Here is a 47,007-nt window from a genome sequence, read left to right as displayed (position 1 = left end):
GGTCAGCGGTGGGCGCTGAACTGCACCACCTGCTGGTAGGTCGGACGGTTCTGCCAGGTGGTCTTGGCGTCCGTCACCCCGCCCAGCGGGCGCTGGATGACGGTGTCGGCGCACCACTGGTCGCCCGCCGTGCAGTCCGCGTCGCCCGGGTAGACCTGGGCGGGGGTCTGGGCGGCGGCCTTGGCCAGGGTGGTCTGCAGCACGGTGCGGCAGGCCGCGAGGTCGCCCCCGCCGCAGAACGGGCGGGCCAGCGGGCCGGCGACCGGGTCGCCGAGGACGGCGCGCAGGTCCTTGTCCAGGTAGCTCCACCAGCCGTACTGGAAGGCCGAACCCTTGTGCGGGATGCCCTCGTTGGCGCTCACCGGGCCGCCGCCGGTCGCGCCGGTCTGGCCGCCGGAGGGCGACTCGTTGATCTGCAGGGCGCCGGTCAGCGCCGAGAACAGCTGGTCACCGAGCCCGGGCCGCATGACGCCGTCGGCGACCAGCGGCCACCAGGCGTCCATCACCCGGATCGCGGCCGCGTCCGCGTAGGCGTGACTGCCCGCCGAGGTCTCCTTGCGCTGGGCGCCGTCGGCGAGCCAGGCCTCCAGCTGCTGGAGCGCGGTGGCGGCGGCCGGGTCGGTGACCGGGGCGCTGCGCAGCACCCGGATCAGGTCGGGAAGGACGTCCTCGGCCCGCAGGTCGGCCAGGGCGGCGCTCTCCATGGCCTGGGTGAGGGTGACCCGGCTCGCCTTGCCGCCGCCCTGGAGCAGCGCCTTGACCCGGTCGTCGAGCAGGTTGGCGCGGTGCACCGAGCCGTTGCCGAAGCCGGCCGCCGTGAACCCGTCCGCCTGCTTGTTGTTCCAGGAGACGTAGTAGTCCTGGTTGACGGACTGCGGGTGCTCGGCCGGAGGGGTGTACCGGGCGGTGTTGGTGGCGGGGTCGAAGTCGGCCCACTCGTAGGCGGGTCGGGCGAGCACGGGCAGTCCGGCGTCCACCCCGGGGGCGCGCACCGGGTTGCTGCCGGAGTTGTAGTAGGCGATGTCGCGGGAGTCGGCGTAGAACCAGTTGAAGGTGTAGTTGATGTCCTGCGCGGCCCGCTGGAAGCTCGGCGCGTCGTGCACCGCGCCGGGGTCGTTCAACTCCTGGAAGCCGATGATGGAATCGGCCTCGTGGCGGTAGGTGGAGCGCAGCGAGGTGAAGGCGACGGGCGCCCCGCCGACGGTGCCGCGGGCCGTCACCAGGCCGTAGTTCGAGCGGTACATCACCAGGGTGTAGGAGCCCGCCGCGGTGGAGTCGCCGGTGGTCGGGCTCCAGGCGTCCTTGCGCTCCAGCCGGTCGAAGGGCAGGCACTGCCCGTGCCAGAGGTAGGAGTCGGCGGCGGTGGTGACCGGGGAGCCGTCGGTGGTGCAGAGCGGGACGGCGTAGGTGTCGGTGATGTCCTGCCCGGCCGAGGTGGCGCTCCAGGCGTAGTCCTGGCCGCGGCCGAGCTGCACGTAGAAGCTGAGGCCGGCGAAGGCCGCGCCGCGGGCGCTGATCCCGGGGCCCTGGATCTCCTCCAGCATCAGCAACTGCGGGGCGAAGTAGCCGGTCTGGGGGCCGAACACGGCGACCGGGTGGCCGTCGTCGGTGTGCGCGCCGGAGACCAGCAGGGCGTTGGACATGCCGTGCTTGGCGGTGAGCAGGTTGCCGGGCAGGACGCCGTCCGCCTTCGTGGTCGCGGAGTTCGCCGAGCCGGTGGCGTCGTAGACCACCTTCTCCGGCACCACCGAGCCCGGGTCCGGCAGGGCCTGGCCCTGCGGGGCGTCCGGCACCGTCGCGTACGGGAAGCTCTGGCCGTCGTGCAGGGTGCGGACGGCCTCCGGGTCGTCGGACTCGCGCAGCGACTTCCACAGCGCGTCCCCGGCGTCCTTGCCGTACCGGGCCTCGGCGGTCGACTTGACCTGGGCGGAGGCGAGTTCACCGCCGCCGCCGGCGCCGAACAGCGCGCCGACCACGGAGGCCAGGGCGACCAGGTCGGTCAGCTTGAACGGCTCGATCGAACCGGCGTTGGTGATCGGGTCGATGTGGCCGGTGAGGTCGTACTCGCCGGGGAAGGTCCGGGCGTTGTACGCCTGGCTCGCGTACTGGTTGATGCCGTCCAGGTACGCGTTGGCGTCCGCGAGTGCCTGGGTGGCCCGGCCGCCGCGGGCGGCGAGCGCGTCGATCTGCTGCTGCAGCTCGGCCTCGGTGTACGGCGCGGCCTGCCAGAAGCTCTGCTCCAGCTGCCGGTTGGCGGCCGCGCCGCCCGCGAAGCCGGACAGCTGGCCGCGGCCGACGTGCCGGAACAGGTCCATCACCCAGAGCCGGTCCTGTGCGGCCGCGTAGCCCGCGCCGAACTCGGTGCCGTAGCGGGTGGTGCCGCTGATGTGCGGGACGCCGGTGGCCTTGTCGCGCACGATCGTCACGTCCGCGCGCGGGCTGACGGTGCTGGCCACCTGGTCGGCGGGGACGCCGAAGGAGGCGTCGTTGAAGAAGTTCCGCAACCCGGCCTCGGTCAGCCCCGGGTAGCCGGAGGCCAGGGCCGAGTACGGGCCGAGCTGGTCGTCGGTGTGCGCCGGGCGGCTGCCGAACATCCGGTTGAGCAGGATCTCGGCGAGGGTGGCGTTGCCGTTCTCGCCGGGCGGGAGGATGTCGGTGCAGCGGCCGCCGCAGTAGTCGGGGGCGGCGGCGGCCGGGGTGGGGGAGGCGGTGGCGGGGGCGGTCAGGGCGGCGGTGACGAACAGGGCCGACGCGAGCGCGACGGCCGCGGACCGGAGGGGGTGGGGGCGTGTGCGTGGGGGCAAGGCGAGCTCCTCCGTCGAAGCCACGGGGAGTCGACGGTAGGGGCGCTACTGGCCGGTTGGCTAGTGGCGTGCATGCCATTTCGCCCGCGAGGTGCCGGAGTTGGGGGTGTCGGACGTCGGGTGTCGGGGGCCGGGCGAGGGGGCGGACGGCCTCCGGCGGGCCGGGGTGTCGGCGGGGTCGGTTAGGGTCGCTCGCGGTAGTGGGTGATCTTCCGGCGCGGGGCGGCGGGGCAAGGGGTGCGTGGTGGGGCGGGAGCTGCTGGCTGCTGGTGGGTCGTGCTGGGGGCGGGCGTACCTGGACCTCGGGGCCGCGGGGGAGGAGCCGCCGCGGGTGGTCGAGGGGTTCGCCCTGCTCGGGGAGGCGCGGTACGAGGGCTGGGAGGGGCCCGCGGCGGTGCTGCTGGACGGGGCGAGCGGGGAGGTGTTCCTCGGGCGGCCGGGGGACGACGGGGCGCTGCGGCGGGACCTGCTGGCCAGCAGCACGGCGTGTCTGCTGGCGCTGGCGCGGGTGGTCGAGGGGCTCGGCGGGGCAGCGGAGTACGGGCCCGCCGGAGTGGCCGAGGTCGTGGAGACCGGACGGCGGTTGCTGCGGGAGGCCGATCCGGAGCTGTACCGGCGGACGGGTGGCCGGCCCGCGCACTGGGAGGCGGCGGTGACGGTCCGTGCCCTGGCGTGGGGTGCCGGGCCGGGCGGGCCGGAGGAGTCGGCGTACGCCGTCACTCCGGCCCTGGTGGCGGACCTGGCGACGGCGGAGGGGGAGGGCGGCGTCCGTCGGTTCGGGGAGGACGAGCTGCCCGCGAACGTGACGCACGGTCCGACCCGGCGGCTGCTGACCGAGGTCGGCCTGCCGGTGTCCGGGCGGTGCGTGCTGGAGGTCGATGCCGAAGGGCCGCTGGAGGGTTACGAGCCCGAGGACGACGAGGAGGAGCCCTCGGAGCGGGCGTACCAGCGCGGGTTCCCGGTGCTCGGCGGGTGGATGTACGACTTCGACGTGCTGCTCGACGGCGCGACCGGGCGGGTCGAGCTCACCGATGTGTGGGGCGACGGCGGGACGGCCGCCTACCTGCACCGCGACCTCTCCGCGCTGCTGTACACGCTCTGGACCTTCCACCGGCTGCGCGCCGCGCGGGAGGAGGCGTACCGGGAGCGGAAGGAAGCCCCCTGGTCGGTCTTCGACCCGTGCGAGCTGTTCGACGGCGCGGCCGAGGAAGCGCTGCGCACGATCGATCCGGAGGCGTTCGCGAGCGAGGAGCACTTCTGGCCGATCCGGATCGACGACGGGCACATGGGCAGTCTGCTGGAGTAGCCGAATTGGCAGGTGGGAACGTGAGTGAGGGTGGGTCGGTGCGGACGCTGGTGGGGGTGGTGTGGCGGCAGAAGAAGCTGCTGCTCCTGTCGGGGGTCACGGTGGCGGTGACGGTCGGGGCGGCCGCGCTGCTGGTGTGGGCGGAGGTGCTGCTCGGGGGGAGCGTGGTGGTCGGGGCGGCCGGGCTGGTGGTGCTGTTGTTCCTGGTGACCTTCGGCAATGCGGCGATGCTGATCGCGGTCGATGACGCTCTGCGGGGGCGGGCGGTCGGGGTGTGGTCCAGTTGTGCGCGGGCGGCGGGGCGGTTGCCGGTCATCGCGGGCTGGGCGGTCGGCGGGGCCCTGACCATCCTGGTGGGAGCGGTGCTGCTGGTCGGGGCCAGCTGGGTGATGGTGGGCTACCTGGTGCTGCCGGCGATGGTGCTCGACGGTGTCGGGATCCGCGAGGCGCTGCGGAGGTCCCGGGAGGTGCACCGGCGTGAGGGCTGGACGAGTGTGCGGGGTTCGAGCTGGGTGGCCCTGCCGGTGGTGCTGACCTTGCTCCCGTCGCTGGTGGCCCTGGTCCTGGGCTTCACCGTGAAGGACCGGGTGCTCGGTGTGCTGTCGGTCGCGGGCGCGGCGGTGTGTCTGGGCGGTGGGTTGGCGGTGACGGCGAGTCTGTCCGGGGTGTTCCGGGTCCGCTACTACCGGGAGGCCATGGGGGGACCGGTCGAGGCCGTGCCGGTGCAGCCGGTGCAGCCGGTGTTGCACGTGTCGCCCGTGGAGTAGGACGCGTGCGGGCCGGCAGCCGCAGGGGCGGCTGCCGGCCCGGTGCCGTGCCCGGCTCAGTCGGGCAGGTGCGGGGGCGCCGGTCAGGGCTTGAGGACGAGGCGGATGGGGTTGCCTTCCTTGCGCTCCAGGGCCTGGACGGCGCGGGCGGCGTCGGCGAGCGGGAAGGTGCCGCTGACCGAGCGGGCGAAGTCGAGGCGGCCGCCGCGGACCAGGTCGACCAGGTCGATGACGTCCTGGCCGTCGGAGCCGTAGTGGCCGAGGATTTGCTGGCGCAGGTAGCTGACCATGGTGCCCTTGGTGATGGTCAGCGGCTTGTCGGTGAGGCCGACCAGGACCAGGCGGCCGCGTTCGCCGAGGGCGGCCACGGCCTGTTCGCGGACGGCGGCGACACCGGCGAAGTCGAAGGCGGCGGCGAGGGGACGGCCGGCGGTGGCCGTGCGCAGGCGGTCGGCGAATCGGGGGTCGGTGGGGTCGAGGGCGGCGTCGGCGCCGAAGGCGAGGGCGCGCTCGCGGGCGGCGGGGAGCGGGTCGACGGCGACGATCGGGAAGGCGCCGATGGCGCGCAGCAGTTGGACGCCGTGGGCGCCGAGTCCGCCGACGCCCCAGACGCCGACCGGCTCGGCGGGTCGGACGGCGCCGGTGCCGGTGATGGCGGCCCAGGGGGTGGAGACCGCGTCGGGGATGAAGCAGGCCTGCTCGAAGGGGAGTTCGTCGGGTATCGGGATGAGCGTGGTGGCGGTGGCGAGGGCGTACTCGGCCCAGCCGCCGTCGTAGTCCACGCCGCGGGTGTGCACCCGGCCGTTGCGGGTCTCGCCGGCCTGGAGCAGCACCCGGTCGCCGACGGCGGCGGTGGTGACGCCCTCGCCGAGGGTGTGCACGGTGCCCGCGACCTCGTGGCCGAGGGTGACCTTGTCCCCGTCGAGGAGGAAGGGCTTGAGGGTGCCGTCGATGAGGTGGACGTCGGAGAGGCAGACGCCCGCGGCCTCGACCTTGATCAGCACCTCGCCCGGGCCGGGGGTCGGGACGGGCACCTCCTCGACGGCGAACGCGCCCTTGGTGACGTCGAGGCGGCCGGCGAGCATCGTGGCGGTCATCGGGACTTCCCTTCTGCCGGGGGTGGCGGGGCCGGGGGAGTGCTCCGTCATCCCAAACTTGCTTGTTAGCCAACAAGCAAGTTCAACCCTAGCATGGTGCCATGCCCACGCACGATGACCCGGCCACCCGCGCGACCGCTCCGCAGGGGCCCCCGCCCCGCCGCACCCAGGCCGAACGGCGCGCCCACGCCGAGGCGGCGCTGATCGCCGCCGCCGCCCGGCTGATCGCCGAGCACGGCAGCACCGGGGTCACCCTGGCCAGGGTGGGGGAGGAGGCGGGTTTCAGCCGGGGCCTGGCCACCCACTACTTCGGCTCCAAGGCCGCGCTGCTCGCCCGGCTGCAGGAGGAGGCGCTGGCCGAGGCGATGGCGGCGGCCGCGCCCGAGCGCAGTGGCGCCGGGGCGGTGGAGGAGCTGTGCCGCTTCGCCCGGGGCGTGCTGGAGGGCGTGCGGCACCCGACCGACCTGGGCCGGGCCTTCGTGGTGCTGGGGGCCGAGGCGCTGGCGGGCACCTCCGAACTGACGCCGGCGGTGGCGGAGCTGGACGCCCGGACGCGCGGCTGGGTGGCGGACGTGGTCGGCCAGGGCCTGGCGGACGGGGAGCTGCGGGCCGGGGCGGGCGCAGGGGCGGGCGCAGGGGTGGAGGTCGGAGCCGGGGTCGGTCCCGGCGCAGGGGTGGATGCCGGGGCCTTCGCGTTCGCCTTCGTGGGACTGCTCAAGGGGCTGGTGGTGCAGGCGGCGGCCGCGCCGGAGGCCTTCGACGTGGCGACGGCGACGGTGGAGGCGGAGCGCTGGATCCGCTTGGCGCTCGGCGCGGCCTGAGGGCCGGCGGGGCTTCCGACGGAACTGCCGGCGGAACGGACTACCGCCCGGAGCGGCTGCGGGCCGGGGGCGTCGCGATGCGGACCCGGGTGGTGGCAGGCGCCTGCTCCAGGTCGTCCAGCTGGGCGAGGATGGTGGCGCGCAGCTCGTCGTCGTCCTCGAACCGGTGGTCCTGGAAGAGGGTGTAGCCCGTCCACATCAGGTTGGCGCACACCCGGGCCGGCACCCGCCCGGTCTGCGCGCCCATGCCGACCAGGGCCACCGACCGGATGCTCTCCGGCACGAGCAGGTTCTGCCGGTGGACGGCCTGGAAGGCGGCGGCGCAGGCGAGGGCGACGTTCAAGGTCTCGCTCACGTTCTGCGAGGAGGTCTGCATCGTGGGCGCCGAGATCAGGAACTTCGGGTTGACCGCACCGGAGGGCACGCAGACCGCGCTGCCCACCGGCAGCGTGCCCGCGTGGGCGCTGCGTATCCTCCGCTGCACCTTCAGCTGGATGCCCGCCCCCAGGTGGCGCTTGATCGCGGCGTCCGCCCCGCCGTCCATCCGGCCCTTGGAATTGGTCGGGCTGACCCAGGCGTCGACCTGCTCGGTGAGGATCGAGCCCTGCCGGATCTCGATGCCGGGGGTGTCGGCGAAGGCGGCCCGCCAGGACTCGACCACCGAGGCGTTGAGGTCCGTCAGTACCACCCTGAGCGGGGACTGCGCGCGGTCCGTCGTCATGCGGCAACTCCTTTCGTACGGGGAGGGGTTCTCCCTGTCGTTCTCCGTGTCGTTCTCCCGGTCGAATCCGACGCTAGCGGGTGCCACTGACAATCCGTCCGGGGCCGTTCGGGCAGGTGGAGCGCCGGGTGGACCGTCGGGTGGAGCGGCGGGTCGGAATGTCGGTGCGGGCTGTTAGGAAGGTGTCGTCCGCCGGAGAGCTGACGGACCGTCATTCGACGCCTTTCCGTGACCCGACCAGCCCGGAGTACCACCATGAGCGCTGCCGACACCTCCGCCACCGACCAGCCCGGAACGAACGACCCGAACGACCCGTTGGCCCTCGCGGAGCTGTTCCGGGGCGGCGGCGAGCCGTGGCTGCCGGTGCTCAAGCCGGTGATCGAGGCGCAGCCCGGTGCGGCCTCGTTCATCGGCCCGGAGCGCGGGTCGGAGGTCGTGCCGGTCCGCGAGCTGACCTTCCAGGCGCTCAAGCCGCACGCCCCGCACCGGTGGAAAGTGGTGGTCTTCGGGCAGAACCCGTACCCGCGCCCGGAGAGCGCCACCGGCATCGCGATGTTCGACAACGCCTTCCACGACTGGAAGGACAGCCAGTTCGGCCGGGTGATCAGCATTCGCTGCATCATCAAGGCCGCGGCGATGTGGAAGTACGGCATACCCAAGAAGACGCCGATCGCGGACATCCGCGCGCTGTTGAAGAAGGAGGAGACGGTCCAGCCGCCGGAGTGGTTCCAGGCGATGCTGACCCAGGGCGTGCTGCTGCTGAACGCGGCGCTGACCGCCAGTGCGGACGGCGCGATGGGCCCGGAGCAGCACACCGGGTTCTGGCGGCCGGTGGCCGAGCGGATCGTGGAGGAGATCCTGCGGGCCAAGCAGCAGGCGGGGGAGGAGGACCGGGGGGTGGTCTTCGCCTGGTGGGGTGCGCACGCGCGCAGCTTGAAGAGCGTGGTGCAGCGGTTGGAGAAGAAGTACCCGGGGGTCGAGGTCCGGCACATCGACCACGCCAACCCGGCGGCCCAGGGCGACATCTTCTGCGACAACGACCACTTCGCCGCGGTGAACGCCGCGCTCGCCTCGCTCGGCGCGGACGGGATCGACTGGCTGCCGAGCAAGGGCTGGGACGCCGCCGCGGCCGCGGCCGGGGGCGCCGACGGCGGTGTCGCCGAGCGGATGGGCGCCTTCATCGCGTCCACCATGGAGCTGCACCAGCTGTACCTGGACCGGCTCGCCGGGGTGAAGGACGAGGGTCTCGATCTCCCGGCCATCAGCGGGGTGTTCGACACGCCGCTGATGGACTTCCGGGAGGCGGTGGCCCCGGTGGCCGAGCTGCTGCGCGGGCTGGACCGGCACGTCACGTCGTCGCACGAGTTCGGCAGGCGGCGGGCGGACGAATGGGCGGCGGAGCACGCGGCCGGGCAGGTGGCCGGTCGGGCGGACGGGCGCGGGGGCCCGGGGGTGCCCGACGGGCTGTCCGCGGACGCGATCGCCGCGCTGTACCTGTACACCTGTGAGTCGGCGTTCTACCGGGAGATCAACGCGGTGCTGCGCTCCCCGGACCGGGCCCGGCTGGTGCCGTACCTGCCGTACCTGCGGCTGCTGTTCGGGGCGGTGTCGCAGCTGCCGGTGCGGACGGAGCCGCTCTGGCGCGGGGTGGCCCTGGACCTGCGCAAGCAGTACCCGCTGGGGCGGACGGTGACGTGGTGGGGGGTGTCCTCCTGCACCTCCGAGCCGGGCGTGGCGAAGTCCTTCCTGGGCAGCCGGGGCAAGCGGACGCTGTTCGAGGTGCGGCCGCTGCGCGCCACGGGCATCCAGCGGTTCTCGGCGTTCACGGGGGAGGAGGAGTACATCCTGCTGCCCGGCACCCAGTTGGAGGTCACGGACGTGCAGGTTCAGCGCGGCGGGCTGTGCACCGTGACGCTGACCGAGGTCGCGGGGGCGCCGCTGGTGTCCTGAGCCCGTGGCCCGGACGCCCCGGACGCCCCGGACGCCCCGGACGCCCCGGACGCCCCGGACAACCCGGACGGCCCCGACAGCCCGGCGCGCCAACGCCCGTTCGCCGAGCGGCCGTCCGGGCGGTCGGGTTCGTGGGGCCACCGCCCCGGCGGCGGGGGGCCCCCCCCCGGCCCGGGGCGCCCCCCCCCCCCGGGCGCCCCCCCGCCGGTGCGCCGCGGGGCGGGGGGGGGGGGGGGGTGGGGGCCCCCCCCCCCGGCACGGCGGGGGCCCTCGCCCGGTCCGGTCCGGCCCCCGCGCGGTCGGCGCCCGCCCGCCGCCGGGCCGTGCCGTACGGGGCGCCGCCGGATAAGCCAATGGGAGTTCCCCGCGAGTTGCACCCCGATTCCCGGGCGCGGTGGGCGGGTTGTCGAATCGACCCATTCGGGAGGGGGCGCTGCCGCCCGCTGGCCGGTTATCGCCAACTATTGAGCGTGCTCACTCAGCTGAGGTACAGTCATCAGCGGTTGATCGGCACACTATTCATCATCCTCGATGGCAGAACCGACCAGGCGGCACGACCGGCCTCCGCAGAGCGGCGATCCAGTGACGGATCGAATGAGTTCTGACATCTTTTCCAGAAAGGCCGCTTCGGAGACCATGGACTTTCCGGACGACCTCGGGCCAAAAGCCGGACTTCCTGGATGGCGCCCGTGAACGGCCAGATACTCCCCGACAAATGGTTCGTTTCCCGAGAATTGCGTCCGGAGGCGCCGGTCAGGCTCGTCTGCTTCCCCTATGCGGGCGGCGCCACGTCCATCTACGCCCGCTGGCCGGCCGCGCTCGGCCCCGAGGTCGAGGTCGCCGCGCTGGCCCTGCCGGGCCGGGAGCGCCGCCTCGGTGAGCCCGCGGCCGTCGACGTGGAGCGGATCGCCGAGGCCGTCGCGGCCACCGCCGACCGCCCGTACGCGCTGTTCGGCCACTCGATGGGCGGCCTGCTGGCCTTCGAGGTGGTCCGGTGGCTGCGCCGGTCCGGGGCCGAACTGCCCGTCCACCTCTTCGTGTCGGGCTGCCCGCGGCCCGACCTGCCGCGGGGCGACGACATCTTCGACGGCCTGTCGGCGCTGCCGGACGACGCCATGCTCCAGCGGCTGGTGCGCGGCGGTGGCCTGCCCGCCTTCGTGCTGGACGAGCCGGAACTGCTGGAACTCGTCCTGCCCGTCTGCCGGGCCGACTTCGGCTGGTTGGACGCCTACGACTGCGGTGACGAACCGCCGGTGCCGGTACCGATCACCGCCTTCGTCGGCAACGAGGACGCCTCGGCCCGGCCCGAGGACGCGGCCGGCTGGGCCGCGCACACCACCGGACCGTTCGCCCGACACGTCCTGCCGGGCGGTCACTTCTTCCTCGACGACAACCTGGACGCGATCAGCCGGGCCGTTCGTGCCGGGATCGGGAGCCCCGTGGCGTGACGCCGCGGGCCCCGGCAGGGGGCCCCGAGACAGGCAGGCCCCAGTCCGCGACGGTTGGAACGACGAGGTCAGGAACTGCGATGGCGGATGGAACCACCGGGTCGGCCGGGCCCGGGGCGGAGGGGGCGCGGATCGCCCGGGCGGCCCACGGCCAGGAACTGGTCTGGCGGACCGGCCGGCGCTCCGGGGGCCTGCTGCTCCAGCACGTGGCCGACACCTTCCGGTTGGACGCCGCGGTCGACGAGGAGCAGGTCCGTTCGGCGCTGGCCGCGCTGACCGCCCGGCACACCGCGCTGCGGACCTCGGTACGGGTGCTGGACGGCGAGCTGCGGCAGGTGGTCCACCCGGGGATCGACCTGCCGGTGGAGTTCACCGACCTCAGCGGTCCGGACGACGGCAAGCGCGCCGAGCGGCTCGCCGAGATCGCCGACCAGGCTGCCGTGCTGCCCTTCGACCCGGCCCGGGCGCCGCTGTGGCGGGCCGTCGCCGTCCGGCTCGGTGAGGCGGACTGGGCGGTGGTCCTGGTCGCCCACCAACTGGTCTGCGACCCGGCCTCGTTGTTCCTGCTGAACGCCGAACTCGCCGAACTGTGCGCCGCCGAGGAGCAGGGCCGGGCCCCGGTGCTGCCGGACCGGCTGCTGGACTTCGCCGACCACGCGGACCGGCAGCACGGGCGGGACCGGTACGAGCGGGCGCGCCGGCGCGGGCGGGACCGGCGGTACGACCAGGACCGGCAGTACGAACGGGACCGGCCGGAACCCCACGCGGACACGGCCGAGTTCTGGCGCTCCCGGCTGGCCGGACGGCCGTCCGGGCACGGCCTCCCGCTGGACCGGCCCCGCCCGGCCGTCCGCGCCTTCGCGGGCGCCGAGGTCCGCGCCGAGTTCCCGTCCGGCCTGGCGGCCGCGCTGCGGGCGGGCGCCCGCCGGCTCGGCGGGTCGCCGGCCCCGGTGCTGCTGGCCGGTTACGCGGCGCTGCTGCACCACCGCTCCGGCCGGACCGACCATCTGATCGGCGTGCCCGTCTCGGGCCGGCGCGGCCCCGAGACGCTGTCGCTGGTCGGGGCGCTGGCCGGCCAGGTGGTGCTGCGGCTGGACACCTCCGGCGACCCGTCCTTCGCCGCGCTGGTGGAGCGCGTCCGGGACGTCGCCTCGGCCGCCTGGCAGCACCAGGAGCTGCCCGTCGCGGAGTTGGCGGACCTGGCGGACCTGGAGGACCTGCAGGACGTCGCGGAGCAGGCGGAGCCGTCCGCCGGGCAGCCGCCGGGCGCGCCCGTCCACCAGCTGGCGTTCACCCTCGCCGAGGGCGAGCTCGGCGCCCCCTGCGGGTACGCCGAGGACGACCTGCTGCTCGAAGTGGCCGACCGCGCCGCCCGGTTGGTGTACGACACCGAGCTGTTCGCCCCCGCCACCGCGCGCGCCCTGCTCGACGACTACCTGGCGCTGCTCGCCGCCGGTCTCGCCGAGCCGGCCGCCCCGCTGTCCGGCCTGCCCGCGGCCGCCGCCGACCGGACACCTGCTGCCCGCCCGGCACCCGCCACCGGCCCGGCACCTGCCACCGGTCGGACCCCCGCCGCCCGCCCGGCACCCGGCGCGGGCGGGGACGGCCGGGCCGAGAGTTTCCCCACCGGCAGCCCCGGACCGGCCGGGCCGGAGGGTCCGGGCGAGGGCCGGTCCGCCCCATCGGTTCTTCTGAGGAGCACGCAATGACGGTGACCGGTCGGATCGTCGGCATCCCGAGCGAGGTGTGGCACGAGGAGGTGCTGGCACCCCAGTTCGCCTACGAGGCCGAGCACCTGCTGCGGCACTACGTGGCGATCGAGAAGGTGCTGCTGCTGGAGTACCGGCGGATGGAGCTGGTCGACGGCCCCGGCACCGCCGCGATCGCCGCCCGCCTGGACACCGTCGACCAGGACGGCATCCGGGCGAACCCGAGCGAGAACATGTCGGACATCTCCTTCGCCCTGGAACGGCACGTCGCGGCCGGCCCGGTCCCGCCGTTCGCCGCCTGGCACGCCGACCGCAGCCGCAACGACCTCCAGGTCTGCGCCCAGCTGCTCTCCGCCCGCGAGCAGGTCCGGGCGCTGGCCGCCGACCTGCTGGCCTTCGACGCGGCCGTCCGGGCGCTCGCCGCAGGCGCCGTCGAGGTGCCGATGCCCGGCTACACCCACGCCCAGGCCGCCCAGGTGATCAGCCCCGGCTTCTACCTGGCCGCGCTGTCCAGCGAGACGCTGACCGCCGTGCGCCGACTGCTGGCCGCGTACGACGAGATCGACGCCTGCCCGCTGGGCGCGGGCAGCATGGCCGGGCAGGAACTCGACTGGGACCGCTCCCGGATGGCCGGGCTGCTCGGCTTCGCCCGGCCCCAGCCGCACGCCCTGGTCGCCGTCGCCTCGCGCGGCTGGGCGCTGGCGATCGCGGCCGAGGCGGCGAACTTCGCCGTCGCGCTGAGCCGCTTCACCACCGACCTGATGGCCTGGGGCGGCAGCGCCCACGGCTTCCTCGACCTCCCGGACGAGCTGTCCGGGATCTCCGCCGCGATGCCGCAGAAGAAGAACTTCCCCGTGCTGGAGCGGATCCGCGGCCGCTGCGCGCTGGTCGCGGGCAGCGCGGCCGAACTGGCGGCGGCCCAGCGCAACACCCCGTACACCAACACCGTCGAGGTGTCCAAGGAGGCCGGCGCCCACCTGCGGGTGCAGACCGAGGCGCTGCGCTCGACCCTGCGGCTGGCGCACGCCGTGGTCACCGGGCTGGTGTTCCGCACCGACCGGATGCGGGCGGCCTGCGAGGGCGAGTTCCTCGGCGGCTTCACCCTGGCCAACCGGCTGACCCTGGACGAGGGCGTGCCCTGGCGGACGGCGCAGATCATCGCCGGGCGCTACATCAAGGCCGCGCTGGACAAGGGCCTGGCCCCGGCCGACGGGGACGCGGCGCTGCTGGCGGCGGTCGCGGAGGAGGCCGGGCACCGGCTGGCCGGGCCGCAGGCGCTGCTGGCGGCCTCGCTGAGCGTCGAGGCGGGCCTGCGGGCCAAGACCTCGGTCGGCTCGACCCACCCCGACCAGGTCCGCGCCACCCTCGCCGAACTCGACGCCGAGCAGGAGCGGTTGACCGAGTGCTGGGCGGAGCGGGCCGCGGTCGCGGGGGCGGCCGCGGACGAGGTCACGGCGCTGCTCGCGGCCCCGGCGGACTCCCCGGCGCAGCGGTGACCCCGCCCTCCGCCGCGCGCCCGGCCCCGGCGGCGGCCCCGTCCGCCGGCGCCGTCCCGCCGCCGCGCCGGCCGTCCTTCGCCTCCCCCCGCCCCGGCGTCGACCTGCGCACCGGCTCGGCCCGCGCCTTCGGCACCTTCGGCGAGCTGCTCCAGGGCGCCCTGCCCGGCGGCCAGGAGTTCCTGGTGACGCTGCCGGTGGACCGCTGGGCGCGGGCCCGCTTCCGGCTCGACCCGGGCGGCCCGCTGCGGGTGTTCCCCTCGCACAAGACCAAGACCCGGCGGGTGGCCGAGGCGATGCTCGCGGCCTGCGGGCGCCCGGCCGGCGGGGTGCTGCTGCTGGACGGCGACCTGCCGGTGGGCAAGGGCATGGCCAGCTCCTCGGCCGACCTGGTGGCCACCGTGCGGGCGGTCGGCGCCGCGGTGGGCCTGGACACCTCGCCCGCCGAGGTGGAGCGCTGGCTGCGCCCGATCGAGCCGACCGACGGGGTGATGCACCCCGAGGTGGTGGCCTTCGAGCACCGCGAGGTGCGGCTGCGCGAGCGCCTGGGCGGCCTGCCGGAGGCGACCGTGGTCGCGGTGGACGAGGGCGGGCTGCTGGACACGGTGGCGTTCAACCGGGTGCCGAAGGTGTTCTCCCCGGCGCAGCGCGCCGAGTACGCGGAGCTGCTGGCGGAGCTGGGTGCGGCGCTGCGGGCCGGGGACCTCGCGCGGGTGGGGGCGGTGACCACCCGCAGCGCGGTGCTGAACCAGCGCCTGGCGCCCAAGCGCAACCTGGACGCGGTGCTGGCGATCGCCGAACGGGTCGGCGCCGCCGGGGTGGTGTGCGCGCACAGCGGCACCCTGCTGGGCGTCCTGCTGGACGAGAACGACGCCGACCACGGGCCCCGGCTCGCCGCCGCCCTCGCGGCCTGTTCGACCCTGCCCGGCACCACCACCACGGTCCGGGCCCTCACCCTTCAGGACATGGAGCTTGCTGATGCGGCATGAATCGATCGTCGACGCCATCGGCCACACGCCACTGGTCCGGCTGCGGGTGCCCGCGCCGGAGGGCGTCGAGGTGTACGCGAAGCTGGAGCTGGCGAACACCTTCGCGATGAAGGACCGGGTGGCCCGGCAGGTCGTCACCGAGGCCCGCCGCTCCGGGGCCCTGCGGCCCGGGGCGCCGATCGTGGAGAGCTCCTCGGGGACGATGGCGCTCGGCCTGGCGCTGGTGGGCACCCACCTCGGGCACCCGGTGCACATCGTCACCGACCCGCGGATCGACCCGATCACCCTGGCCAAGCTGCGCACCCTGGGCTGCGAGGTGCACGTGGTGTCGGCGATGGGCGACCAGGGCTGGCAGTCGGCCCGGCTGGACCTGCTGGCCGAGCTGATGACCGGTCTGCCGGGCGCGTTCTGGCCGCAGCAGTACTCCAACCCGCAGAACCCGGCGGCCTACCGGGGCCTGGCCGAGGAGCTGGTGGACGACCTCGGCACGGTGGACGTGGTGGTGGGCTCGGTGGGCAGCGGCGGTTCGCTGTGCGGGACGTCCCGGGCCCTGCTGGAACGTTTCCCCGAGCTGACGGTGGTCGGCGTGGACGCCGTCGGCAGCGTGCTGTTCGGCCAGCCCGACGTACCGACCCGGCGCCAGTCCGGCCTCGGCAACAGCCTCTACCCGGACAACATCGACTACCGGCTGATCGACGAGGTGCACTGGCTCTCCGACGACGAAGCCTTCGACGCGACCCGGGCGCTGGCCCGGGAGCAGAAGATCTTCGCCGGGAACACCTCCGGCTCGGTCTACCGGGTGCTGACCCACCTGGCGGCGCACGCCGCGCCCGGCACCAAGCTGGTCGGCATCATGCCGGACCGCGGCGACCGCTACGTGGAGACGGTGTACGCCGCCGACGCCGTGGTGTCCGGCACCGCCGCGGAGGCCGGCGCCGACCGGACCCCCGTGATCGCCACCGAGCCCACCCCCGTCCGCTACGGCGAGATGGTCAGCACCTGGTCGTACGCGCGGATCTCCCGCCGGGAGCGCCCGCTGCTGTTCTTCGTGGAGTCCAACACCACCGGCACCGGCATGCTCGCGCTGACCACGGCCGTGCGGCTCGGCCTGGAGCCGGTGCTGTTCGTGGTGGACCCGGCCCGCTACCAGGGCCTGGCCGAGACCGGCGCCCGGGTGGTGGTCTGCGACACCGACGACCCGGAGGCGCTGCGCAAGGCCGCCGAGGTGGCCGCCGGCGACCGCGAGGTGGCGGGCGTGACCACGACCAGCGAGTACTACCTGGTCCAGTCGGCCGCACTGGCCGAGGGGCTGGGCGTGGCGGCCAACCCGGCGGCGGCGCTGGCCGCCTGCCGGGACAAGTCGGAGACCCGGCGCACCCTGCTGGCGCACGGGGTGCGCCAGCCCCGGTTCGCCGAGGTGCGCGACCCGGCCGAGGTCGAGGCGGCGGTCGCGGCGGTGGGCCTGCCCTGCGTGGTGAAGCCGGTGGACGAGTCCGGCTCGCACGAGGTGCTCTGGTGCGAGGACGTCGCCACCGTCGCCGAGCAGGCCCGCAAGCTGCTGGCCGTCACCCGCAACGTGCGCGGCCAGGCCAGCGCCGGGACGGTGCTGGTGGAGGAGTACCTGACCGGGCCGGAGTTCAGCGCCGAGATGTTCCGGGCGGACGGCGGGACCTCCTGCGTCGGCATCACCCAGCGCACCGTCAGCGAGCTGCCGTACTTCGTGGAGACCGGGCACCTGTTCCCGGCGGTGCTGCCCGAGGAGACGGCGGCGGCGATGGCCGACACCGCCCGGCGCGCCCTGGAGGCGGTCGGCCTGGAGCGCGGCCCGGCGCATGTCGAACTGCGGCTGACCGCCGACGGGCCGGCCGTGATCGAGATCAACGCCCGGCTGGCCGGCGGCATGATCCCGGAGCTGATCCGGCCCGCGACCGGCATCGACCTGCTGGACCAGCAGATCCGGGCCGCCGCCGGGCTGCCGTTGAACCTGACCCCGGAACGGTCCCGTTCGGCCGGGATCCGGTTCCTGATCGCCGCCGGGGAGGGCCGGCTGACGGCCGTCGAGGGCGTCGAGCGGGCGGCCGCGGTCGCCGGGGTGGAGCGGGTCACCGTGACGGCGGCCGCCGGGCGCGCGGTGCGGCCGGTCCGCGAGGCGTACGACCGGCTGGGGCACGTGATCGCGGTCGGGGACGGTCCCGAGGAGGTGGGCGAGGCGCTGGACGCCGCGCTGGCCGAGCTGACGGTCGTGGTCGCGCCCCAGTCGCGGCAGTACCAGTCGGCGGCGTCCCCGGAATCGGCTTACGCGGCGTCGGCGTACTCGTACTCGGCTTACGAGGGTGGGCCGGCGGACCGCACAGCGCCCGCGGGCCCTCCCGTCGTGGTTCAGGCCCCGGGCGTGGGCCGCGGGCCCGGGCGGCGCCGGCGCACCACGGCCGGCTCCTCGGCGGCGTCCGGCTTCGGCGTCCGGTCGACCAGGGCCGCCAGCGCCGCGATCGTCGGGTGCTCGAAGCAGGCGCTCAGCGGCAGTTCGACCCCGAGGTCGCGGTGGATCTCGGCGAGCATCCGGATCGCCGCCAGCGAGTGGCCGCCGAGGACGAAGAAGTCGTCCTCGATCCCGATCCGCCCGGTCTCGAACAGCTGCTGCCAGATCGCGGCCAGCGCCCGTTCGGTGGCGGTGCCCGGCGGGGTGCGGTGGCCCTCGGCGCCCTCCTCCGGCGGGACCCGCAGCGCCTTGCGGTCGGTCTTGCCGGAGGGCAGCGTGGGCATCGCGCCGAGCACCACGAACCGGGCCGGCGTCAGGGCCCGGGGCAGCGAGCGGGTGCAGTGCGCCCGCAGTTCGGCCGGGGTGGGCCGGGCGGCCGGGTCGGCCGGGTCCGCCGGGGAGACGAAGGCGACCAGACGCGGCCCGGAGACCGCCGAACGGTCCACCACCACGGCCGCGTTGGCGACCTTGCGGTGCGCCCCGAGGACGGACTCGATCTCGCCGAGCTCGATCCGCACCCCGCGGATCTTCACCTGCCCGTCGCCGCGGCCCAGGTAGTGCAGCTCGCCGTCGGCCGTCCACCGGGCCAGGTCGCCGGTGCGGTACATCCGCTCGCCGGGCGCGCCGTACGGGCAGGGCAGGAAGCGGTCCGCGGTGAGGTCGGGGCGGCCCAGGTAGCCGCGGGCCAGGCTCGCCCCGGCGAGGTACAGCTCGCCGGTGACGCCCGGCGGGACGGGGCGCAGCGCCGCGTCCAGGACGAACAGCCGGGAGTCGGTGATCGGTTCGCCGAGCGGCGGCGCGGCCTGCGGGCGCAGCGGGCCGGACAGGGTGCCGAGCACGGTGGTCTCGGTCGGCCCGTAGGCGTTGTGCAGCCGGTGCTCGCGCCCCCACTGGGCCACCAGCTCGGGGCCGATCGCCTCGCCGCCGCTGACGATCGCGCGCAGCGCGGGGTAGTCGCGGGCGGGCAGGGCGGCCAGCGCCGTCGGGGTCAGCACGGCGTGGCTGATCCGCCGCTGTCCGAGCAGGACGGCCAGCTCCTCGCCGAGCACCGGGTGCGGGGGCGCCACCACCAGGACGGCCCGGGAGCGGAAGGCCATCAGGAGTTCCATCACGTACATGTCGAAGGTGGGGGACACCTGCTGGAGCATCCGGGGCTGCTCGCCGCCCGCCGCCGCGGCGGCCGTCTCGGGCAGCAGGACGGCGCGGTGCAGCTGCTCGGCGAGCGGGGCCAGCCCGGCGTGGGTGACCACGACGCCCTTGGGCTGCCCGGTGGACCCGGAGGTGTACAGCACGTACGCGGCGTTCGCCGGGTGCACCGGGGTGGTGGCCGGGCGCTCGCCGGAGCGCTCGCCGAGCGCGTCCAGCAGGTCGGGGTCGTCCAGCAGCAGGGCCGGCGGGGCGTCGGCCGGCAGTGCGGCGGCGCCGTCCTCGTCGGTGACCACCAGCGCGGCCCCGGCGTTCGCGAGGATGAAGGACAGCCGCTCGACCGGGAACCGGACGTCCAGCGGCAGGAAGGCGCCGCCCGCCTTGGCGACGGCCAGCACGGCGAGCACCAGCTCCCCGCTGCGGGGCAGCGCGAGGGCGACGGTGCTCTCCGGTCCGACGCCGCGGGCGAGCAGTTCGGCGGCCAGCCGGTTGGCCTGCTCGTCCAGCTCGGCGTAGCTCAGGGTGAGGTCGTCGGTCTCCAGCGCGGGGGCGTCCGGCGCGGCCGCCACCGCCTGCTCGAACAGCTCGGCGAAGGTGGCCGCGCCGGGCCCGGGCAGGCCGGTGCTCCAGTTGCCGAGGACGGCCTCGCGCTCGCCGGGGAGCAGCAGCTCCCAGTGCGAGAGCGGCAGGTCGGGCTGCGCGGTGGCGGTCTCCAGGGCGAGCAGCAGCCGCTGGGCCAGGGCGGCCCCGGCGGCCTCGTCGAAGAGGTCGGCGCTGACCGTGAGCACGCCGCCGATGGTCGCGCGGGCGCGGTCCTCGGTCAGTTCCACGGTGATGTCGAACGGGGTGGCGGGGGTGCCGAGGTCGAAGGGCTCGGTGGGCAGTCCGCCGAGCGCCGGGACCGGCTCGGGCTCGCCGTTGAGGCTGGCCATCACCTGGAACAGCGGGTTGCGGCCGTGCCGGCGGGGCGGGTTGAGGGCGGTGACGATCTCGTCGAAGGGCAGGTCCATGTGGTCGTGCGCGGCCAGGTTGGTCTCCCGCACCCGGGCGATCAGGGTGCGGAAGCTCGGGTCGCCGGAGGTGTCGGCGCGCAGCACGGCGGTGTTGATGAAGCAGCCGATCAGGTCGTCCAGCGCCTGGTCGGAGCGCCCCGCGGTGGGGGTGCCGAGCGGGATGTCGGTGCCGGCGCCGAGGCGGGTGAGCATCGCGGCGAGCGCGGCCTGGAGCACGATGAAGACGCTGGCGCCGTGCTCGTGGGCGGCGGCGGTGATCCGCCGGTACAGCTCGGGGCCGGCCTCCACCCGGGTGGGCAGGCCGCGGAAGGTCGGCGCGGCCGGGCGCGGGCGCGCCCCGGGCAGGGCGAGCTCCTCGGGGAGCCCGGCCAGGGTCTTGGTCCAGAACTCCAGGCTCCGGCCGAAGGGGCTGCCCGGGTCCTCGGCCCGGCCCAGCTGCTGCGCCTGCCAGAGGGCGAAGTCGGCGTACTGGATCGGGAGTTCGTGCCAGCCGGGGGCCCGGCCGGCGGCCCGGGCGGTGTAGGCGGTGGCCAGGTCGCGGCAGAGCGGGGCGAGCGAGAGGCCGTCGCAGGCGATGTGGTGGACGTCCACCAGCAGCACGTGGGAGCGCGGGCCGGTGCTGAACACGTGCAGCCGCAGCGGGACTTCGGTGGTCAGGTCGAACGGGGTCTCCAGGGCGTCCCGCAGGGCCTGCTGGAGGCCGTTCGGGTGGATGGCGCTCGCCCGGACCACCTCGGCGACGGCCTCGGGCGGCTGCACCGACTGGCGCGGCGCGCCCGCGTCGGCGGGGAAGACCGTCCGCAGGATCTCGTGCCGGCGGCCGAGGTCCGCGGCGGCGGCGGCGAGCACGGCGAGGTCCAGCTCGCCCTCGATCCGCACCGCCAACGGCATGTGGTAGAAGGCCTGTTGCTGCCCCAGTCGGTTGACGATCCAGATCCCGCGCTGGGCCATCGAAAGCGGCAGCAGCTCGGGCCGGGGCCCGGTGGCGGCCGGGATCGCACTGCGGGCGGAGGTCTCGGCGGGGGCGGCGGCGGCCTCGTCCAGCAGCTTGGCCAGGTCGGCGAGGACCGGGGTCTTGAGGACGTGGCGGACGGACAGCTTGACCGACCACTGCCGGCGGATCCGGGCGACCAGCCGGGTGGCCAGGAGCGAGTCCCCGCCGTCGCGCAGGAAGTCGGTGTCCCGGCCGACCTGCTCGGTGCCCAGCAGCCGGGACCAGATCGCGGCCAGCGCCCGCTCGGTGGCGGTCGCGGGGGCGGCGGAGCCGTCGGTGGCCGGCCGGGCGCCCGCGGCCCGCTGCGGCGCCTCGACGGCGTCCTCGATCCGGCCGTCGGCCAGCACCCGGGCCCGGCGCCCGCTCGGCTCACCGGCCAGCAGCAGCTCGCCGTACACCCCGGTGGGCGCCCGGTTGCCGTAGCGGTCGCGGACCTCCGCCTCGGCGCCGTCCGCCTCGGTGGGGCCGTGGGCGCTCAGCGCCACCGCGCCGACGCTCGCCGCGCCCTCGGCCAGGAAGGCCTCCAGCAGGACCAGGTAGTCGGCGGCGAGCCGCTCCACCGTCTCCCGCTCGAACAGGTCGGTGGCGTAGTCGAAGGTAAAGCCGACCTCGTCCGCGGTGTAGCTCACCGCGAGCTCCAGGTCGAACTTGGCGGAGTCGTTGCGCATCTCGACGATCTCCACCGCCAGGCCCGGCAGCTGCGGCGGCGGCACCACCTGGTTGACGCTGCACATCACCTGGAACACCGGGTTGCGGGACGGGTCCCGGACCACGCCGAGCGCCTCCACCACCCGGTCGAACGGCACGTTCTGGTTCGACAGCGCCTCCGCCGCCACCGTCCGCACCTGGCCGAGCAGTTGGCGCAGGGTCGGATCGCCGGCGAGGTCCACCGGCACGGCCAGGGTGTTGGCGAAGTAGCCGATCACCGGCTCCCACTCGGCCTGCGGCCGGTTGGCCACCGGCACCCCGACGACCACCCGCTCCTCGCCGTTGTAGCGGTGCAGCAGCGCGGCGAGCACCGTCACCGCGGTGGCGAACAGCGAGGCCTCGTGCCCGGCGCCCCAGGCGGCCAGCCGCCGCTGGAGGTCGGCCGGGACGGGCACCGTGACGCTGGCGCCCTCGCCGCTGAGCAGCACCGGCCTCGGCAGGTCGGCCGGGATCCCGGCCTCCTCCGGCAGCCGGGCCAACTGCTCGCGCCAGAAGGCCAGCTGGCCGCGGTAGAGCTCCACCGTGGCCGGCTCGGCCTCCCAGGCCGAGTAGTCGGCGTAGCGCACCGGCAGCGGCGCCAGGCCGGCCGCCGGGCCGCCGACCCGTTCGGTGTAGCAGGCGCCCAGCTCCCGGAAGAACAGCCCCTCCGACCAGCCGTCGGTGATCGCGTGGTGCATGGTGACGGCGAGGTGGTGGACCGGCGCCGCCCCTTCCGCACCGGAGCGGATCAGCTTCGCCCGGAACAGCGGCCGGCCGGCCAGGGCGAACGGGAGCCGGCTCTCCTCCTCGATCAGCGCGACCACGGCCGGCTCGCCGAGCTCGGTCAGGTCCCGCTGCTCCCACGGCAGTTCGTCCGGATCGAGGAGCAGCTGGAAGACCTCGTCCTCGTCGCCGGCGAAGGTGGTGCGCAGCCCCTCGTGCCGGGCCACCAGGTCGCCGACGGCCAGCCGCAGCGCCCCGGTGTCGAGCTCGCCGACCAGCCGGAGCCGGAACGGGACGTTGTAGGTGCTGTTGGGGCCGTTCAGCTGCTCCAGGAACCAGAGCCGCTTCTGCGCCAGCGACGCGGGCTCCCGCCCGTCGCCCTGGCGGGGGGCCGGGACGGCGGCGGTCGCGGGGGCGGCGGCGGAGCCCGCCTCCTCCACCAGCGCCTGGGCGAAGACGGCGTCCAGCGTGGCGCGGCCGACCGCGTCGGTGTCGTTCACGAGACTTCCTGGCCTTCCTGGTCGTGGGGGCGTACGGGTGCCGGGCACTGCGGTCCGACGAGGGGTCAGGCGGCGGCGGGGGCCGGGGCGGGGAGCTCGGTGGGGATGCCGGTGGCCCTGCGGACCGGGGAGAGCGCCAGCAGGACGGCGGCGATGCCGATGCCGCCGGCGCAGACCACGATCGCCCACTGGGTGCCCAGCCAGGTGCCGAGCCCGCCGCCGGCCATGGCGCCGAACGGCGTGCCGGCCATCACGATCATCCGGGTGGAGGCGTTCATCCGGCCCTGCATGGCGTCCGGGGTGATCGCCGAGCGGTAGCTGCGGATGTTGACGGCGCTGGCGATCACCAGCACGGCGTAGGCGACCTGGACGAACATCAGCATCGCGAAGGCGACGGCGGTGGGCATCACCGTCGCGGCGGGGATGACCAGTTCGACGCCGGTCATCGCCACGGTGCACCAGACCACCATCCGGCCGAAGGGCAGCAGCTTGCCCAGCCGGGCCGCGAACAGGGCGCCCATCAGCGAGCCCACGCCGGTGCCGGCCAGCAGTGCGCCGACCAGGATGCCGGGCAGGTCCAGGGTGCGGGTGATGAACACCAGGAACACCGGGTCGATCGCGATGGCGGAGAAGTTGATCAGGAAGGTGACCAGCACCAGGGTGCGCAGGGTCGCGTTGCCGAAGATGAAGGAGAGGCCCTCGCCGATCTCCTTCCACATCGAGGACGGCGGGCCGTCGGCCGGGCGCTCCGGCACCGGCTCCTTCTTGCGGATGCGCAGGGTGCAGGCCGCCGCCAGCCCGAAGGCGAAGACGTTGACCATGATGACCACCGGGCCGGTGAGCAGCTGCACCAGCAGGCCGCCGAAGGTCCGGCCGCCGATGTTGGAGACCGAACTGCTCATCTCCAGCTTGCTGTTGCCCTCGACCAGGTCCTCGCGCTCGACCAGGGCGGGCAGGATGGAGGCGTTGCCGATGTCCGAGACGGTGCTGCAGGCGCCGGTGCCGAACACCACCACCAGCAGCAGCGGGACGCTCAGCAGGTCCGCCCAGGACAGCAGCGGGACGGAGAGCAGGATCAGCGAGCGGACGGCGTCCGCCGCCACGATGATCATCTTCTTCGGCCGCCGGTCCAGCCAGACCCCGACGAACAGGCTGATCAGCAGGTAGGGCAGGAACTCGGTGGCCAGCAGCAGGCCCATCTGGAACACCGAGGCGCCCAGGCTGACCGCGGCGATCAGCGGGACGGCCACCGCCACCATGTTGGTGCCCAGCATGGAGAGCGTCTGGCCGGCCCAGAGTCTGCGGAAGTCCGCGTGGTCCCACAGTCCGTTGAGCTTCATGCCGCGGGTCCTTCCGAGGTCATCGCGCGGCCCATCAGGTCCAGCAGCGGTTGCGGGGCGGCGAGGAAGGCGTGGTGGCCGCCGTCCAGGAGGTGCGCGTGGTGCCGGGCCGCCGGGACGTACCGGCTCCAGCCGCCGAGCTGTTCCGGGCGGATCTCCACGTCGTGCTGCCAGCCGACCGCGTGCACGGCGCAGCCGAGCGGCTCGGGGGCGTCCAGCCGGTAGCGGCGCTGGGCGGCGAGGTCCTCCTCCAGCACGTCCAGGGCCACGTCGAGGAAGTCCGGGTCCATCCTGGTCCCGGCCGCCTCGGCGAGGACGTTCAGCTCGACCGCGAGGTCGTCCCGCTCCAGCCACAGCCAGCGGCCGAACGGGTCCTCGTCGGGGGCGAGTTGGGAGGACATGAAGAGCGCGGTCAGCTCCTTGCCGTGGACCCGCTCCAGTTCGAGCGCGGTGGCGAAGGCGGAGAGCGCGCCGCCGCAGTGCCCGAAGAAGCCGGTCGGGCGGTCCACCAGCGGGGCCAGCGCCGCGGCGGCGGCGGTGGCCAGGTTCTGGTAGGTGACCGGGTGCGGCTCGCGCAGGCGGTTCTCCCGCGCGGGCAGCTGCACCAGGCACACCTCGACCTCGCCGATCCGCTCGGGCCAGGCGCGGTACATCGACGCGCCGGTGCCCGAGTACGGGAAGAGGAAGATCCGTGCCGGGGCGTCCTCGGATGGGGGGCGGAACAGCCATTTGCCCGCGTCGGTCTGCATGGCGCCGTGAACTCCTTGTTCCCGTCGATTCGGTGGTGGGGCGGTGGTGCCGGGGGTGGTGCCGGTCAGCCGCCGAGCGCGGCGGCGCCGAGGACGTCCGCGACGGCCCGTACGTGCGGCTGCCGGACCAGGCCGTAGTGGTCGGTGTCGAGGCGGTGCAGCCGGAACCCGCCGGCCACCACCGCGCGCCAGGCCTCGGCGCTGCCCAGGGCCCGGCCGTCCCGGCTCTCCAGGTAGACCACGTCGCCGGGGTGGCGGCGCGGCCGGTAGGCGTGGTGCGCCCGCAGGTTGGCGGCGAAGACGCGGTGGCGCGCCTGCCAGGCCTCGCTGCCGGACTCGTCCGGCGGGGCACCGGTGAGGGCCAGGGTGTCCTGGAGCAGCGCCTCGGTGGTCCGGTCGTCGTCCAGTGCGTCGAGCTGTCCGGGCGCGGGGAAGGCGGCGTCGACCATGCAGAGCGTCACCTCCCGCCCGGCCGTGGTCAGCAGGCCCGCGGCCTCGAAGGCCAGCACCGCGCCGAAGGACCAGCCCGCCAGGTGGACCGGCCCGGCCGGGTGGTCCCGGACGATCCGGGCCACGGCGGCCGCGGCCATCTCCTCGACGGTGCTCCCGACCGGCTCGGCGCAGTCCAGCCCGGACACGGCCAGCCGCGGGTCGAGGGCGCCGGCCAGGGCCAGGTAGCCCAGGGCGCTGCCGCCGACCGGGGGGAACAGCCACAGCGGCTCGGCGGGGCCGGGGCGCAGCGCCAGCACCTCCCAGCCGTTCCCGGCCGCGGCCGGTGCTGGCGCGGTCAGCAGGGCCGCCAGGCGTTCCACCGTGTCGTGGGTGAACAGCTCGGCGACGCCCAGCCGGCGGTCGAAGTCCCGGCGCAGCCGCCCGATCAGCCGGACGGCGGCCAGCGAGTGCCCGCCGACCTGGAAGAAGCCCTCGTCGGCGCCGAAGTCCGCGGTGCCCAGCACGTCCGTCCAGGCGGCCGCGACCAGGGCCTCGGCCGGGTCGAGCGGACGGGCGGGCGCGGCGCTGCGGGCGGCCCGGCCGGGGGCCGGCAGCCGCTTGCGGTCGACCTTGCCGCTGACGGTCAGCGGCAGCTCGGCGAGCGGCTCCCAGAGCGCGGGCACCATGTGCCCGGGCAGCAGGCGCTCGGCGTGCCGGCGCAGCTCCGCGGGCGGCAGCCCGGCGCCGGGCCGGGCGGTGTAGTAGCCGATCAGCCGCTCGCCGTCGAAGGTCACCGCGGCCGAGCCGCAGTCCGGGTGCGCGGACAGCACGGCCTCGACCTCGCCGGGCTCGACCCGCATGCCGCGGACCTTCACCTGGGCGTCGCCGCGCCCCAGGTACTCGATCGCGCCGTCCGGGCGGCGCCGGGCGAGGTCGCCGGTGCGGTAGAGGCGTTCGGTGCCGCCGTCCGGCCAGGTGTGCTCGACGAAGCGCTCGGCGGTGAGGTCCGGGCGGCCGTGGTAGCCGTCGGCCAGGCCGACGCCGCCGATGTGCAGCTCGCCGGTGACGCCGACCGGGACGGGGTGGCCGGCCGGGTCGAGCAGGTGGATCCGGGTGTTGGCGATCGGCCGGCCGATCGGCACGGTGTCCGCGTCCTCGCGCACGCAGTGCCAGTACGTCACGTCGACGGCCGCCTCGGTGGGGCCGTACAGGTTCGCCAGGGCGGCCTTGGAGCGGTCCAGGAAGTCCCGCTGGAGTTCGGCCGGCAGCGCCTCGCCGCTGCACACGACCTGGCGCAGCGCGGTGGCGGCGGACAGGTCGGCGGCGTCCAGGAAGGCCCGCAGCATCGAGGGGACGAAGTGCGCCACGGTGACGGACTGCCGGGCCAGCACCTGTTCGAGGTAGCCCGGGTCCCAGTGGCCGCCGGGCTCGGCGACGACCAGCGCGGCGCCCTCGCGCAGCGGCCAGAAGAACTCCCAGACCGAGACGTCGAAGGTGTACGGCGTCTTCTGCAGCACCCGGTCCTCGGCGGTCAGCCGGAACTCCTCCTGCATCCAGTCCAGCCGGTTGGCGATCGCCCGGTGGGAGACCACCACGGCCTTGGGGCGGCCGGTGGAGCCGGAGGTGTGGATGACGTACGCCGGGTCGCCGGGCCGCACCCCGACCTCGGGGGGCGCGGCGCCGGGCGCGAGGTCGTCCGGGACGAACTCGACCCGGACGTCGGGCAGTTCGAAGCCCTCGGTGCCGGCGGCGGTGAGCACCACCCGGCAGCCGGACTCGGCCAGCAGGGCGGCGGTGCGCCCGGCCGGGTCGGCCGGGTCCAGCGGGACGTACGCGCCGCCGGCCTTGAGCACGGCGAGCAGCGAGACCACCAGCTCCGGGGAGCGCTCCTGGACGATCCCGACGTGGTCGCCGGGCCGGACGCCGAGGGCGGCCAGCCGGTGCGCCAGGGCGTCGGCCCGGCCGTCCAGTTCGGCGTAGTCCAGCACCCGGTCGCGGAACAGCACAGCGGGGGCCTCGGGCCGCTCGGCGGCCCGGCGGGTGATCGCCTCGTGCAGCAGGTGCGGGCCGGGGCGGTCGCGCTCCGTCCGGTTCCACCCGTCCAGTTCGGCGAGTTCGGCCGGGGCCAGCAGCGGGGTGGCGGTGGGGGAGGCGGCCGGGTCGGCCAGCATGGCCCGGAGCACGGCCACGTGGTAGCCGAAGTACCGGTCGGCGTCGGCCGCGGCGATCCGGTCGGCGTCGTAGCGCAGGCCGAGGCCGATCAGGTCGGTCGAGGTGTCGCGGTAGAACTCCGAGCCGAGCAGGAAGTCGGTGGGGGTGTGGCTGTACTCGTCCAGCACCTCCACCTCGTCGGTCGGGACGTCCGACTCGTTGCGGAAGTGGGTGTAGTTGAAGAAGGTCTCGAAGGAGGCCGCGCCGGCCACCCGGCCGCGCAGCTCCGGCATCGGGAAGCGGCGGTGCGGCTGGATCGCGAGGTCCGTGGCGGCGACCTGCCGGATCAGCGCGGACCAGCTCTCGGCGGCCACCCGGCAGCGCACCGGGAGGGTGTTCAGGAACAGCCCGACCACCCGGTCCCCGTCCGGCTCGGCGATCCGGCCGTTGTAGACCGCGCCGGAGACCACGTCCTCGGAGCCGGTCAGCAGTGCGATCACCCGCAGGTGCGCGGTGAGCAGCACGATCCGCACCGGGACCTGCAGGCGGGCGGCCAGCACGCCGAGCCCGGCGGACAGTTCGGCGGGCAGCTCGCGCGGCACCACCGTCATGTCCGGTACGCCGGTGCCCGGGGCGGCCGGCACGGAGCCGAGCGCCAGGCCGTCCAGCTGCGCCTGCCAGAAGGCGAGTTGCTGCGGGTCGCGGACGGCGGCGCGCTCCAGGGCGACGAAGGAGCGGTAGTGGGCGCGGGGCGGCGGCGGCAGGGCGGCCGGGCCGTCGGCGAGCGCGGCGAGGTAGAGCGAGAGCAGCTCGCCGAACAGGATCCGCTCGCTCCAGCCGTCGATCACGGCGTGGTGGACCACCGTCCACAGCTGGACCTCGTCCTCGGCCAGCCGGGCGAGGTGGTAGCGGATCAGCGGCGGGCGCTCCCAGTCGAAGAGGTCGCGGCCCTCCCAGTCGGTGCGCTGGTCGATCAGGGCCCGCTGCTCCGCCTCCGGCAGCCCGCGCAGGTCCTCGAAGCTGACCGGCGGGTGGGCGATCCGGGCGTGCACCACCTGGAGCGGTTCGGTGAAGCCGCCGGGCGCGAAGGAGGTGCGCAACAGCTCGTGGCGCTCCAGCAGTCGGGCGACGGCGGTGCGCCAGGCCGCGGCGGAGAAGGCCACCCGCAGCCGGCTCACCAGCACGTCGTGGTACATCGCGGTGTGCGCCTGCTGGCCGCTGCGGTAGAGCATGCCGGACTGCAGGGCGGTCAGCGGGTACGCGGCGACGGCGTCGGCGGGCAGCCGGGGCCGGTCCTCGGCCGCCACCAGGTCGAACGGTCCGGTGGCGGGCGTGCCGGCGCCGGCGGGCTCGGTGGCCCGCACCAGCGGGGCCAGCTCGCGCACGGTCTGGTTGCGGAGCAGGTCGCGGACCCGGAAGCCGAGGCCGCGGGCGCCGGCCCGGGCGACGATCTGCACGCTGCTGATGGAGTCGCCGCCGAGCTCGAAGAAGTTGTCGTCGATGCCGACGGCGGGGCGGCCCAGCACCTCGGCCCAGACCTCGGTGAGCACCCGCTCGGTCTCGTCGCGCGGGGCGGTGTCGGCGGGGGCGGCCTCGGGCTGAGCGGAGGCGGCCTCGGTCTCGGGGTTGATCTCGGTGTTGGTCTCGGTGAAATCGCTTGCGGAAGAGGTCAGTTCGGCGGCAGTCGACGCGGTGTCGGAGCCGAGGAAGTCGGTCAGCGGGCGGTCCGGCTGCTCGGCGGCCAGCTCCAGCACCCGGGCGTAGCGGGCGCCGAAGTCGGCGATCCACCCGGGCGAGAAGCGGTCGGCCCGGTACTCGAACTCGGCGACCGCGCCGTCCGGGGTGCGGTTGACCTGGAGGGCGAGCTGGTACTTGGCGGTGACCGACGGCACCTCGACCGGCCGGAACTCCAACTCCCCGGCCCGGACCGGCTCGAAGAAGTCCTCGCCGACGGTGAAGGCGACCTGGAAGACCGGCGAGTGGTCCTGGTGCCGGGTCGGCCGGACGTCCTTGACCACCGTCTCGAAGGGCACCGCCTGGAGGTCCTGGGCGCGCAGCACGGCGGTGCGCACCCGTTCCACCAACTCGCGGAAGGTGCGCGGGCCGTCGAGGTCGGTGCGGACCGCGACCATGTTGACGAAGCAGCCGACGGTCCGCTGGAACTCGGTCCGGCTGCGGTTGAGCGCGGGGGTGCCCACGATGACGTCGCGCAGGCCGGTGCGGTCCGCGAGCAGCAGGTCGTAGGCCGCCAGCAGGACGGTGAACAGCGTGGTGCGCTGCTCGGTCGCGAGCGCGGCGAGCCGTTCGACGGCCGGGCCGGGCAGCGGGAGGTCGGCGGTGCCGCCGGGGGCGGTGGCGGCGGCCTCCCGGTCGGCGGCGGTGGTGCGGCCGGTGGCGCGGTGGGTCGGCCGGACGTCCCCCGGCAGTTCCAGCACGGGGAGTTCGCCGGCGAGCAGTTCGACCCAGGCGCGCCGGGCGCGTTCGCCGGCCGGGCTCTCCAGCCACTCGTCGTGCCAGAGCGAGTAGTCGCCGTACTGGTACTCGACCTCGGGCAGGTCGGGCTCGGTGCCGGTGGTGAACGCCCGGTAGTGGGCGATCAGTTCGTCGCGCACCAGCTTGGCCGACCAGCCGTCGAAGACGGCGTGGTGGCAGCAGAGCGCCACCACGTGGCTGCCGTCGGCGCAGCTGAGCACACCGGCCCGGACCAGCGGGCCGCGTTCCAGGTCGAAGGGGGCGCGGGCGGCGTGCGCCATCCGCTGTTCGCGCTCCTCCGCGTCCCGGCAGGTGGCCAGGCGCCATTCCAGCCTGGGTTCCGGATGGACGACCTGGAGGAGTCCCTGTTCGTGAATGCGGAAAGTGGTGCGCAGTGCCTCGTGCCGTGCGAGCACGGCGGTCACGGCATTCCGGAGTGCACGGATGTCGACCGGTCCCCGGACTTCCCAGAAGCACGGGATGTGAAAGGTCGGTGCGTCACCCACGGTCTGCTGTGCGAGGAAGAGTTGCTCCTGGACCTTCGACGCCGGGAACGGATCCTCGTCCGCGGCGTCCGATTGGGCGGGGAACTCGCTGTCCACGGCTCGTAGACGCCCTTTCCTCCTGGGTATGGAGACACCTCCGCGTCCCCCAGGAACGTCAGCATACAGGCGGGAAATGGCTCGGCAAGGGGCAAGATCTTGCCTCGCCCGTAAGGGATTTGACCTCTGTCATGATCGCATCGAGTAGGGTAGTCTCGCGGCATCTTGCAGTGATGAGAGCGGGGGATCAACCCATGCCCGAGCGTGTCGTTCCGATCTCGCCGCAACAGCGCAGGCTGTGGCTCCTGCACAGCCTGCATCCGCGGCTCCCGCTCTACAACGGCCCGGTGGCGCACGAGATCAGGGGGGGACTCGATGTCCCCGCACTGGAACAGTCAATCCGTGCACTGATATCCCGGCACGCCGCGCTGCGGACCGGATTTTCCGTGGTCGACGACCAGCCCGTGCAAGTGGTCGTGGACCACCTGGAGTTCAGCCTTCCCGTGCACGACCTGAGGGGGGACCCCGATTCCCTCCGGGCCCGGGTGCGGGAGGCCGCCGCGGAGCCGTTCGACCTGGAGCGCCCCGGAGTCTTCGACTTCCGACTGTTCCGGTCGGCGGACGCGGAGTGGACGCTGCTCCTGAACCTGCACCACATCGTCACCGACGGCTGGTCGAACGCGGTGATCGCCGCCGAGATCGGCCGCGGCTACGCGGAGGTGCTGGCCGGGCGCCCGCCGGTCGCGGGGGAGGCCGGGCACGACTACGCCGAGTACGGCGCCGCGCTGGCCCGGCGGCTCGCCGACGGCCTGGCGGAGCGCCAACTCTCCTACTGGGCCGATCACCTGGCCGGCGCCCCCGACCTGCTGCGACTCCCGCTGGACCGGCCCCGGCCGGCCCGCCAGCGGTTCCGCGGCGAACTGCTGGACTTCGGGCTGGACGCCGGCCTCGCCGAGCGGGTGCGGCAGACCGCGGCCCGGCACCGCACCACCGACTACGTGGTGCTGCTGGCCGCCTTCACCCTGCTGATGCACGCCTACAGCGGGGAGCGCGACGTGGTGGTGGGCGCGCCCGTCACCAACCGGGACGACTCCGACCTCGACGAGACGATCGGATTCTTCGTCAACATCCTTCCGTTGCGCAGCCGGAGCCGTCGCGGGGAGAGCTTCTCGGAGTATCTCCAGCGCTGCCGTGCCACCTTCATCGGGGGATTCCGCAACCAGTCGGTGCCTTTCGACGAAATCGTCAAGGTGACGGACAGTCAGGGTGCGGTCAGCCACTCGCCGCTGGTTCAGGCGGTATTCGGATACCACCAGGAGTCCCCGGCCCCCCTCCCGCTGGAGGGCCTGCGGACGAGCCGCTGGAACGTCCCGACCGGATTCGTCCAGACCGACCTGGAGTTCGACCTCGCACGAGCCGCGGACGGTTCCGTGGCCGGTGTCATCGCCTATGACAGCGACCTGTTCGACGAAGCCACCGTCGCCCGGCTCGGTGCGAATTACCGCGCCCTGCTGGAGGGGGCGTTGGCCGATCCGCAGGCACCGCTGGCCCGTATCGAACTGCGTTCCGCGGCGGAAATCCGGCTCGACCGGGAGGTGAACGGAACCACCGCCGAGTTCCCGGCCGACGCCTGCCTGCACGAGCTGTTCGAGGCGCAGGCGGCGCGCACCCCGGACGACGTCGCGGTGGTCTCCGAAACGGCCCGGCTCAGCTACCGCGAGCTGGACGAGCGGGCCGAGGCGCTCGCCCGGGAGCTGCGGGTGCGCGGCGTCGGCCCCGAGCACGCGGTCGGCATCTGCCTGGAGCGCTCGGCGGAGATGGTGGTGGGGCTGCTCGGCATCCTCAAGGCCGGCGGCGCCTACCTGCCGCTGGACCCGGCCAGCCCGCCGGCCCGGATCCGGCAGATCCTGGCCGACGCGGGCGCTCCGGTGCTGCTGGCGGCGCGGGCCCTGGCCGAGGAGGTCGACGCGGCCTCGGTCGGCGCGGTGACCGTCGACCCGGCGGACCTCGACCTCGCGGGCCTCGACCTCGCGGGCCTCGACCCGGCGGACCTCGATCCCGCGGCGGTGCCCGGCGCCCCGGCCGGAGGCCCCCGTCCGCACCCCGAGAACCTGGTCTCCGTCTACTACACCTCCGGCTCCACCGGCATGCCCAAGGGCGTGGCCAGCCGGCACCGCGGCTGGGTCAACCGGATGGTCTGGATGCAGCGCAAGCACCGGCTGGCCCGGGGCGAGACGGTGCTCCACAAGACCACGCTGACCTTCGACGACGCCGCCCTGGAGATCTTCTGGCCGCTCTCGGTCGGCGGCCGGGTGGCCGTGCTCGAACCGGGCCGCCACCGGGACCCGGTGGCGGTGCTGGAGGCCGCCACCCGGTACGAGTCGGTGTACCTCCAGGTCGTCCCGAGCATGCTGAACGCGGTGCTCGACCTGGTGGAGCAGGTGCCCGAGCGGGTGCCGCCGCTGCTGCGCAACACCACCTCCAGCGGGGAGGCGCTCACCCCGTCGACGGTCGAGCGCTTCCACCGGCTGATGCCGGGCGCGCTGCACAACACCTGGGGCGCCACCGAGGTGTCCATCGACTCGACCTGCCACACCTGCGGCCCGGCCGACGGCAGCGCCACCGGAGCGGTCAACCTGGGCCGCCCGTTCGACAACAACACCGTGCACGTGCTGGACGACGAACTGCGGCCGGTACCGGTCGGCGTGGTCGGCGACCTCTACATCGGCGGCCTCGGCCTGGCCCGCGGCTACCTCAACGACCCGGCCCGCACCGCCGGCGCCTTCCTGCCCGACCCGTTCCGCCCCGGAGAGCGGCTCTACCGCACCGGCGACCAGGGCCTGCTGCACCCCGACGGCGGCTTCCGCTTCGTCGGGCGCAGCGACCACCAGGTCAAGATCCGCGGCATGCGGGTCGAACTCGGCGAGATCGAGACGGCGCTGCTCGGCCACCCGCAGGTGAAGGAGGCCGTGGTGGTGATCGCGGCGCAGGGCCCGGCGCAGCGGCTGGTGGCCTTCGTCACCGCCGTCGACCCGGCCGACCCGCCGACCCTCGACGCGGTCCGCGAGCACGCCAAGGAGTGGCTGCCGCAGTACATGATCCCCGCCCAGCTGGTGGTCGAGCGGGCCTTCCCGCTGAACGCCAACGGCAAGGTGGACCGCAAGGCGCTCACGGTGCCCGAGCCGCCGGCCGGTTCGCAGGCCTCCGGCGGCGAGGCGCCGCGCACGCCCTCCGAGCAGTTCGTCGCCGGGGTGTGGCGGGAACTGCTCGGGGTGGAGCGGATCGGCGCCGAGGACGGCTTCTTCATGCTCGGCGGGCACTCGCTGATCGCCACCCGGTTCACCGCGCGGGTGCGCCAACGGCTCGGCGTGGAGTTCCCGCTGGTCACGCTCTACTCGGAGCCGACGGTCAGGGCCACGGCGCGGACGCTGGAGGAGCTGGTCGCGGAGAAGCTGGCCGCCGCCCAGGCGCAGCCGCCCACGGAGGCGCAGGCGCAGCCCGCCGGGGCCGAGCGGTGAGCGGCGGCTGGGACGCCGTGGTGGTGGGCGCCCGGGTCGCGGGCGCCGCCACCGCCCTGCTGCTGGCCCGGGCCGGCCGCAAGGTCCTGCTGATCGACCGGGCCGCCTTCCCCTCGGACACCATGTCCACCCTGTTCATCCACCAGCCGGGCGTGGCCAAGCTCTCCGAGTGGGGCGTCCTCCCGGCACTGCTGGACTCCGGCTGCCCGGTGCTGGACACCATCAGCTACGAGGTCGGCGGCGTCCGGCTGGCCGCCCCGGCGCCGGTGATGCCGGGTGCCCCGGCCGCCTTCGCCCCGCGCCGCCAGGTGCTGGACCAGCTGCTGGTCGACGCGGCCGTCAAGGCGGGCGTCGAGTTCGTCGACCGGGCCAACCTCCAGGAGCTGGTGCACTCCGACGGCCGGGTCACCGGCGTCCGCTTCCGTACCGCCACCGGTGTGCGCACCGAGTACGCCCGGCTGGTGGTCGGGGCCGACGGGATGCGCTCCCGGGTGGCCCAACTCGTGGACGCGCCAATGGAGGTGAGCGACCCGCGGGCCAGCTGCGTCTACTACACCGCCTGGACGGGCATCAGCACCGGCTTCGGCTTCCACGAGAGCCCCGGCAACTGGATCGTCCGGATCCCCACCCACGACGACATCACCCTGATCTCCACCTACTTCCCGCAGGACCGCTTCGCCGAGGTCAAGCAGGACCCGTTCCGCCACCACCTGGCGGCCGTCCGCTCCACCGCGCCGGAGCTGTACCAGCAGGTCGCCGAGGCCGACCAGGTCGAGGCGATCATCGGCACCGGCGACCAGCAGAACTACTTCCGCCGCGGGCACGGCCCCGGCTGGGTGCTGGTCGGCGACGCCGGGCACCACCTGGACACCATCAGCGCCCGCGGCATCACCAACGCCCTGCTCCAGGCCGCCTTCCTGGCCGAGGAGCTGGCGGTGGGGACGGCCGACCCGGTCCGGCTGGACGCCGCGCTCGCCCGGTTCACCCGCCGCCGGGACGAGGAGCTGACCGAGCCGTACCAGAGCACCCTGGAGCTGGCCAGGCTCACCGTGACGCCGTCCCGGCTGGAGATGCTGCGCACCATCGCGGCCTCGCCCGAGCTGACCGGCCGCTACTTCGCCGTCGTCGCGGGCATGCTCGGCATCGACGAACTCTTCGACGACGACGCGCTGTTCGACGACTTCGACGACTTCGACGACGAAGACCAGTTCTGACCCCCTTTATCAGGAGGAACCGCATGAGTCCCGCTCCACTCTCGCTCTGGGGCGGCGAGTCCCACCCGCCCTGCCTGCTGGCCGCGTTCGAGGAGCAGGCCCTCGCCACGCCCGGCGCGACCGCCGTGGTCGACGGCGAGCTCAGCCTCACCTACGGCGAGCTGCTGGCCCGGGTCAAGGGCATCGCCGACGGCCTGGCCGCCGCCGGGATCGGCCCGGAGGACCGGGTCGCCGTCACCGGCCGGCGCAGCGCCGCCGTGGTGGCCGCGCTGCTGGGCACGATGTGGGCGGGCGCCACCTACCTCCCGCTGGACAGCGAGTACCCGGCGGCGCGGCTGGCCCACATGCTCAAGGACAGCGGCGCCGGCCTGGTGCTGTACGCGGACGCGCCGCCGGAGTTCGAGGTGCCGGTGCCCGCCCTGCCGATCGCCGGCCTGCCGACCGCCGGCACGGCCGCGAAGGTGGACTGCCGCCCCGAGCTGTGGACGTACATCATCTACACCTCCGGCTCCACCGGCCTGCCCAAGGGCGTGTCCGTGCCGCACAGCTGCCTGGACGTGATGGCCGACTGGCAGCGCAGCCACTCCGTCCGCCGGGACCTGCGCACCGGCCAGTTCGCCCCGCTCAACTTCGACGTCTCCTTCCAGGAGGTGCTCGGCACCCTGTGCGGCGGCGGCACGCTCGTGGTGGTGCCGGAGGAGCTGCGGCAGGACCCCTTCGAACTGCTGGAGTGGCTGGGGGAGAACCGGATCGAGCGGCTCTTCCTGCCGTACGTCGCCCTGCAGATGCTCGCCGTGGCGGCGGCCGAGGAGGAGTCGCTGGAGCACCTGGCGCTCGCCGAGGTCAACGCGGCCGGCGAGCAGCTGGTCTGCACCCCGGACATCCGCGAGCTGTTCGCCCGGCTGCCGGGGTGTCGGCTGAACAACCACTACGGGCAGAGCGAGTCGGCGATGGTGACGGCCCACACCCTGACCGGCCCCAGCGCCTCCTGGCCCGCGCTGCCGCCGATCGGCGTGCCGCTGCCGGGCTGCGAGCTGCTGATCGACCCGCTGGACGCGGCCGAGCCGAACGTGGGCGAACTGCTGGTGGCCGGCGCGCCCTTGTCGCCCGGCTACCTCAACCAGCCGGAGCTGAACGCCAAGCGCTTCGTCACCGTCGACCCGACCCCGCAGGGGCACACCGCGGCCTTCCGCACCGGCGACCTGGTCCGGCTGGAGGACGGCGCCGTGACCTTCCTGGCCCGCCGGGACAAGGACGTCAAGATCCGCGGCTACCGGGTCAACCTGCTGGAGATCGAGGTACGGCTGCTGGACCTGCCGACCGTCTCCGCCGCGGTCTGCGTCGCCCTCGACGACGGCCAGGGCTCCCGCTCCCTGCACTGCGCGGTGACTGTCGACGCGGGCGCCGCCCCGCTGGACCCGGCCCTGGCGGCGGACGAACTCCGCCGCCACCTCCCGGACCCGTACATCCCCCGCACCTTCACCACCGTCGCCACCCTGCCCCGCACCCACAGCGGCAAGGTCGACCGCGACGCGGTGGCCCGCACGCTCGCCGAGCGGCACTGAACGTCCGACCGAGAGGAGGGGCCGTCCTGCGCTGGACGGCTCCTCCCCGGTGCCGTGACACGAGTTCCCTCAGCGGCCGGTCTCAGCCCGCGCACCTCGGCCACGTGATGGCCTGGCCCTCCGGCGTGACGAGGATCCCGAAGGCCTCCAGCCCCGGGGACCCGTCGGTCAGCCACCGTGTCAGGTGCTCCTCGATGTCGTCCCAGAGCCGGGCCGGCCCGCCCTGGCGGACGGTCCACCGGTTCCCCTCCCGGGTGAGAGCGGCCCATGCACCGGCCTCGACATCGATGATGACGGGCCGCTCCTGGCCGCCGCCGACGCCGAGCATGACCCTCTGAGCTCGGGGAGCCGCGATCTGGGAGACGAAGCGGGCCGTCCAGTCGCGCAGGACGTCGGGCCCGTGGACGGCGGCGCGCTCGTCCCCGGCGTCCAGGTCGGGCAGCATGCCGAGTCGCGGCGGCAGTTGGGGGCGGGCGAGCATGAACGAGATCTGCCCCCCGAGGAAGCCGCCGTGTGCGGTGCCGTCCTCGCTCACCGTGAGCCGGGCGAGCTCCGAGGAGTACATCCAGCCGCACACGGTGGCCAGGATGATCCCGCCCGGTCGGGTCTGCTCGATCCAGGCGGGCGGGATCGTGAGGACACCGCAGGTGGAGATGACCCGGTCGAACCGATGGCCTCCGGCGACGCCGGCCAGGGCGTCGCCGACGACGAGCTCGGGGAAGAACCCGCAAGCTCCCAACGACACGCCGGCCCGTGCGGACACCTCCGGATCGACCTCGACGGAGACGATCTTCTCCTCGCCCAGCCGGTGGCAGCCCAGCGCGGTCGAGTAGCCGGTGCCGGTGCCCGCTTCGAGAACCCGGTGGCCGTCCTCGACCCGGAGCTCCTCCCACATGCGCACCACCAGGTTCGGCATGGTGCTGGAGGACGTCGGGGTCCGCATGATCTCGCCCCGCAGGTCGCCGGGCACGATCGTCCCGGCGACCTGGGTGACCAGGGACTCGTCCCGGTAGCACTGTTCGAGCCAGCCCGGTGCGTCCGGCATGACGGGACGCCAGGCGGTCGGCGCGGAGCCGGGGACGGCGTCGAACCATCCGCCGCGCAGGAACGCCTCACGGGGCACGGCCTCCACGGCCTCGCGCCACGGCCCGGTCCTCAGGGCTCCGAGCTCGGCCAGGCTGTCGGCGAGCGCCCGGCGCAAGGGGGCGCTGTCGCCGGCGGTCCGGGTCATCCGGTCCTCCTCTCCAACAGGTCGGCCATCGCCGCGAGCATCGGCAGGCCGGTCTCGGGCTCCAGCCAGTACCACTGGCCGGACGGATTGCACTCCAGGAACCACCATCGACCCTGCCGGTCCACCGCGAAGTCGAAAGCACCGAAGACCAGCCCGAAGCGAGCGAGGTAGGTGTGCAGGGCCTCGCTGATACCGGAAGGCAGCGCGACGACGGAGTAGGTGAGCTTGCTGTAGTCGGTCCGCCAGTCCAGCAGGTCACAGTCGATCCGCACGGGAAAGACCTGGTCGCCGATGACGGTGACGCGGACGTCCGCCTGCTTGTCGATGCGCTGCTGGAACAGATGGGCGGTGCCGGCCACCGAGCCGTCGATCTCGGCCGCCGGGCCCTCGCAGCCACGATCGAGAGCGAGACGACCATGGGACACGTTCGCCTGTCCGCCCTCGCCGACCGGCTTCCAGGGACGGCGGCGGCCCGAGAACTCCGAGAAGAGATCCAGGCCGCCCTCGCGTAGCCACTCAGTCGGTGCGCGTCTCCGTGTTCACCCAGTCCAGGTAGGCGGTCGAGCCAGTGACCACCGGTACGCCGATGATCTCCGGGGTGTCGTAGCTGTGGTTCTCGCCGATGAACTCGGCCAGCCTGTCGGCGAGATCCGAGCGGGTCTTGAGATCGACCCGCCACTCCTCCGCGTCCTGCACCTCGCCGTCCCACCAGTACACCGACCGCACGGGGTACACCTGCGCGCAGGCCGCCAGACGCTCGCGGACCACCATGGCAGCCAGCTCCCGGGCCTTGTTCTCGGCATCGTGGGTGGTCGACACCACGATGAAGTCACGGTTCGTCATGCGGTGAACGGTACCCAGTTCCAGCCGCATCGCCCCTGGATCGTGCGTCGAGGTCCGGGCCGGTGTCCGCCGTGGCGGACACCGGCCCGTCGCGATGGTGTCAGCGCAGGGAGGGGCGCTTGCTGGTGCCGCGGCGTTGGGTGACGATGGCGGCGACTGCGGCTACGGTGTCCGCCGTGATCAGGTCGGCGACCTTCAGTGCGGTGCCGAAGCGGCGGTTCAACCGGCCGACGACCTGGATGGCGGCGAGGGAGTTGCCGCCGAGGTCGATGAACGAATCTGCGGCGCCGGGGAGTTCGGGCAGGCCCAGCACCTCGTGCCAGGTTTCGCCGACGGCGGTGCGGACGGCCGGGTCGGATTCGGGTACCGGCGCTGCGGCCTCGGCGGCGAGGCGTTCGAGCTCCGGGCGGGCGATCTTGCCGTTCTGGTTGACCGGGAGCTCGGCGAGGGCGAAGACCCGGGCCGGGACCATGCTTTCCGGCAGCCGCTCGCGCAGGTGGGCGCGGAGCTGCTCGACGGAGGCTTCTCCGGTCACGGACACGTAGGCGGCCAGCGACTGGGCGATGCCCGCCGAGTCGCGCACCGGCACCACGACGGCGTCCGCCACCGCCGGGTGCTCGCGCAGGCAGGACTGGATCTCGCCGAGCTCGATCCGCACCCCGCCGATCTTCACCTGGTGGTCGACCCGGCCGATCAGCTCCAGTTCGCCGTCCGCGCGCAGCCGGGCCAGGTCGCCGGTGCGGTAGAGCCGGGCGCCGGGGACGGCGGAGAACGGGTCGGGCAGGAAGCGCTCGGCGGTGAAGGCGGGCCGGTCCTGGTAGCCCCAGCCGACGCCGAGCCCGCCGAGGAACAGCTCGCCGAGCTGGTCCACGGCCGCCGGTGCGCCGAAGGCGTCCAGCACGTGGGCGCTCTGGTTGGTCATCGGCCGCCCGTACGGGACGGAGCGCCAGCGCGGGTCGACGGCGGCCACGTCGTAGTAGGTGCTGTCCACGGAGACCTCGGTGGCGCCGCCCAGGCTGATGAACCGGGCCTGCGGGAAGGCCGCGCGGACGGCGTCGGGCTGGGCCAGCGGGATCCAGTCCCCGCCCAGCAGGAAGGCCCGCAGCGCGCCGGTGCGGCCGGTGCCCCAGGTGCGCAGGAATTGGGCCAGCGAGGACGGGACGGAGTGCCAGACGGTGATCCCGGCGTGCTCGACCAGCTCGGCCCAGTGCTCGACGTCGTTCTCCCGGCCGCGCTCCGGCAGGACGAGCGTGGCGCCGGTCATCAGCGCGGCGAACACGTCGTACACCGTCATGTCGAAGCTCGGCGAGGAGACGCCGAGGATCCGGTCGCCGGGGCCCAGCTCGTAGCGGGCGCTGAGGTCCAGGATCATGCTGGTCCGGCCGACGTGGTCGAGCAGGGCGCCCTTCGGCTCGCCGGAGGAGCCGGAGGTGAAGATCACGTAGGCGAGGTCGCGGCCGGTCACCGGCACCGACGGCAGCGAACCGGCCGGGGCGGCCGGCAGCTCCTCGACCGGGCCGAGGACGATCAGCGGCACCCCCGTGCTGCTGTCGGCGCCGTTCGCGGCGCCCAGGGCGTCGGCGACCACCACGTCGACCCGGCCGAGGCGGTGCAGCACCTCGCGGCGGTGGGCGGGCAGCATCGGGTCCAGCGGGACGAAGGCGGCTCCGGTCTTCAAGGCCGCGTACGCCGCCACCACCAGCTCCGCGCTGCGGGTCGCGGCCACCCCGACCCGCCCGCCGACCCCCACGCCGAGGGCGGCGATCCGGGCGGCCAGGGCCTCGGCCTTGGCGTCCAGTTCGCCGTAGGTCAGGCTGAGCCCGCCCTGCACCACGGCGATCCGCTCGGGGGCCTCGGCGGCCCGCCGGGCCACCCGCTGGTGCAGGCAGACCGGTTCGGTCAGCGGCGGCCCGGGCCGGTTGACCTCGGCGACCAGCTCGCGCTCGGCGGGGGTGAGGTGGTCGACCAGGTCGATCCGCTGCCCGTCGGGGGCGGTCAGGAAGGCGGCCAGGTGCGCGGCGACCCGGTCCAGGGCGTGCGCGTCGTCCGGCCGGGCGGTGGCCCGCACGCGCAGCGTCCAGCCGCCGTCAGGGGCCGGGGTGAGGGCGAACACGGCGGGGGAGGAGTCCGGGTGGACGGACAGCTCCAACGGGCGCCCGTCCGGGAACCCCTCGCAGTGCCGGGCCAGGGCGGCCCGGCAGGCCGCCAGGGTGGGCGCGGATGATCCGGTTCCGGCCAGTTCGGCGGGCTCGATCCGCCAGGCCGTCCACTCCTGCTGCCCCTCGGCGCGGCCCCACACGGTGACCGGCCGCAGGCCGCCGTAGCGCAGCACCAGCGCGCCCAGTCCGGCGGCGAGGTCCGCGGGCGCGGCGGCCGGCAGGCCGGTCAGCGGCCCGGACTCGACGGCCTCGGGCCGGTCACCCCACAGCACCGGGAGGACGGGGTCGGCGTGCTCGGTCATGAGGAGGCTCCCTGGTGGGGTTCGTGACGGGTGTACGGGGCCGCGGCCAGCAGGTCGGAGCCGCGGGCGCCCGGGCGCTCCAGCGCGGCCCGGAGCAGGGCCTGCAGCTGTTCGGCCAGGCCGGCCGCCCAGGCCGGGTCGAAGGCCTCGGTGGAGTACTCGATGCTGAGCAGGAAGTCCGGGCCGTCCTCGATGAAGGTCACCGTGGCGTCGAAGGCGTGCCGCCCGGGATAGAGGTCGACGTCCTCGCAGCTGACACCGGGCAGCTCCGGGCGCCCGGGGGCGCTGCCGCCGGTGCGCAGCTGGAGGGTGACCTGCGCGAGCGGGTTGCGGCCCGGGCGGCGGGCCGGGGCGAGCCGGCGCACCACGGCGCCGAACGGCACCTCGTGGTCGATGGCGGCCAGGGTCGCGGCGTTCAGCCGGGCGGCGAGCTGCTCGACGGTGGGGTCGTCGGCGAGGTCCGCCCGCAGCACCACCATGTTGACGAAGTAGCCGATCAGCGGTTCGAGTTCCGGCTCGCCGCGGCCGGCGAACAGGGTGGCGAAGGCGGTGTCGGGGCGGCCGGTGCGCTCGGTCAGGGCGAGCGAGAACGCCGCGCCGAGCAGCGGGAACAGCGAGAGCCGGGCGGCCCGGGCCCGTTCGGTCAGCGCCAGGTGCAGCTCCGGGTCGAGCCGGACCACCAGCCGGTCGGCGGCGAAGGACGGCCGCCGGGGGCGGCTGCGCCCCGCCGCCAGGTCGACGGCCGGGAGGTCGCGCAGGGCGGCCTCCCAGTGGCCGAGCAGCTCCTCCAGCTCCGGCCCCTGGAAGCACTCCCGCTGCCACCGGGCGTACCGCCGGTACGGCACCGGCAGTTCGGGCAGCACCGCCTCCGGGTCCTTGCCGGCCAGCAGTGCCGCGTACCCGGCGGACAGTTCGTCGGTGAGCACCCGCAAGGACCAGCCGTCGGTGACGATGTGATGCATCACCAGGCTGAGCACGTGCTCCTCGGGGCCGAGCCGGAACAGCCGGAGCCGGAACGGCCGACCCGCCGCCAGGTCGAAGGGCTCACGCGCCTCCCGGTGCAGGGCGTCCGCCAGCTCGGCCCCGTCGGCGACCTCGCACAGCGGCAACTCGGCCTCGCCGGGCGGCAGCACCAGCTGGTACGGGTCGCCGTCGTCCGCGCGGAAGGCGGTGCGCAGCACCTCCTGCCGGCGCACCACCAGGGTCAGCGCCCCCCGCAGCAGTTCGGGCCGCAGCGGGCCGCGCAGCCGGAAGGCCAGCGGGACGTGGTAGGCGGCGGTGCCGGGTACCAGTTGCTCGAACATCCACAGCGCCTCCTGGCCGGAGGACAGTTCGTACCGCTCGGCCGGGTCGGCCGCGCCGACGGAACCGGGCATCGTGCTCCCATCGAAGTGTCGGAACGTCGGGGGCGAGGTCGGAAGGTGGCGGGGGTGGCGCGGAGCCGCCCGCAATGCCTCGGCCGCGCCGGGAGGGAGTGCGCCGGCGGGCGGGCGATCATCGGTCCAGTCTGTCAGCCGTACGCACTCTGCGGAAGATCCTCCCCGGGGGTGGGCCGGAAAGTCCCCGGAAAAGTCCAACGGGAAAGGCAGTTGGTTGTCATACCTCGGCCGGTGCGGTATCCCTTGATCTCGAACCTGTCCGGTGCATGCTCACTTCCGGGAGTCGCGAATGACCGGCACACACGTGGCCGGCGGCCTCGTCACGACGGCGGCCGTGGGCCTGGTGCGGTTGCCGTGCGACCGGTGGCTCGCCAATCATCCGACCGAACGCGGCAGTTCGCGTACGCATCCGGTTCCGGAACCGGTCCTGGAGCGATTCCTGGGCCTGGCGGAGGAACCCGGCGGCGGCGCGGACGCGGTGCTCGCGGCCGTGCTCGCGGTCCTGCTGCACCACTACGCGGGCCAGCAGGACGTCGAGTTGACGCTGGACGGGCCCGGGTCGGTGCGGATCTCGGTCGACGAGGACGCCGACCTGCGCGGGGTCCGGCAGCAGGTGGAGCGTCAAGTCGCCGGAGCGAGCGGCCCGGTGGACGGGGCCGAGGCCCCGCTGACCGTCAGGCTGGGCCAGGCCGGCCCCGGCGCCCTGCTGGAGGCCGCGTACGACCCGGCGCTGCTCGACGAGGCCACCGCCGCCCGGGTGCTGGAGCACACGGCCCGGCTGCTGGCCGCGCTGGTCGCCGACCCCGACGGAGCGGTCCGCCGGGCCCGGTTCGGCTCGCCGCAGGAGCGCGAGCGGATCCTCACCGAGTGGAACGGCGACGGCACCCGGACGCCGTACCCGGATTCGACCGTGGTGGCGGCCTTCGAGGAGCAGGCGCGGGCGACCCCGGCCGCGCCCGCGGTGGAGTTCGAGGACGAGGTGCTCAGCTACGCCGAACTCGACCGGCGGGCCGCCCTGGTGAGCCGCCGACTGACCGCGGGCGCGGGCTCCGGCTTCGTCGGGATCCACCTGGAGCGCTCGGTCGAGCTGGTGGTGGCGATCCTCGGGGTGCTCAAGGCCGGGCTCGCCTACGTGCCGCTCGATCCCGAACTCCCCGCCGACCGGGTGCGGTACATGGTCGAGGACTCCGGCGCCGCCACCGTGCTCTGCCGCCCCGAGGACGTCGAGGCGCTCGCCGGGCCCGGTGTCACCGCCCTGACCGTCCAGGAGGCCGTCCGGGAGGGTGCGCAGGCGCCGGAGGCCGGACGCCCGGAGATCACCGGCGACACCCCCGTCTACCTGATCTACACCTCGGGCTCCACCGGCCGCCCCAAGGGCGTGCTGAACCGCCACGCGGGCGTGTTCAACACCGTCCACTGGCGGCGCCGGCGCTTCCCGCTCGGCCCGGACGACCGGGTGCTGCAGAAGACCCCGTTCGGATTCGACGTCTCGGCCTGGGAGTTCCTCTGGCCGCTGGTCTCCGGCGCCTGCCTGGTGGTCGCCCGCCCGGGCGGGCACCGGGACACCCGCTACCTCAAGCGGACCGTCCGGGACCGGGGCGTCACCGTGATCCACTTCGTGCCCTCCATGCTGGACGCCTTCCTGGAGGAGGACGACCTGGCCGGGCACTGCGCCGGCCTGCGGCTGGTCTTCGCCAGCGGCGAGGCGCTCACCCCGACCACCGTCCGGGCCTTCTTCCGGCAGCTGGACTGCGAACTGCACAACCTCTACGGGCCCACCGAGGCCTCCATCGAGGTCTCGCACTGGCAGGCCGCGCCGGACTTCGCCGGGCGGGACGTGCCGATCGGCCGCCCGATCGCCAACACCGGCCTGTACGTCGTGGACGAGCGGCTCGAACCGGTGCCGGTCGGCGTGGCGGGCGAGCTGTGCATCGGCGGCGTCCAGGTCGCGCTCGGCTACCACCGGCAGCCGGAACTGACCCGGGAGCGGTTCGTCGCCGACCCCTTCGCCCCGGGCGGGCGGCTGTACCGCACCGGCGACCTCGCCCGGTACCGCACCGACGGGCAGATCGAGTACCTCGGGCGGCTGGACGACCAGGTCAAGATCAGCGGCTTCCGGATCGAACTCGGCGAGATCGAGACCGTGTTGCGCGCCCAGCCGGGTGTCGGGCAGGCCGCGGTGCTCCCGGTCGGGGAGGACGATGCCCGGCGGCTGGCCGCCTTCGTGGTGCCCGCCGGGCCGGGCGCCTTCGACCCGGAGAAGTGCCGCTCCGCGCTGTCCGAGGTGCTGCCCGCCTACATGGTGCCCAAGCAGTTCACCGAGCTGGCGGCACTGCCCACCTCGACGAACGGCAAGCTCGACCGCCGTGCGCTGGCCGGCCCGGCCCAGGCCGCCCCCGCTGCCGCCGTTCCCGCCCCCGCCCCCGCCGCCGTCCCCGCTCTCACCCCCGCCCCCGCCGACGGCGCCGGGGACGCGAAGGGCGCCGAGGACACCGGGTCCGACCTGGAGAGCACCCTGCGCGCGCTGTTCGCCCAGTCGCTGGGCATCGCCGAGGTCGGCCCGCACGAGGACTACTTCGAGCTGGGCGGCCACTCGCTGGCCGCCGTCAAGCTGGCGACCCGGATCCGGGCCGCCCTCGGGGTGGACCTCGACGTCTGGACCCTGTTCGACTTTCCCACCGTGGCCGAGTTGGCACGCGAACTCGCCCGGCCGCTCTGACGAAGGACGGTCCCATGTCAGTTTCACCCGCCCCCGGCCGCGCCCCGGAGGACGCGGACGAGACCGAGGACACCGTGCGCGACCTGCTGGTCGCCGGTGCCGAGAAGCTCGCCGCCGACGACCCGGAACTCCACCGGGTGCTGGCCCGTGAGCAGGCCCGGCAGAACGCCACCCTGTCGCTGGTGGCCTCCTCCAGCGTGGTCGACCCCTCGGTGCTGGCCGCCCAGGCCTCGACCGCGGTCAACGTGACCGCGGAGGGCTACCCGGGCCGCCGCTACCACGCCGGCTGCGGCGTCATCGACGACATCGAGAGCCTGGCGATCGAGCGCGCCAAGAGCGTCTTCGGCGCCCGCTACGCCAACGTCCAGGCGCACTCGGCGACCACCGCCAACTACGCGGTGCTGTCCGCCCTGTTGAACCCCGGGGACACCCTGCTGGGGATGAACCTGGCCGAGGGCGGCCACCTCACCCACGGCAGCCCCGCCGCGTACGCCGGACAGTACTTCGACGCCGTCGGGTACGGGCTGGACGCGGACGGGCTGATCGACTACGGCCAGGTGGCCGAGCTGGCCCGGGAGCACCGGCCCCGGGTGATCATCTGCGGGGCCACCGCCTACAGCCGGATCGTCGACTTCGCCCGCTTCCGGGCCATCGCCGACGAGGTCGGCGCCTACCTGATGGCCGACATCTCGCACGTCGCCGGACTGGTCGCGACCGGCCTGCACCCGAGCCCGGTCGACCACGCCCACATCACCACCGCCTGCACCCACAAGCAGCTGTTCGGCCCGCGCGGCGGCCTGATCCTGGTCGGCCGGGACCACGACGCCCCGGCGCCCAAGGGCAACGGCGACCTCGGCACCTTCCTGAACCGCGCGATCTTCCCGTACTACCAGGGCGCGCCCGCGCTCAACAGCATCGCGGCCAAGGCCCGCGCCCTCGCGATCGTGGCGACCCCGGCCTTCGCGGCCACCACCGAGCGGATCGTCTCCTTCTCCCGCGGCATGGCGGCCGAACTCGGCCGGCGCGGCTACCCGATCGTCTCCGGCGGGACGGACAACCACACCGTCCTGGTCGACCTGCGGACCCGCGGCCTCAGCGGCCTGGTGGCCGAGGAGGCGCTGGAGGAGTGCGGGATGGTGGTCAACAAGAACCGGGTGCCCGGCGACACCACCCCGCCGCTGGTCGGCGGCGGCGTGCGGCTGGGCTCCAACAGCGCCGCGCACCGCGGGATGTCCGGGGCGGAGGCGGGGCGCTGCGCCGAGCTGATCGACACCGTGCTGTCCGCCGTCACGCCGCTCGGGCCGCGCAGCTACGAACTGCCCGACGACGTCCGCTACTCGGTCGCCTCCCAGGTCGCCGAACTGGCGGCCAAGTTCCCCCTGCCCGGCTACGCCACCGCCTAGGCCCCGCCTAGGCCCCGCCCAGGCTCTGCCCAGGCCCGGCCCAGGTCCCACCCAGGCCCCAACGGAAGGACGAACATGAGCGAGCCCGACGACGACCGCCGGTACCTGGTGGTCCTCAACGACGAGGAGCAGTACTCCGTCTGGCCGGCCGACCGGGAGGTCCCGGCCGGCTGGCGGGCGGAGGGCTTCGAGGGGACCCGCCAGGCGTGCCTGGAGCACGTCTCCGAGGTGTGGACCGACATGCGCCCGCGCAGCCTGCGGCGGGCCATGGAGGGCAGCCAGGGCAGCAAGGGCTGACCTGCGGCCCGGCCGCGAACGCCGGAGGCCCGGGGTGGTGG

25 protein-coding genes and 2 pseudogenes are annotated in these 47,007 nt (G+C 74.5%); 15 read left to right on the top strand and 12 right to left on the bottom strand.

The features are described 5' to 3' along the window. Window positions 1–2 precede the first annotated feature (2 nt). Complete coding sequence (locus ACFXPX_RS27240) at window positions 3–2,804, bottom strand: penicillin acylase family protein (protein ID WP_380643798.1); 2,802 nt, start codon at window positions 2,802–2,804, stop codon at window positions 3–5. A gap of 244 nt (window positions 2,805–3,048) precedes the next feature. Between ACFXPX_RS27240 and ACFXPX_RS27235 the strand changes: the two genes are divergently transcribed. Together ACFXPX_RS27235 and ACFXPX_RS27230 are read left to right on the top strand one after the other, a co-directional pair. Continuing rightward, window positions 3,049–4,110, top strand: coding sequence for an SUKH-4 family immunity protein (locus ACFXPX_RS27235; RefSeq protein ID WP_380643795.1), 1,062 nt, complete (start codon window positions 3,049–3,051; stop codon window positions 4,108–4,110). A 20-nt stretch (window positions 4,111–4,130) separates the two neighbouring features. Then, complete coding sequence (locus ACFXPX_RS27230; RefSeq protein ID WP_380595323.1) at window positions 4,131–4,877, top strand: hypothetical protein; 747 nt, start codon at window positions 4,131–4,133, stop codon at window positions 4,875–4,877. 83 nt (window positions 4,878–4,960) lie between these two features. Here the strand turns inward: ACFXPX_RS27230 and ACFXPX_RS27225 are convergent, their stop codons facing one another. After that, window positions 4,961–5,974, bottom strand: coding sequence for a zinc-binding dehydrogenase (locus tag ACFXPX_RS27225; protein ID WP_380643793.1), 1,014 nt, complete (start codon window positions 5,972–5,974; stop codon window positions 4,961–4,963). Window positions 5,975–6,075: 101 nt separating this feature from the next. Between ACFXPX_RS27225 and ACFXPX_RS27220 the strand changes: the two genes are divergently transcribed. Next, on the top strand, window positions 6,076–6,795 hold the full coding sequence (locus ACFXPX_RS27220; RefSeq protein ID WP_380643791.1) for a TetR/AcrR family transcriptional regulator: 720 nt from the start codon (window positions 6,076–6,078) through the stop codon (window positions 6,793–6,795). A gap of 40 nt (window positions 6,796–6,835) precedes the next feature. Here the strand turns inward: ACFXPX_RS27220 and ACFXPX_RS27215 are convergent, their stop codons facing one another. Beyond that, window positions 6,836–7,516, bottom strand: coding sequence for a macro domain-containing protein (locus ACFXPX_RS27215; RefSeq protein WP_380643789.1), 681 nt, complete (start codon window positions 7,514–7,516; stop codon window positions 6,836–6,838). 255 nt (window positions 7,517–7,771) lie between these two features. Here ACFXPX_RS27215 and ACFXPX_RS27210 point away from each other — a divergent pair, with 255 nt between their 5' ends. The 6 genes and pseudogenes from ACFXPX_RS27210 to ACFXPX_RS27185 form a co-directional block, all read left to right on the top strand. Then, window positions 7,772–9,466 (top strand): ADP-ribosyltransferase domain-containing protein, encoded by a 1,695-nt coding sequence (locus ACFXPX_RS27210; protein WP_380643787.1) that lies wholly within the window; start codon window positions 7,772–7,774, stop codon window positions 9,464–9,466. 689 nt (window positions 9,467–10,155) lie between these two features. Continuing rightward, entirely contained in the window at window positions 10,156–10,914 is a 759-nt protein-coding gene (locus tag ACFXPX_RS27205; protein ID WP_380643785.1) for a thioesterase II family protein, read from the top strand. Between the two features lie 80 nt (window positions 10,915–10,994). Beyond that, window positions 10,995–12,623, top strand: coding sequence for a condensation domain-containing protein (locus tag ACFXPX_RS27200; protein WP_380643783.1), 1,629 nt, complete (start codon window positions 10,995–10,997; stop codon window positions 12,621–12,623). Continuing rightward, the gene (locus ACFXPX_RS27195; RefSeq protein ID WP_380531851.1) at window positions 12,620–14,119 is read left to right on the top strand and encodes a lyase family protein; all 1,500 of its coding nucleotides are present in this window, start codon (window positions 12,620–12,622) and stop codon (window positions 14,117–14,119) included. Before ACFXPX_RS27200 ends, ACFXPX_RS27195 begins: the two co-directional genes overlap by 4 nt. Further along, window positions 14,116–15,108 (top strand): kinase, encoded by a 993-nt coding sequence (locus ACFXPX_RS27190; RefSeq protein WP_380643781.1) that lies wholly within the window; start codon window positions 14,116–14,118, stop codon window positions 15,106–15,108. The genes ACFXPX_RS27195 and ACFXPX_RS27190 overlap by 4 nt, the downstream gene beginning before the upstream one ends. After that, window positions 15,098–17,344: pseudogene (locus ACFXPX_RS27185) on the top strand (pyridoxal-phosphate dependent enzyme); the annotation flags it as partial. The gene ACFXPX_RS27190 and the pseudogene ACFXPX_RS27185, both read left to right, overlap by 11 nt. Window positions 17,345–17,487: 143 nt before the next feature. Here ACFXPX_RS27185 and ACFXPX_RS27180 read toward each other — a convergent pair. From ACFXPX_RS27180 to ACFXPX_RS27165, 4 genes are all read right to left on the bottom strand, one after another. Continuing rightward, window positions 17,488–22,650 (bottom strand): amino acid adenylation domain-containing protein, encoded by a 5,163-nt coding sequence (locus tag ACFXPX_RS27180; protein WP_380643779.1) that lies wholly within the window; start codon window positions 22,648–22,650, stop codon window positions 17,488–17,490. Window positions 22,651–22,715: 65 nt separating this feature from the next. Continuing rightward, window positions 22,716–23,990 carry an MFS transporter gene (locus ACFXPX_RS27175; protein WP_375890533.1) on the bottom strand — a complete coding sequence of 425 codons (1,275 nt, stop codon included), beginning with the start codon at window positions 23,988–23,990 and terminating at the stop codon, window positions 22,716–22,718. Further along, a complete protein-coding gene (locus tag ACFXPX_RS27170) occupies window positions 23,987–24,739 on the bottom strand; it encodes a thioesterase II family protein (RefSeq protein ID WP_380530108.1) in 753 nt (250 codons plus the stop codon). The genes ACFXPX_RS27175 and ACFXPX_RS27170 overlap by 4 nt, the downstream gene beginning before the upstream one ends. 65 nt (window positions 24,740–24,804) lie before the next feature. Then, window positions 24,805–30,396, bottom strand: a complete 5,592-nt coding sequence (locus ACFXPX_RS27165; RefSeq protein ID WP_380643777.1) for an amino acid adenylation domain-containing protein — start codon at window positions 30,394–30,396, stop codon at window positions 24,805–24,807. A 131-nt stretch (window positions 30,397–30,527) separates the two neighbouring features. Here ACFXPX_RS27165 and ACFXPX_RS27160 point away from each other — a divergent pair, with 131 nt between their 5' ends. From ACFXPX_RS27160 to ACFXPX_RS27150, 3 genes are read left to right on the top strand one after another with little or no spacing between them, the layout of a single operon-like run. Further along, window positions 30,528–33,854, top strand: a complete 3,327-nt coding sequence (locus ACFXPX_RS27160; RefSeq protein ID WP_380643775.1) for an amino acid adenylation domain-containing protein — start codon at window positions 30,528–30,530, stop codon at window positions 33,852–33,854. Continuing rightward, a complete protein-coding gene (locus ACFXPX_RS27155) occupies window positions 33,851–35,068 on the top strand; it encodes an NAD(P)/FAD-dependent oxidoreductase (protein WP_380530116.1) in 1,218 nt (405 codons plus the stop codon). The genes ACFXPX_RS27160 and ACFXPX_RS27155 overlap by 4 nt, the downstream gene beginning before the upstream one ends. Window positions 35,069–35,091: 23 nt before the next feature. Beyond that, window positions 35,092–36,633, top strand: a complete 1,542-nt coding sequence (locus ACFXPX_RS27150) for an AMP-binding protein (RefSeq protein WP_375890524.1) — start codon at window positions 35,092–35,094, stop codon at window positions 36,631–36,633. An 82-nt stretch (window positions 36,634–36,715) separates the two neighbouring features. On the opposite strand, the gene tgmC is transcribed toward ACFXPX_RS27150, so the two are convergent. The 5 genes and pseudogenes from tgmC to ACFXPX_RS27125 form a co-directional block, all read right to left on the bottom strand. Then, a complete protein-coding gene (gene tgmC, locus ACFXPX_RS27145) occupies window positions 36,716–37,864 on the bottom strand; it encodes an ATP-grasp peptide maturase system methyltransferase (RefSeq protein WP_380593327.1) in 1,149 nt (382 codons plus the stop codon). After that, window positions 37,861–38,253: pseudogene (locus tag ACFXPX_RS27140) on the bottom strand (ATP-grasp ribosomal peptide maturase); the annotation flags it as partial. The gene tgmC and the pseudogene ACFXPX_RS27140, both read right to left, overlap by 4 nt. Window positions 38,254–38,380: 127 nt before the next feature. Then, the gene (cutA, locus tag ACFXPX_RS27135) at window positions 38,381–38,707 is read right to left on the bottom strand and encodes a divalent-cation tolerance protein CutA (protein WP_380530125.1); all 327 of its coding nucleotides are present in this window, start codon (window positions 38,705–38,707) and stop codon (window positions 38,381–38,383) included. A gap of 100 nt (window positions 38,708–38,807) precedes the next feature. Then, window positions 38,808–41,168 (bottom strand): non-ribosomal peptide synthetase, encoded by a 2,361-nt coding sequence (locus ACFXPX_RS27130; protein WP_380643773.1) that lies wholly within the window; start codon window positions 41,166–41,168, stop codon window positions 38,808–38,810. After that, window positions 41,165–42,544, bottom strand: coding sequence for a condensation domain-containing protein (locus tag ACFXPX_RS27125; protein ID WP_380643771.1), 1,380 nt, complete (start codon window positions 42,542–42,544; stop codon window positions 41,165–41,167). The genes ACFXPX_RS27130 and ACFXPX_RS27125 overlap by 4 nt, the downstream gene beginning before the upstream one ends. A gap of 292 nt (window positions 42,545–42,836) precedes the next feature. Here ACFXPX_RS27125 and ACFXPX_RS27120 point away from each other — a divergent pair, with 292 nt between their 5' ends. The 3 genes from ACFXPX_RS27120 to ACFXPX_RS27110 all read left to right on the top strand — a co-directional run bounded on the left by ACFXPX_RS27120 (window position 42,837) and on the right by ACFXPX_RS27110 (window position 46,966). Beyond that, the gene (locus ACFXPX_RS27120; protein ID WP_380643769.1) at window positions 42,837–45,266 is read left to right on the top strand and encodes an amino acid adenylation domain-containing protein; all 2,430 of its coding nucleotides are present in this window, start codon (window positions 42,837–42,839) and stop codon (window positions 45,264–45,266) included. Between the two features lie 14 nt (window positions 45,267–45,280). Continuing rightward, complete coding sequence (gene glyA, locus ACFXPX_RS27115) at window positions 45,281–46,669, top strand: serine hydroxymethyltransferase (protein ID WP_380527725.1); 1,389 nt, start codon at window positions 45,281–45,283, stop codon at window positions 46,667–46,669. A 75-nt stretch (window positions 46,670–46,744) separates the two neighbouring features. After that, window positions 46,745–46,966: an MbtH family protein gene (locus ACFXPX_RS27110; RefSeq protein ID WP_375890505.1), complete on the top strand. Its 222-nt coding sequence runs from the start codon at window positions 46,745–46,747 to the stop codon at window positions 46,964–46,966. Window positions 46,967–47,007: the final 41 nt, after the last annotated feature.

The sequence above is a fragment of the Kitasatospora sp. NPDC059146 genome (assembly GCF_042786665.1).
Lineage (GTDB): Bacteria > Actinomycetota > Actinomycetes > Streptomycetales > Streptomycetaceae > Kitasatospora.
Note: the sequence above shows the minus strand (reverse complement) of the source record. Positions and strands in the feature narration are given on the sequence as shown.

Bases quoted from the DNA above. Each gene is read 5' to 3' on its own strand.
- ACFXPX_RS27225 (WP_380643793.1), bottom strand. From the start codon at position 5,974: ATGACCGCCACGATGCTCGCCGGCCGCCTCGACGTCACCAAGGGCGCG.
- ACFXPX_RS27220 (WP_380643791.1), top strand. From the start codon at position 6,076: ATGCCCACGCACGATGACCCGGCCACCCGCGCGACCGCTCCGCAGGGG.
- ACFXPX_RS27215 (WP_380643789.1), bottom strand. From the start codon at position 7,516: ATGACGACGGACCGCGCGCAGTCCCCGCTCAGGGTGGTACTGACGGAC.
- ACFXPX_RS27210 (WP_380643787.1), top strand. From the start codon at position 7,772: ATGAGCGCTGCCGACACCTCCGCCACCGACCAGCCCGGAACGAACGAC.
- ACFXPX_RS27200 (WP_380643783.1), top strand. From the start codon at position 10,995: ATGGCGGATGGAACCACCGGGTCGGCCGGGCCCGGGGCGGAGGGGGCG.
- ACFXPX_RS27195 (WP_380531851.1), top strand. From the start codon at position 12,620: ATGACGGTGACCGGTCGGATCGTCGGCATCCCGAGCGAGGTGTGGCAC.
- ACFXPX_RS27175 (WP_375890533.1), bottom strand. From the start codon at position 23,990: ATGAAGCTCAACGGACTGTGGGACCACGCGGACTTCCGCAGACTCTGG.
- ACFXPX_RS27170 (WP_380530108.1), bottom strand. From the start codon at position 24,739: ATGCAGACCGACGCGGGCAAATGGCTGTTCCGCCCCCCATCCGAGGAC.
- ACFXPX_RS27160 (WP_380643775.1), top strand. From the start codon at position 30,528: ATGATCGCATCGAGTAGGGTAGTCTCGCGGCATCTTGCAGTGATGAGA.
- ACFXPX_RS27150 (WP_375890524.1), top strand. From the start codon at position 35,092: ATGAGTCCCGCTCCACTCTCGCTCTGGGGCGGCGAGTCCCACCCGCCC.
- tgmC (WP_380593327.1), bottom strand. From the start codon at position 37,864: ATGACCCGGACCGCCGGCGACAGCGCCCCCTTGCGCCGGGCGCTCGCC.
- cutA (WP_380530125.1), bottom strand. From the start codon at position 38,707: ATGACGAACCGTGACTTCATCGTGGTGTCGACCACCCACGATGCCGAG.
- ACFXPX_RS27130 (WP_380643773.1), bottom strand. From the start codon at position 41,168: ATGACCGAGCACGCCGACCCCGTCCTCCCGGTGCTGTGGGGTGACCGG.
- ACFXPX_RS27125 (WP_380643771.1), bottom strand. From the start codon at position 42,544: ATGCCCGGTTCCGTCGGCGCGGCCGACCCGGCCGAGCGGTACGAACTG.
- ACFXPX_RS27120 (WP_380643769.1), top strand. From the start codon at position 42,837: ATGACCGGCACACACGTGGCCGGCGGCCTCGTCACGACGGCGGCCGTG.
- glyA (WP_380527725.1), top strand. From the start codon at position 45,281: ATGTCAGTTTCACCCGCCCCCGGCCGCGCCCCGGAGGACGCGGACGAG.
- ACFXPX_RS27110 (WP_375890505.1), top strand. From the start codon at position 46,745: ATGAGCGAGCCCGACGACGACCGCCGGTACCTGGTGGTCCTCAACGAC.